This is a genomic window from Paenibacillus suaedae (assembly GCF_032337355.1).
Taxonomy (GTDB): Bacteria; Bacillota; Bacilli; order Paenibacillales; family Paenibacillaceae; genus Paenibacillus_B; species Paenibacillus_B suaedae.
The window spans coordinates 173,014-213,528 of sequence record NZ_JAVYAA010000009.1 but is presented as its reverse complement, the minus strand read 5'-3'; the positions used below and the strand labels follow the sequence as shown (position 1 = coordinate 213,528).

At 49.9% G+C, this 40,515-nt stretch carries 34 protein-coding genes (1 of these 34 only partly in view); 28 read left to right on the top strand and 6 right to left on the bottom strand.

Going from position 1 to position 40,515, the window contains the following annotated elements:
- Positions 1 to 287 precede the first annotated feature (287 nt).
- Together RQP50_RS27145 and RQP50_RS27140 are read left to right on the top strand one after the other, a co-directional pair.
- Positions 288 to 1,595, top strand: a complete 1,308-nt coding sequence (locus RQP50_RS27145) for an MFS transporter (RefSeq protein WP_315747285.1) — start codon at positions 288 to 290, stop codon at positions 1,593 to 1,595.
- Between the two features lie 12 nt (positions 1,596 to 1,607).
- The gene (locus RQP50_RS27140; RefSeq protein ID WP_072729091.1) at positions 1,608 to 2,246 is read left to right on the top strand and encodes an ArsR/SmtB family transcription factor; all 639 of its coding nucleotides are present in this window, start codon (positions 1,608 to 1,610) and stop codon (positions 2,244 to 2,246) included.
- A 171-nt stretch (positions 2,247 to 2,417) separates the two neighbouring features.
- Here the strand turns inward: RQP50_RS27140 and RQP50_RS27135 are convergent, their stop codons facing one another.
- On the bottom strand, positions 2,418 to 3,509 hold the full coding sequence (locus RQP50_RS27135; RefSeq protein WP_065293757.1) for a M24 family metallopeptidase: 1,092 nt from the start codon (positions 3,507 to 3,509) through the stop codon (positions 2,418 to 2,420).
- Between the two features lie 318 nt (positions 3,510 to 3,827).
- Here RQP50_RS27135 and alsS point away from each other — a divergent pair, with 318 nt between their 5' ends.
- Together alsS and budA are read left to right on the top strand one after the other, a co-directional pair.
- On the top strand, positions 3,828 to 5,477 hold the full coding sequence (alsS, locus tag RQP50_RS27130) for an acetolactate synthase AlsS (RefSeq protein ID WP_315747289.1): 1,650 nt from the start codon (positions 3,828 to 3,830) through the stop codon (positions 5,475 to 5,477).
- A gap of 55 nt (positions 5,478 to 5,532) precedes the next feature.
- Positions 5,533 to 6,333, top strand: coding sequence for an acetolactate decarboxylase (gene budA / locus RQP50_RS27125; protein WP_315747284.1), 801 nt, complete (start codon positions 5,533 to 5,535; stop codon positions 6,331 to 6,333).
- Positions 6,334 to 6,649: 316 nt separating this feature from the next.
- On the opposite strand, the gene RQP50_RS27120 is transcribed toward budA, so the two are convergent.
- The 3 genes from RQP50_RS27120 to RQP50_RS27110 form a co-directional block, all read right to left on the bottom strand.
- Positions 6,650 to 9,217 (bottom strand): glycoside hydrolase family 38 N-terminal domain-containing protein, encoded by a 2,568-nt coding sequence (locus RQP50_RS27120; RefSeq protein WP_315747283.1) that lies wholly within the window; start codon positions 9,215 to 9,217, stop codon positions 6,650 to 6,652.
- Positions 9,218 to 9,423: 206 nt separating this feature from the next.
- Positions 9,424 to 10,383 carry an AraC family transcriptional regulator gene (locus RQP50_RS27115; RefSeq protein WP_315747282.1) on the bottom strand — a complete coding sequence of 320 codons (960 nt, stop codon included), beginning with the start codon at positions 10,381 to 10,383 and terminating at the stop codon, positions 9,424 to 9,426.
- 102 nt (positions 10,384 to 10,485) lie between these two features.
- Entirely contained in the window at positions 10,486 to 11,220 is a 735-nt protein-coding gene (locus tag RQP50_RS27110) for a hypothetical protein (protein ID WP_315747281.1), read from the bottom strand.
- A 322-nt stretch (positions 11,221 to 11,542) separates the two neighbouring features.
- Here RQP50_RS27110 and RQP50_RS27105 point away from each other — a divergent pair, with 322 nt between their 5' ends.
- Positions 11,543 to 12,223, top strand: a complete 681-nt coding sequence (locus RQP50_RS27105) for a TorD/DmsD family molecular chaperone (protein ID WP_021257210.1) — start codon at positions 11,543 to 11,545, stop codon at positions 12,221 to 12,223.
- A gap of 97 nt (positions 12,224 to 12,320) precedes the next feature.
- On the opposite strand, the gene RQP50_RS27100 is transcribed toward RQP50_RS27105, so the two are convergent.
- Entirely contained in the window at positions 12,321 to 12,905 is a 585-nt protein-coding gene (locus RQP50_RS27100) for a TetR/AcrR family transcriptional regulator (RefSeq protein ID WP_021257209.1), read from the bottom strand.
- 244 nt (positions 12,906 to 13,149) lie between these two features.
- Here RQP50_RS27100 and cls point away from each other — a divergent pair, with 244 nt between their 5' ends.
- The 16 genes from cls (at position 13,150) to RQP50_RS27020 (ending at position 32,745) form a co-directional block, all read left to right on the top strand.
- Complete coding sequence (cls, locus tag RQP50_RS27095; RefSeq protein ID WP_315747280.1) at positions 13,150 to 14,661, top strand: cardiolipin synthase; 1,512 nt, start codon at positions 13,150 to 13,152, stop codon at positions 14,659 to 14,661.
- Positions 14,662 to 14,782: 121 nt separating this feature from the next.
- Positions 14,783 to 15,637, top strand: coding sequence for an ABC transporter ATP-binding protein (locus tag RQP50_RS27090; protein WP_021257207.1), 855 nt, complete (start codon positions 14,783 to 14,785; stop codon positions 15,635 to 15,637).
- A gap of 157 nt (positions 15,638 to 15,794) precedes the next feature.
- On the top strand, positions 15,795 to 17,012 hold the full coding sequence (locus RQP50_RS27085; protein ID WP_315747279.1) for an MFS transporter: 1,218 nt from the start codon (positions 15,795 to 15,797) through the stop codon (positions 17,010 to 17,012).
- 161 nt (positions 17,013 to 17,173) lie between these two features.
- A complete protein-coding gene (locus RQP50_RS27080) occupies positions 17,174 to 18,382 on the top strand; it encodes an ornithine--oxo-acid transaminase (RefSeq protein WP_315747277.1) in 1,209 nt (402 codons plus the stop codon).
- 160 nt (positions 18,383 to 18,542) lie between these two features.
- Positions 18,543 to 19,481 (top strand): arginase, encoded by a 939-nt coding sequence (gene rocF, locus RQP50_RS27075; protein WP_315747276.1) that lies wholly within the window; start codon positions 18,543 to 18,545, stop codon positions 19,479 to 19,481.
- Between the two features lie 422 nt (positions 19,482 to 19,903).
- The gene (gene sdaAB, locus RQP50_RS27070) at positions 19,904 to 20,566 is read left to right on the top strand and encodes an L-serine ammonia-lyase, iron-sulfur-dependent subunit beta (protein ID WP_021257203.1); all 663 of its coding nucleotides are present in this window, start codon (positions 19,904 to 19,906) and stop codon (positions 20,564 to 20,566) included.
- Positions 20,567 to 20,593: 27 nt separating this feature from the next.
- A complete protein-coding gene (sdaAA, locus tag RQP50_RS27065) occupies positions 20,594 to 21,484 on the top strand; it encodes an L-serine ammonia-lyase, iron-sulfur-dependent, subunit alpha (protein WP_315747275.1) in 891 nt (296 codons plus the stop codon).
- A gap of 88 nt (positions 21,485 to 21,572) precedes the next feature.
- Complete coding sequence (fni, locus tag RQP50_RS27060; RefSeq protein ID WP_315747274.1) at positions 21,573 to 22,625, top strand: type 2 isopentenyl-diphosphate Delta-isomerase; 1,053 nt, start codon at positions 21,573 to 21,575, stop codon at positions 22,623 to 22,625.
- A 302-nt stretch (positions 22,626 to 22,927) separates the two neighbouring features.
- Positions 22,928 to 23,491 carry an ECF-type riboflavin transporter substrate-binding protein gene (locus RQP50_RS27055; protein WP_315747273.1) on the top strand — a complete coding sequence of 188 codons (564 nt, stop codon included), beginning with the start codon at positions 22,928 to 22,930 and terminating at the stop codon, positions 23,489 to 23,491.
- 38 nt (positions 23,492 to 23,529) lie between these two features.
- Positions 23,530 to 25,242, top strand: a complete 1,713-nt coding sequence (locus RQP50_RS27050) for an ABC transporter ATP-binding protein (RefSeq protein ID WP_315747272.1) — start codon at positions 23,530 to 23,532, stop codon at positions 25,240 to 25,242.
- Complete coding sequence (locus RQP50_RS27045) at positions 25,235 to 26,062, top strand: energy-coupling factor transporter transmembrane component T family protein (protein WP_315747271.1); 828 nt, start codon at positions 25,235 to 25,237, stop codon at positions 26,060 to 26,062. Before RQP50_RS27050 ends, RQP50_RS27045 begins: the two co-directional genes overlap by 8 nt.
- A gap of 293 nt (positions 26,063 to 26,355) precedes the next feature.
- On the top strand, positions 26,356 to 27,729 hold the full coding sequence (locus tag RQP50_RS27040; protein WP_315747270.1) for an ABC transporter substrate-binding protein: 1,374 nt from the start codon (positions 26,356 to 26,358) through the stop codon (positions 27,727 to 27,729).
- A 119-nt stretch (positions 27,730 to 27,848) separates the two neighbouring features.
- Positions 27,849 to 28,742, top strand: coding sequence for a carbohydrate ABC transporter permease (locus tag RQP50_RS27035; RefSeq protein ID WP_174808055.1), 894 nt, complete (start codon positions 27,849 to 27,851; stop codon positions 28,740 to 28,742).
- A 117-nt stretch (positions 28,743 to 28,859) separates the two neighbouring features.
- Positions 28,860 to 29,663, top strand: a complete 804-nt coding sequence (locus RQP50_RS27030; RefSeq protein WP_028533386.1) for a carbohydrate ABC transporter permease — start codon at positions 28,860 to 28,862, stop codon at positions 29,661 to 29,663.
- A 246-nt stretch (positions 29,664 to 29,909) separates the two neighbouring features.
- Positions 29,910 to 31,262 (top strand): sodium-dependent transporter, encoded by a 1,353-nt coding sequence (locus tag RQP50_RS27025; RefSeq protein ID WP_315747269.1) that lies wholly within the window; start codon positions 29,910 to 29,912, stop codon positions 31,260 to 31,262.
- A gap of 247 nt (positions 31,263 to 31,509) precedes the next feature.
- Positions 31,510 to 32,745 (top strand): hypothetical protein, encoded by a 1,236-nt coding sequence (locus RQP50_RS27020; RefSeq protein ID WP_227774590.1) that lies wholly within the window; start codon positions 31,510 to 31,512, stop codon positions 32,743 to 32,745.
- A 105-nt stretch (positions 32,746 to 32,850) separates the two neighbouring features.
- Here RQP50_RS27020 and RQP50_RS27015 read toward each other — a convergent pair whose 3' ends face one another.
- Entirely contained in the window at positions 32,851 to 32,994 is a 144-nt protein-coding gene (locus RQP50_RS27015) for a hypothetical protein (protein ID WP_021257192.1), read from the bottom strand.
- Positions 32,995 to 33,499: 505 nt separating this feature from the next.
- On the opposite strand from RQP50_RS27015, the gene ychF reads away from it, so the two are divergent.
- The 7 genes from ychF to RQP50_RS26980 form a co-directional block, all read left to right on the top strand.
- Positions 33,500 to 34,600: a redox-regulated ATPase YchF gene (gene ychF / locus RQP50_RS27010; RefSeq protein ID WP_315747268.1), complete on the top strand. Its 1,101-nt coding sequence runs from the start codon at positions 33,500 to 33,502 to the stop codon at positions 34,598 to 34,600.
- 206 nt (positions 34,601 to 34,806) lie between these two features.
- Complete coding sequence (gene prfA, locus RQP50_RS27005; RefSeq protein ID WP_021257190.1) at positions 34,807 to 35,880, top strand: peptide chain release factor 1; 1,074 nt, start codon at positions 34,807 to 34,809, stop codon at positions 35,878 to 35,880.
- A complete protein-coding gene (gene prmC / locus RQP50_RS27000) occupies positions 35,877 to 36,830 on the top strand; it encodes a peptide chain release factor N(5)-glutamine methyltransferase (protein WP_315747267.1) in 954 nt (317 codons plus the stop codon). The genes prfA and prmC overlap by 4 nt, the downstream gene beginning before the upstream one ends.
- Before the next feature lie 232 nt (positions 36,831 to 37,062).
- Complete coding sequence (gene spoIIR, locus RQP50_RS26995; RefSeq protein ID WP_315747266.1) at positions 37,063 to 37,827, top strand: stage II sporulation protein R; 765 nt, start codon at positions 37,063 to 37,065, stop codon at positions 37,825 to 37,827.
- 252 nt (positions 37,828 to 38,079) lie between these two features.
- Positions 38,080 to 39,402 (top strand): L-threonylcarbamoyladenylate synthase, encoded by a 1,323-nt coding sequence (locus RQP50_RS26990; protein WP_315747265.1) that lies wholly within the window; start codon positions 38,080 to 38,082, stop codon positions 39,400 to 39,402.
- 121 nt (positions 39,403 to 39,523) lie between these two features.
- Entirely contained in the window at positions 39,524 to 40,090 is a 567-nt protein-coding gene (locus RQP50_RS26985) for a manganese efflux pump MntP (protein ID WP_315747264.1), read from the top strand.
- A gap of 101 nt (positions 40,091 to 40,191) precedes the next feature.
- Positions 40,192 to 40,515, top strand: partial view of a low molecular weight protein arginine phosphatase gene (locus RQP50_RS26980; RefSeq protein ID WP_315747263.1) — the 5' portion only. It continues 258 nt past the right edge of the window; only the first 324 of its 582 coding nucleotides appear in the window; its start codon is at positions 40,192 to 40,194; the stop codon falls past the right edge of the window.

Sequence of the window (40,515 nt, the reverse complement as noted above, 5' to 3'; positions counted from 1 at the left end):
AGGTCGGGTGGCTTTCCCTTGCCCACAATTTGCTGAAGTGGGCAACAATGAAGCAAAAAGGTCGAGTATGGGTACAAATGTAACCCATAGCTCGACCTTTTTCAAATCTAGAGTCGTCTCACAGGTAGTAAAAACCTACTTATGGGACAGCCCCTTTTTTGTTGTCAGATGAGCTTGCACAGCAATTCATATTTATTTTGCGAACAGGGAAATAACCCCTTTACAAAAACATTTTTATCGCTAAAATAAATTTTAACGATAAAAATAACCTTAGTGGAGGGTTCCTTATGAAGCTGCTCATAAACAATCGCGCATTCCGATTTCTATGGCTTGCCCAAATCATTTCTGAGCTTGGTGACGGTATTACACGGCTCGTTGTTATCTTTCTTGTCGCTCATTTATCAAGCGATCCGCTGGCTATTAGTCTTGTCGTACTCGCTAATGTACTGCCAAGCATGCTCCTTGGAACATTCGTAGGCCCGATCGCTGATCGCTTCCAGCGTAGCCACATCATGATGGCCGCTGATATCTACCGTGCGATCATTGTCATGCTGCTTATCGCATCCCAGAACAATTTATACGGAATTTATGCTTTAGTATTGCTGCAAAACATCGGCACCGTGTTTTTTGAGCCTGCGCGCTCCGCTATAGTGCCCAGTCTTATTGGGAAAGAGAATATCCCGCAGGCCGTTTCCTTCTCGCAGGCTACTTATATGGCTATGAGGCTGGTGGGGCCATCGATTGCGGGGCTGTTAATTCCACTAGGTCATTTTGACCGGCTATTCCTTTTTAATGGACTTACGTTTGTGCTGTCTGCTTTGTTTATTTACGCGATGTCCAAGGCAGCACCTGCTCCTGATCGAACCCATGAAGATATCCAAGATGAACGCGGGGTGCGCAAGCAGTCAGCTGCTGAGAAGGAACCGTACTGGAAATCCTTGAAGGTGGGGCTGCGCACGATTTACCGCCACGATGGATTATTCGCGCTTCTTCTGCTGCTTGTACCGATCATGCTCGTCGTGGGTGTCATCAATACAAACCTGAATGCGGCATTGCTGCAAACCTTCCGCATCCCTGCCGAGCATTTTGGCTTCATTTCCAGCATGGTGGCAATAGGCAGCATATTGGGGGCGCTCGCTGCACCTTATCTCATGAAGCGGATGGCTTCCAATGTTCTGCTGCTCGGGGCAGTCGGGGTTATCGGCCTATTCTGCTTGCTCATTGTGCCGCTGTATTCGCTGTATCAAGAGAGCGGCGTGCTGAGTGTATATGTATGGTCGATTGGTCTTGGCGTATCGACGGCCTGCGCGAACGTGCCGCTTAGCAGTTTGTTTATTACGATTATGCCAGATGAAATGAGAGGCCGCGGATCGGGCGTATTCGATTCTGTGTCGCAAGCTGGCACGGTTCTTGGCATAGGCATAGGCGGGTTATTCGCTTCTATGTTCGGCGTATTGCTTGCCACCGCGCTTGCCGGATTGCTGCTTATTATTGTCGTGGCTATTTTCCCTCTGTTAAAATATAATCAAGCACTTCGAACAACGAACGAAGCGAGTATGGCAGGAGGAGACCTAGCGATGTCTTCTTCAGACTAAGGAGGGGACAGCTTGCAAGAGCAACGAATAATTAACGATGTCGAGCTGTTGAAGATCATGCTAGATCCGCGCCGAATGCAAATATTGCGGCTTGCGCAAAACGAGCCGATTACGGTAAAGCAGATGGCAGAGATAATGGATGAGAAGCCATCCAGACTGTACTACCATGTGAAAAAGCTGGAGGAGGCCGGGCTGCTGGAGCTCATTGAGACGAAGCAGCAGGGGAATCTAATCGAGAAGTATTATCTTGCAAATCAAGAGAAGCGTAGCTATACGTTGGGGAAGGAATTATCACAGGAGCATTCCAGTCTGATTGTACAGGAGCTTCTGCGCATTACTCATCAAGGTATGGACGTAATCGAGGATGGAATGCGAAAAGGACAGTTTGGTGAGGATTTGCCTGCGGATTTGAAGATTGCCTATTCCTCAATGACGCCGATGGAATGGGCGGAGAAGGCGTATTATTTACAGCATGCGATCTCATCCAACTATGCGGCGCCCCCTTTCAATCCGGAACAATCCCTGATTGCCAATGATGAACTGCGGGAGCAGAAGACTAAGGATGAATATGTATTCGTTACGCTTAGCTATCGATTGAAGGATGTTCCGAACCGGGAATCTGTCGAGAAGAGCGAGATGATGGATGATTGACGAAAGCTTTTGTTCCAATTTGGATCTAAGTTGAGTTAATCGAATATGCAGAAGAACACCCACCCTCCATGCTTAAGATAAGCAGGAGGGTGGGTGTTTGTTTTTGGAGGTTTGTACGGTACATACAATGCTTCTCCAAGTTACGTATGGATTCTTTTAGAAGGAAATGCCTTACCCGCCGATGATCGTAAGTTCCTTTGGATAAGAAGTCAATACCTCAACACCGTCTGCGGTTACGATGACATCATCCTCGATGCGCACGCCAGCCACCTTCGGCACATAGATGCCCGGTTCAATCGTGAACAGCATGCCCGGCTCAAGCACATCCTCGTTGCGCTCATGTACAGATGGGTACTCATGGACATCGATGCCGAGGCCATGACCGAGACGATGGGTGAAATAATCGCCGTAGCCTTTGTCCGCAATGACCTTGCGTGCTGTGCGATCAAGGCTGCCGAACGTAACACCTGGCTTCACAGCTTCAATGGCTGCCATGTTCGCGGCGAGCACCGTATTGTAAATTTCCTTGCAAGTATCATTCACTTCACCTACGGCGAATGTGCGCGTAATGTCAGAGGCATACCCGTTCGCGTATACGCCCATATCGAACAAGAGAAGCTCGCCTTCCTTTATTTTGCGGGAACCTGGTACGCCGTGCGGGAGTGCTGCATTCTCTCCAGCCAGCACCATCGTGCTGAAGGATGGGCCGTCTGAACCAAGCTTCTTCATCAAATATTCAAGCTCTGCCACCATTTCGATTTCACTCATGCCCACTTTAACTCGGCTTACGCCTTCCAGCAGAACAGCTTCGACAAGTCGAACTGCTTCTTTCATGCGAACGACTTCTTCTTCCGACTTGATGACACGCATCGCCTGCAGGATTGGGCCTGCATCTACGAAGCTTTTCGCTGCTGTGGCACTCGTTAATGCTTCATAGCGCTGTACGGACATATGTCCCTTCTCGATCGCGAAGCGAGCTGCCTGCTGTGGCAGATGTTGCTTTAGGATGTCATAAGGGTTGTCTGTATCTGTATGGGTAGCAATCTGTTGCACCACAGATACAGCGGCTGCTTTGTCCCCGTCCAGTACAGGTACAATCAGTGTTGGTTCGCCCTGTTGAGGGACTACGATTCCAAGGAAGCGCTCATGCGGATCACAAGCAAAGCCAGTCAAATAATAGACATGTTTGGGATCGGTAATGAGCATCACGTCAATGCCGCTTTGCTCCATGGCGGAATGGAGCTTGTTCCATTTATCATTCATCGAAAATCTATCCTTTCGTTCGGTAGTATAAGGTAGTCTAGGATCATTAGCCAGGCATCTATTCTCGAATGTACCATGACCGATTAAAAAATGCGAATAGACAAAATACAAAAAAGGAGTATTATATATAATACAGACTGATTATTTTCATGTGTTTTCACAACATGTGTTTTATACTGTACTAGTATTATGCCAATTATCGCCATGAGGAAAGGAATGACCGTCATGAACACTACGAAGACTCGCACGAACCATCAAACAAGCGAACGCGTTGAAAACCATCGTGTCGATTCCGTTACCCATTCACAATCATCCACTATGCGTGGAGCAGACATTGTCGTAGACTGCCTGAATCGTCAAGGCGTCACTCATATATTTGGAATTCCAGGGGCTAAGGTTGACAGCGTTTTTGACGCACTTGTTGATCGTGGCCCTTCTTTAATTGTGTGTCGGCATGAACAGAACGCAGCGTTCATGGCTGCCGCGGTAGGGCGATTAACAGGCAAACCAGGGGTGTGCCTGGTGACATCTGGACCAGGGGCATCCAACTTGGCAACAGGTCTTGTTACTGCAACGGCGGAAGGAGATCCAGTGGTTGCCTTAGGTGGCGCTGTATCTCGTGCAGATCGCTTGAAGCGGACACACCAATCCATGGACAATGCAGCACTGTTCCAGCCGGTTACGAAGTACAGCGCAGAAGTGCAGCATCCAGACAACCTGCCGGAGGTGCTGACGAATGCCTTCCGTGCAGCGACCTCGCCGCGTCAGGGTGCAGCCTTCGTCAGCCTGCCGCAGGATGTAATTACTAGTCCGGTAGAGGTATCGGCGATTGGGCCATTGCCTTCGCCACGGCTTGGAGCGGCTCCTTCCGAAGGAATAGCCGAGGCGGCTGAAGCATTGCGCAGTGCCCGCATCCCGGTCATTCTCCTTGGGATGCGGGCAAGCTCGCCGGAAGCAGTCTATGCGATTCGGCAGTTGGTCGCACATACCAACATTCCGGTTGTAGAGACCTTCCAAGCGGCAGGTGCCATCTCTCGCGAATTGGAGGCTCACTTCTTCGGCCGTATCGGATTGTTCCGCAATCAGCCGGGGGATGAGCTGATTGAACAATCGGATGTTGTGCTGACCATCGGGTACGATCCCGTGGAATACGATCCGAAGTTCTGGAATCATGATGGCAAGCGCCACATCATTCATCTCGATGATGTCCAAGCCGACATTGATCATGATTACCAGCCTGAGATGGAGCTGCTCGGAAGCATCGATCGTACCGTGCAGGAATTGACGAAGCACTTGGCCGGCTTGCAGCGGACGCCAGAAGCGAAGGTGCTGTGCGATTCCTTGCTTGCGAAGCTGGTAGAGGCGTGCGAGCCGCCGCAGAAGGTGAAGCCGGGAACGGTTCATCCCTTGCAAATTATTCATGGTCTGCGCAGCGTCATCGATGACAACGTTACGGTAACGTGTGACGTGGGCTCTCATTATATATGGATGGCGCGTTACTTCCGCTCTTATGAGCCGCGCCGCCTGCTGTTCAGCAATGGCATGCAGACACTTGGCGTCGCCTTGCCTTGGGCCATCGCTGCTGCCTTGGTTCGTCCGAATGAGAAGGTGGTATCCGTATCAGGGGATGGGGGCTTCTTGTTCTCTGCGATGGAGCTTGAAACAGCCGTTCGCTTGAATCTGCCGATTGTCCATCTCGTCTGGAATGACGGCACGTACGATATGGTTGCGTTCCAGCAGCAAATGAAATATGGCCGGACTGCAGGTGTCGAATTCGGCCAGCCGGACATGGTGCAGTATGCAGAGAGCTACGGAGCTACTGGCTACCGTGTCACGGATCCTGCCGAACTGGTACCGACACTGAGGAAGGCGCTTGAAGCAGAAGGGCCTGTCGTTATCGACATTCCGGTCGATTACAGTGATAATATCGCGCTTGGAGATACGCTGCTCCCAGACCAATTCCACTAAGAGTGCATCTGGCAGCGTGGGAAAGTACAGCTTGCTACAAGGAGGAACAGAAAAGATGAATGCCGTATTGGAACATCCAGTCAACACAACATTACGTCCATCGGACTCATATACAACAACGGAACGAGAAGCGGAACACCGCTCAGAGCAGCCGAGCGCCATTTTCCAGACATCTACCATGAGCGCCCTGCTCGACGGTGTATTCGAGGGGAGCATGACAATGGCTGAGCTGAAGCAGCATGGCGACTTCGGTATAGGCACATTCAATGAATTGGATGGGGAATTAATCGCCTTCGATGGGGACTATTATCGCCTGCGCTCCGACAGCAGTGTAACGCCCGTGAAGCCGGAAGACGGAACTCCATTTGCTTCCGTAACGTTCTTCCAGCCAGTCAAGACATTCCGTGTGAACCAGCCAATGAGCCGCAGCCAGCTAGAGCAGCTGATAGACAGCCTGCTCCCGAGCCTGAACCTGTTCTATGCGATTCGTATTGACGGGGAGTTCGAATGTGTAGTAACACGTACTGTTGCGAAGCAGAAGCCGCCATTCCGCCCGTTCTTGGAGGCAATCGAATCTCAGCCAACATTCACATTGGAGAAGAAAAAGGGAACTGTAGCAGCGTTCCGCATGCCAGCATTTGCTCAAGGAATAGCTGTAGCGGGCTATCACCATCACTTCGTTGATGATGCGCGCACAGGCGGCGGGCATGTGCTGGACTTGCAGCTTAAATCAGGCATCGTGCAGATAGGCAAGCCGTCAGAGGTGCATATGCATTTCCCTGAGACCGAAGCGTTCATGAACGCTGACCTGACGAGCCGCGATCTTGATGCAGAAATTGCGAAGGCAGAAGGTTGATCCGATATTCAAGCTTGCTGGTAAGCAAACGTAGAACCCGCACGTTGAACGAACGAATCGTACCCCCGTACAACGTACTCGTACATTCATAGTACCCGTACAGTGTGCATTTGAATTGCAGCATCAGCGTGTACATGAGTAAGTTTACAATATGCCAAGAAGGCCTGAATGGGAGAGAATGGAGCCCGTTTGGGTCTTTTTTTATTAAGGAGACAAGGTTGTGTGTGATGGCTAATGAAGGGTAAATCCCCTGATGCCTTGATGGGAGTGGACATCAGGGGGCGGATGATACTGCACTTTGAAAGATGCGGCAGCCTTAACTCATGCGAGCGACAGTAAACGATGTGGCAAGCGTGGAAATTTCATTGGACAATTGCGCTGCGCTTACATCATGACGCAATTCCACAGCATAACAGAATTCGTAGAAGCCTCCGAGTGTGGCTTTGAAATTCGTTTCCCAATAGTTCGTCATTAACCAAGCATAGGTAGACGGCCTAGTGTCCAGCGACTGCTGGGTATGAACAAGTCTGCGGCCATGCTCAAGCGATCCCAGTTGCAGCAGCGGTGTATCGGGCATAGCGAGAAGCAGTGTAAGCTCTTCGGACTGTGAACCTGTATAGTCTGTCACTGGAGGTTTATCGCTAGGATCAGCTGAATTAGGATGCGATGCATGCGTATGATTGCACCATGCCAGACCTTCTTGAATGCACGTATAATCCAGGCACGTGCCTGGCAGCTGATCGATCCATGGACGTACGATGGCTCCTGCTTTCTCTACATACAAGGTATCTTTGTGATGTTCGCCAGTCGTGAACGGCAGTGCGACATATACGTTCTCGGGAAGCCATACGCTGTCTTTGTGAAGCCGAACAGATATCTCGACCCGATTCGATGCAGCATGTACCTTCAGGAATAGTGCGTAATAGCTCATTCCTTCGATCACGTAAGTCAGCTCTATTGTCGCATATAACGGACCATTCTCGATTGGACGTGCACGGACGAGGCGACCGGTGCTTCGCTCTACGTTTATACCCTTGCGATTGCGTCCCATCCGGCTGCGAACAGCCCAGACTTGGCTCTGATCGCTTGAATCAGCAGCCGGAGTGACCTCGTAAATGGGTGTGAATGCACCGTGCTCGCGATTGGCTGCCAGCATTTCGCATCCCGTTTGTTTATCGATCCAAGAGGTAATGCCCTCGTTTTCCTTCCATTCAATCCGTACATAGGGTGATTCAATCGAATGCTGAGCAATACGAATAGGACCATGTGCAGACTCTTCTGCATGCAAGTCCTCCATATCATAGACTCGATCACTTCCCATCAGGCGGGTATTGGATGTTGTCAGATTTGTAGGGCGAGCTGGTGCCTTACGAAGGTTCAGGAAGCACTCTTCACCTGAACCGAGCGTGACTTGAACGACAACGGACTGTGGGTGAGGGGACTGGTGCGGAAGCACATTCCCGGTTCCTTCATGTACGACTTCCAATCCACCTTCGAATAGAGCAGGCTCCCATCCATCCAAGGATAGGGCGACAAGCTTGGCAGCGGGTGCATGCTCCGTGTTCACAATGCGATAGCGGAATGGACGCTCAGGATATAGAGGTGCAGCACCTTGCGCGAACAGCACCTGATCCAGCGCTTGGTGCGCAAGGCGGCTGGCCTCGGCTGCATAGGCCTGCTTGCGTACTTCGAGCAGCTGTACGTTCGGGTGCCATGGCTCATAGATGGAGGAGTGGTAGCCCCATGTATGTTCCGCATACATGACAAGTGCTTGCTCGACTTGATTCAGCTTCGAGATCTCCACGATGCTAGCCTTAGGATCGAGGCGCTTCACCTTGCGCAGTGTGCGCTGTGCGTCACGGAACAGCTGCGTATGCATGGCTGTCGAGCTGACGCCGTCAGACCACCAATCCGGCCAATCTCCTGTATAGACCGGTAATTGGTCTACATCTTCCTGCTTCAATCTAGCAAAGAAATCATGAAGCGTCGTCATCTCAATGCGAATTGTATCGCCGTATTGGGCATTCCAGTCGCGAATGAATTCCATAATTCGGCCGTTGGGTGCAGCATTGTCTGTGCCTAAACCAGACAGCATGACCGGTGCAAAGTCATAGGGGTACCCTTCTTCCTCAAGCTGGTTTACATAACGGTGCATACGGATGCGTGCAATATCGTCATGATGCGCATCGATTAACTGGTTATCGAATTCGTCTTGGATCATATACTTGCCGAGTGCACCGGGACATAAGCCAAGCTCGTTGCCGAACATGTAGTGCTCTCCGTTCCAGACGAGCAATCTCTCGCCATTCGGCGCCTGCCACCAGAAGGGCGTCTGCTTGCGGCCAAGTGCGAACATACCGTGGTGGGTGTGGATGCAGCTGAATAAATGCTTGATGCCATTGTCGAGGAGGCTCTGGGCATACCCCCATCCATAACCGTTAATGTCAGCAGTCATTGCTGAGTCCACATGTTGCCCGATCGACTCTGCGTATGTCTGTGCTTTACGATGAATGCTATGCAATAAGGAATAGTCCGGCAGCTCCGTCATATTCAAATACGTACCAGACAGCTCGATGCTGCCGCTGCGCACAGCCTCCGCAAATTGCTCGCGCTCCTTCTCCGAAGCTTGCTCCAAGAAACGTTCCACTGCCCAGAATGTCTCGCAGGTCCAACGAAATCCCTTCCATTCCGGCTTCGTTCCGTTCGATGCTTGCTGTACAATGTTCAGCGCCTGTCGAATAAATTCGACGTGATAGCGCTCGATCTTCTCCTGGCGTTCTGTATATCCAATGTCCGTATGGGAGTGGTGTATCGCATAAATGGTCCAAGTCCGCTTCGGGGAGGGGGTTACCGCACGCGCGATATGCTGTTCGATGTTCATCATGTAAGGCCTCCAATTCCATTTCAGCTAGGTAACAAGTAATGAAAGAAACCTTCCGCTCCATTCCGGCTTCAGAAGGTCAGTGACATGGCAGCGAAGAGCAGAGATTGTGTACCCCTGTCTTCTCTCCTGTATGCCCTCATTGTAAGAAATGGTGGGAAGGTTGTATTTGGACTGGTTGGCTTTGTTTTTGTAAAATACGGACATCATTATGCGTTCGGACGTTGACTCGGATCTGTATCGGGACGAGCGCGGTGGAGATAACGGCGACGGTAACGTGCAGGAGATACTCCGAGCAGCTGGGTGAATACTCTTGTAAAATAATGCACCGACTCGAAGCCACACTGCGCAGCGATATGCTTAATGGCTGCATCAGTATCGAGTAGAAGCTCCTTCGCCAATTGGATACGCCGTTCTTGTACATAATGGACGAACGTCTGACCGCCATGCTGCATGAACAGTCGGGATAGATGACGGGGAGAAATGTGCAAATGCTGTGCCACGATCTCAAGCGACAGCGGTTCACTAAGGTTATCCGCTAAGTACAGACAGGCTCTGCGGAACAGATCATTCGTGCCGACAGAAATGTTCGCGGCGCCTATGGACACTTCCGGGAGCTGGTAGGTATGCGGCGCGAATAGCGGCAGCATCGAATACAGCAGTGCCCCAGCTGTCGATTGCAGTACCGCAATCGGGTAAGCGGCTTGTCCCTGCCCATTCGCGTTATCGAACATGTACAGCAGGGCGCCCCACAGCGCTGCTGTTGCTGACTTCTCAGCTGAAGGAATAACAGGGACGGCATCTTGCGCCAGTACTTGATAGGCACGAGCGTAAGCATCTGCCGAATCTGATTCGATGATGTCGAAGGCGACGTAACATAGCGCAAGACCCTCGTCACTGCGAATCTGATGCCAGATGCCAGGTCGGGAACAGAAGGAGGTTCCTGAGGATAGCGGATAATGCTTGCCATCGTCGATATATTCTCCGCTCCCTTCCATGACGTAGCACATTTCAAAAAAAGAATGTCGATGCAGCGTGTTATGGTAATGTTGGGGCATGAAGCCCCAGTAATGGACACGATAGCGCACAGGCCCGCAGTCGATCTGGGTGGCGTATATATTGAGCGCATGATTTGCTTTTTTGTATGCTATAGGACTCGCATTCATCATATGTACTCCTTTGTGTACCATACGTATGTCTAACATGATGCTTGGTTGAAATGCAGCTGCGTAGCGAAGTTCTGATTCTTCGCAGTATGGCCCTGATCTCTCTTAATCCTCCTTATTTGACGAAAGGATATGCTTGCCAATGGCAAAGAGGAAAATTCCTGCGTAAGCACCTACTCCCAGATACCACGAAAGAGTTTGATTAGCATCCTCCTCTAGCTGTGCTAGCAGGGTAGCTTGATCGGTAGAGACGAGAAGGGTTTTGTTCTCCTTGAGCGGGACGAGCTGTCCCTCTTGCACGTGGACGGCAATAATTGAGCTTCTGCCAGGCCGAATGCCTCGATAGGCACATCTATTTTCTTTTGAAAAAATTCCGTCATTGCATATCAGGTATATTTCTTCCTGAATCTCCGCTCCATATACCATCGATGGTGTTAATATAAGATGTCCGGTCAGCAACAGCCATTCATTAGAACGAATCGGGTATCCAGCTACAGCTGCATCTTTTGCGAGCCAGTTGTTAATCTCATCGGGAGTACTAGGATATTCTTTCCTTTTGTTGGGGACGTAAGTTTCTCTTTGCAGCAGTACAAATGCAGGCTGAACGTAATCGGAATCTCCTGTTGGAGCCGCAGCTGTCATTTTTCCTTCAATAATTTGATAACCGTTCTGTGACAAATCAATCGTCGTTTCTGGCCTTATATTTTCCAGCTTCGAAATCAAGCTGCGAGTCTCTCTTTCTTTACCTGTTCCCAGTAGGAAAATAATGATGAGAATCAATGCTAGGGAGGCTACAACAATAAGATCAAATAGAAAGCCTTTATTAAGTGTTTTTTTCATGGTTTCTCCTCTGATTTCTTCCCTGGAAAATGTGAAGATCAACTGTAAAGTGAGGCAACAATTGGAACTGTCTCTTTGCTATGACGTTTGTTACAATAAAATTTACCAGTATTTTAGTATCTAAATAAATCGGTTTTACGAACAAAGTATGTATGCAGTTGAATCGTATCAATTTACCGGGCAATTGAGTTCGAATTCACATAAGTGTCACATATAACGCTTTCAGCAGCCATGTTGTTCACAATTCGTCACAGCAATTGATCGTCCGGTTATGGGACAATATGGATGGAAGCTGGAAATCATCATATGGAGGGGACGGACGATGTTGTTAACGGCAGAACAGCTGGAACAGTGGAGTGGTGATACCGTGGAGCGAATGGAGACGCGCAAGGCAGCTTATCAATTGCTGGCTGATTTCCTGGGAGAAGTTCCAACACTAGATGTCATCATGGCATGGCGGAACGGGCAGGAGCTTAAGTTGTTGTCATCCAGTTCCGAAGGAGCCCAGAAGCTGTGCAGTATGCTCACGAACATGTCGATTAACGAAATGTACGCCGTATACTCCTCGCTGCGAGACGAGTATTTGCGCTTGTTCGGCTCTTCAGGCCAGCTGCCTGTAGCGCCTTGCGAGACCATGTATCGTGCGAGCGAGCAAATGTTGCCTAAGTCATACGCTCATGATGTGCGGCAAATGTATGCTGAATTCAGTTTATATTTCAAGAAGATGAACGGAGAGCCTGACGACCATATTTCCATAGAATTGGAATTCATGGCTGTTCTCATCGAGAAGATGATGAACAATGTGGCCTCGAAAGAGCGTTATGAGCGTTATATGAATGGCCAGCGCGAATTCGTGTTGGATCATCTGAAGAGCTGGGCGCCACGCTTCGCAGAGGACTTGGCACAGCATGCTGAACATCCAATTTATAAGGCAATTGGAATGCTGCTAAGAGAGTTCATCGCTAAAGAAGCCGCATGGGCAGAACAGATGAAGATCGCATAGTTGCACATTCTGTATCGATATTGATGCAGTGAGATAGAACGAAATCGAGATCTATGCATATGACAAGGGACCTTTCCACACAAAGGTCCCTTCTTCTCTATACGGACTTGCACGTAATGCCGCGCCAATAGATCGTCCAAGCGGCTTCAAGATTGCTCTCGAATCGGCTTACGCCTCCGTACAGAAGCTGTACGAACAGCCCGTCCAATATCGAGATGAATGCCTTGGCTGCCTGCTCGGGATGAACACCGTGAATTTCTTGTGAGCGCAGCGCCTGTGCCATGCGGGGGATGAGCCCCTTCTCCAGCCGCTCGATGAAGGAGTGCATGCGTTCAAGGACAGGCTCTTGCAGCGATGGAGGCGGGAAGAAGGCGACCCGCAGCATAAATTTGAGCACATCATACTGGCTGTACCGGTGACGGTAGGAGTCAAGCAGCAGCTTCAACTGATCGTAGAGCGGCAAATGCTCATGCTTGTGGAAAAAGTCCGTGATCCAGTTTAACTCATCGACAAATACAGATTGCAGCACGTGCAAAAACAGATCTTCCTTGCTCTTATAATGCGCATAAATAGATGGCTTCTTAATGCCGACTTCCTCGGCAACTTTGGACAAGGAAGTTCCGGCATAGCCATATTTGGCAAAATGGGATAGAGCGATAAGTTGAATGCGGTTGGCAGTCAAAGGGAAACCCTCCATTCTTAGCTGTTCCATAACTACCTATCGTTCGTTCGACGAAATTATGTCACACGGTTGAAATCGTTGTCAATGACATATTTGAAAGCGGAGAATTCGGGTATAGTAATTTAATATGGATTGTTCTTCCTTCACCTCTTTATTAAGACATATTGCAGGATTATATAGTAGGATGCTGTATAAGGATAGAAGCATGTTAGATACAGATATTTAGAGATGGGGGAGCATGCGGATGAGGAGAGCATTGCAGGTAGGTTTGTTTCTGATCTTATTGATGACGCTAGGTCTATACATAAACGATACGTTCGGGCATACCATCGCTACATCCTTAAGTATTATGACGACACTCGCGGTCATCACGCTTGCCGTTATTATTTTTATGGAAAATCGGCATCCTTCCAGCACGGTTGCATGGATTCTGGTGCTGGCACTCGTTCCTGTAGTCGGATTTATTTTCTATATGCTATTTGGTCAGAATTATCGCAAGCGGCGCCGTTATGCCCGCAAGGCTGTCCAGGATCGGCAGGGGTATGCCTTCATTGATAATGAATCGCTGACACGCAGGGAGCAGGTATTCGCTACCTTCAATCCTGATGAGCGCCAGCTTCTGCGACTGACGAGCCGACTTAGTAAGAGCCCGATATCCTTCGGGTCCGATACGCGGATTTTGAACAATGGGGAAGAGACGTTCTCTGCGCTCATTACGGAATTGAACCAGGCGCAGCATCATATTCATATGGAGTATTATATCTATCGGGATGACGACATCGGACGATCGCTTAAGCGAATACTGATTGATAAGGCAGCTGCTGGGGTTAAGGTTCGCTTCATGGTGGATGCGGTAGGAAGCATGCATCTGCCGAAGACATTCTTGGCGGATCTGCGCAATGCCGGGGTCGAGGTGGCGGTGTTTGGTGCTGTGAAATTCCCGCTGTTCTCGAATCGGGTGAATTACCGGAACCATCGCAAAATTGTTGTCGTGGACGGCAACGTTGCTTTTATCGGCGGATTGAATGTAGGAGATGAGTATTTAAGCCGCAGCAAGACGTATGGCTTCTGGCGCGATACTCATATGATCGTCCGAGGCGAAGCGGTGAAGACGATGCAGATCATTTTCCTACAAGATTGGTGCCATACGACAGGATGCAAGTTGTACGATCCAGAATACTTGACTCCACAGCCTACGGAGTCGGCCTCAGGCGCGGTCCAGATGATCGCAAGCGGCCCCGATCAAGAATTCAAAACGATGAAAAATGTATTCTTCTCGATGCTGACTTCGGCCAAGAAGTCAATCTGGATCGCAACGCCTTACTTTATTCCGGATGAGGATATCTTTACAGCCTTGCGTGTAGCAGCGTTGTCTGGTGTGGATGTGAGGCTGTTGTTCCCGGCTAAGCCGGATAAGTGGCTGCCGTTCCTGGCATCGCACTCCTATTTCCCGGGACTCATGGAGGCGGGGGTTCGCATCTATGAATATGAGAAGGGCTTCCTGCACTCGAAGCTCATTATTGTGGACGGAAAGATGGCGACGATCGGGACGGCCAATATGGATATGCGCAGCTTCCACTTGAACTTCGAGGTGAATGCACTGCTGATGCGTACAGAGAGTGTTCAGCAGCTCGTAGAGGAGTTCGAGCTTGATCTACAGTCGGCCGCACCGATCGTAGAAGAACAGTTCGCACGCAAAAAAGTGTTCACGCGCTTTCTTGAATCGGCCGCACGTCTATTCTCACCACTGCTGTAGGCCTAAGTGGACTACAGTGGTAGTTGGAATAGATTGACTCTATGTGTGGTTTGTGGCATGATTAGGTAGAACTCCTTTTGAGAACGATTTTCATTATCTATGAAATACGGGAGGAACGATCATGTCTGTATTGAACACACGCTCTCTTACGTTATCGTACGGGGAAACCTCTATTATAGAAGATTTAACGGTTAGTATACCTGAAGGCAAGATTACGGTGCTGATTGGCAGCAACGGATGCGGCAAGTCGACGCTGCTTCGCTCTCTTGCCCGCTTGCTGAAGCCTACGCTTGGTACGGTTCTGCTGGATGGTAAAGATATTCATCGTTCCAGAACGAGGGAAGTTGCGCGTAAGATGGCGATCTTGCCTCAGGGGCCAACAGCGCCAGAAGGGTTGACGGTTCATCAGCTTGTGAAGCAAGGACGTTATCCATACCAGACCTGGCTGAAGCAGTGGTCGGAAGAGGATGAGCGGCTTGTACGCCATGCGCTGAAGGTGACAGGCCTTGAGGAATTGGCTGATCGGCCAGTAGATGCCTTGTCCGGCGGTCAACGACAACGGGCGTGGATCGCCATGACGCTTGCGCAGAATACGGATATCGTTCTGCTCGATGAGCCGACAACGTATTTGGACTTGAGCCATCAGATCGAGATACTGGATTTATTGTATGATTTGAACCGGAATGAGGGCCGTACCATCGTGATGGTTCTTCATGATTTGAACTTGGCTTGCCGGTATGCGGATCATATTATAGCTGTGCGCAATAAGGGCATTCATTCACAGGGAGCTCCAGAAGATGTGCTGACGGTCGACATGGTGAGGGACGTATTCTGTATGGAATGCATCGTATGCGATGATCCGCTGTTTGGTACACCGATGTGCGTGCCGCGCGGCAAAGGGCGCATCTGCGGTGAACGTTGTGAACGCAAGGATGAGTGCGCAGCGAACACAATGCTGCAATCAAGCGCTGTATAAAGGAAATACGGAACTTTAGAAAGATGTGGACGGGGAAATCTAAGAAGCTGTTTGGCGTTGCCAGACGGCTTTTTTTGCACCCTTATTGCCCCTTCTTTTTCCAACTGATATGCTTGGACTATTAATTATGACATATGATCATCGGAGGGACATTCATTTGTGGAGCAATCGTAACGTATGGATTGTGCTCTGTGGCGAATTTATCGCCGGCCTGGGGCTTTGGACATCCATTATCGCGAATTTGGAATTTATGCAGCATTATGTGCCATCAGACTTTATGAAGTCATTGATATTATTCACTGGCCTTCTCGCAGGTGTCCTCATTGGGCCATATGCGGGGAAAGTGATCGATTCGCATCGCAAGAAGAGCGTCCTTATCTGGGCGGGTATTGGACGGATGATAAGTGTTTGCTTCATGTTTCTCGCCATTGCGCAAGGCTCGGTCTGGTGGATGATTCTATTTGCAGTGTGTCTGCAAATATCCGCGGCTTTTTATTTTCCGGCGCTTCAATCGGTCATTCCACTTATCGTTCAAGATAAAGATCTTATCGCATTGAACGGAGTCCATATGAACGCTTCTACGATTGCCCGTATTATCGGAACGGTGGCAGCCGGTATGATGCTGTCTGTCATGAGCTTGTCTGCCTTGTACACAGCATCGCTCGTCGCCTATGGACTTCTGCTTGTCTCCACGTACTTCCTTGATATTGATGAGGGGGCTAAGGAAGACCGCAGCCAGAAGCGTAAAGAGAAGCAAGGCGGCGGATTCAAGGAGATTGTCCCGATGCTCAAAGGGATGCCAGTTGCTCTTATGGCGCTCTGTCTATCGATTATTCCAGGATTTTTTATTGGGAGCTTCAACTTGATGGTCATTAATATTAGCGAAATGCATCAGGATACGCAAATTAAGGGCTGGCTCTACGCAGCTGAAGGCGTTGCCTTCATACTGGCTGCATTCTTCGTGAAACGCTTATCCGGTCAGCGCGATCTATTAAAGCAATTGTTCGCGCTGTCCTTCATTATCGCAGCTGCGCAAGGGCTGCTGTTCTTCGCTCATGTGAAATGGATGACACTTGTGGCGTTCGGACTCTTTGGCTTTGCAGCTGGATTCTTCTTTCCTTTGTTGTCGACCTACTTTCAGAAGTCGATTCCGAAAGAACTGCATGGCCGCTTCTTCTCATTCAGGACGATGCTGGATCGGGTCATGTTCCAAGTGGTGCTTCTTGCGGCAGGGTTCAGTCTGGATACGATAGGCTTGCCTTACATGGTACTGATTTTCAGCGCGCTATCGCTAGCTATCCTTTTGTATGGAATGGCTCATACCGTTGGCTCGACGTCCAAGCGCAAGCAGGACACCGAGAAATCGGCGATTTGAAAGTAAGTTATTCGTAAATGGGCTGTGTACAGGAGGGTTCCCAAATGTTCCGTAGAAGGAATATGATGGGAACTTTTTCTGTATGAGAAAAGGAGAGTGTACACCCCTTGTGGAATAGGATGTAGGGAAGTATCGATTTTGAGGACAGAGGAGGACGGAACATGAAACGGTCAGAGGAAATTATACAGACAGCGGAACGATTCGGAGCGAGGAACTATCATCCGCTTCCTGTCGTAATCGAGAAGGCAGAAGGAGTGTGGGTTGAAGATCCAGAAGGGCGCCAATACATGGATATGTTAAGCGCTTACTCTGCCTTGAACCATGGTCATCGCCATCCGAAGCTGATCGAAGCTCTTGTGAATCAGGCGAACCAATTGACGCTGTGCTCACGCGCCTTCCATAGCGAACCGTTATCTCGTCTGAGCGAACAGTTGGCAGCATATACAGGCAAGTCCAAGATACTGCCTATGAATACGGGCGCTGAAGCAGTTGAGACTGCTCTCAAGGCGGCACGACGCTGGGCATATCGCCATAAGAGCATTCCGCGCGACCAAGCGGATATTATCGTATGCAGTGGCAATTTTCATGGTCGAACCATTACCGTTACCTCATTCTCTTCCAGTGAAGAATACAAAGAAGACTTCGGCCCCTTTACACCAGGCTTCACGATCATTCCATACGGCGATGCCGAGGCACTGGAAAGTGCAATTACGCCGAACACGGCTGCATTCCTCGTAGAACCTATTCAAGGAGAGAATGGAATTGTAATGCCGCCAGATGGGTATTTGCGCAAGGTGCGAGAGATTTGCACCCGTCACCATGTGCTGTTCATTGCAGATGAAATTCAGACGGGATTCGGACGAACCGGCAAGCGCTTCGCCTGCGATTGGGAGCAGGTGATACCGGACATGTACATTATGGGCAAGGCACTTGGCGGAGGTGTGCTTCCGATTTCTGCTGTAGCAGCAGACGAAGCGATCTTATCCGTCTTTGAGCCAGGTTCGCATGGCTCTACCTTCGGCGGCAATCCGCTAGCTTGTGCGGTGGCCTCAGCGGCGCTTACTGTACTTGACGAAGAAGAGTTGGCAGAGCGCGCCGAACGGCTCGGGGCATATTTCCAGAAGCAGCTTGCCAGCATATCCAGCCCGATTGTGAAGGAAATTCGTGGTCGTGGCCTGCTGATTGGCATGGAGCTAACGGAGGGGGCCAGACTCTACTGTGAGGCTCTTATGCGTCTTGGTCTGCTCTGTAAGGAGACGCATGGCACGGTCATTCGCTTTGCGCCGCCGCTGGTCATCACGGAAGAACAGCTGGATTGGGCAGTAGAGCGTATTCGCAGTGTGCTGGTCTCAGGGGCGATTATTGCTTGAACAACAAGAGGGTGACAACATCGCAATCTGCTTACTCGATAGAAGGTTTAAGTCATGCCTATTTAGTTAGAGAAGGATATAGATGTGATCATAGACGCAGTGAATAAGTAGAAGTTCGAACGGATATTCCAGGATTGTCATATCGAAGGGAGCGATCAGTATGACAGCACAGGACAGACAGATGAACATGCCATTATCTATTATTCAAGTACCATTCGGTCTAGGGGCAGGACGGCGTGGTGCGGAGTTGGGACCGGAATGCCTGATGCAGATTGGACTGGTGCGGCATCTCAATCAATTAGGGATTACTGTGGGTGAGGAATGCCGTGTGGGCTGTACGGCTGCCGCTGTACATTCGGAGGCAGCAGCAACCGCAGCCCCGGTACGCAAGGCCAAGTATGTTGATGAAGTCATTGCGATGAGCGACGCCTTGTCCGAGCAGGTACAGGCATCTATAGAGTCGGGACGCTTCCCTCTGGTGCTGGGCGGAGATCATAGTATCGCCATTGGAACCTTGGCAGGCCTGACACAGCAATATCAGCAATTAGGTGTGATCTGGTTCGATGCACATGCAGACTTGAATACAGAAGAGACTAGTCCGTCAGGCAATGTGCATGGAATGTCACTGGCTGTGGCGCTGGGACGAGCAAGTTTGACCGAAGGTCAATGGAATTGGCCTGGCAAGTCGCTAAATCCGAAGAACATTGTACTTGTTGGCTCCCGAGATTTAGATCCTGGCGAGCGCTCCTATATTCGTGAGCAAGGAATTGCATGTTTTACGATGCATGATATTGATCGCTATGGCATGCTGCATGTGATGAAGGAGGCCATCCGAATTGCCAGTGATGGCACAGACGGGGTTCATTTAAGTTTCGATGTAGATAGTGTGGATCCTGTTGAGGCTCCGGGAACGGGTACACCGGTACGGGGTGGGGTAAGCTATCGGGAAGCCCATCTTGCGCTCGAACTTCTGCATGAGTCTGGTATTGTGACTTCCGCTGAATTCGTCGAGGTGAATCCTTCGCTGGATACAGACAATCGCACGGCACGGCTCGCGCTGGAGTTGATTGGCACCCTGCTTGGAGATCGAATCCTATAGGCTTCGACCCTATTGTTTTCGCATGACATGAACAGTTATACGATGGCATCCAAGTGAGGGCAGCATGTAGAGAAATTATCATAACAAATTCGTGTCCACATTCTGATCCTTTATTGTTCCGAAGCAGGGTTGTCATCCGGCGATAGCCCTGCTAGGATGAGTTTTGAATAAGCTGGTATTGGATGGTTTTAGCCGTAGAGAAAGCTGCCGTGATTGCGTACAATATAGAAGGTAGTGGAACCTAATCCTAGCACGGAATGATAACGACAGCATTGCAGCGCATTAGCAGATAGGTAAGAAGCAGAAGCGGATCTTATTGCATCTCAATCCTACGCTGTTCGTGCGCTAATAGCTATGTAATGATAGATCGTGACCAAGCGTGTGCATGATGAGAAGGGGATGTCGACGAAGGGGGAAGCGCGATGAAATATCGCAGTGTATTTGACATTATCGGCCCAATCATGGTGGGGCCATCCAGCTCGCATACAGCGGGAGCAGCAAAGATTGGTCGATTGGCACGAAGTATTTTCGGCAGACAGCCGAAGCGGGTTCATATCTCCCTATACGGCTCATTCGCTGAGACTTACCGGGGGCATGCGACAGATGTTGCCATTGTTGCTGGTGTGCTCGATTACGATACGAACGATGCAAGATTGCCGGACTCATTGAAATATGCAGAAGACGCAGGAATGGAGGTTATCATCACACCTGAGGAAGCTGTACCGGAGCATCCCAACACTGCCCGAATCCGGATGACGGACGAGCACGATGAGATGGAGGTTGCAGGAATTTCAATCGGTGGCGGGAAGGTTGAAATTACAGAGCTGGACGGGTTCCGTCTGAAGCTCTCTGGGCAGTGTCCTGCGATACTCGTTATGAATCATGATCGGTATGGAGTTATTGCGGGTGTGACCAATATATTGAGCGGAGAACAGGTGAATATCGGGCATATGGAAGTAAGCCGCAAGGAGAAGGGGAAGATGGCGCTCATGGTCATTGAGACGGATGAGGCGATTGCCGAACCAATCCTGCAGCAAATTCGAGAGCTCCCTGGAGTAAATCGTGTGCTTCGAATGGAAGACTAAATACGATAGAAGGAAGGAGGAGCAGTTATGTTTCGCAATGTGGCAGAATTAATCGCAATTACTGAAGAACGGCAATGTAAAATCTCCGATGTGATGATTGAGCAGGAAATGGAAATGCGTCAATGCTCGCGTGAGAAGGTGATCGAGCAGATGACGCGGAACTTGGATGTGATGGAGCAGGCAGTTGAGCGCGGCTTAGCAGGCGTTCGTTCCCATTCTGGGCTGACCGGCGGCGATGCGGTAAAGCTTCAACAATATATTCAATCTGGACAGTCCCTCTGTGGGGACACGCTGCTGGATGCCGTGAGCAAGGCGGTCGCAACGAATGAAGTCAATGCTGCGATGGGGCTTATCTGTGCCACGCCGACCGCGGGTTCGGCGGGGGTCGTTCCGGGTACCTTGTTCGCATTGAAGGACAAATTAAATCCTACCCGCGAGCAGATGGTGGAATTCCTGTTCACATCCGGAGCGTTCGGACTTGTCGTTGCGAACAATGCATCGATCAGCGGAGCAGCTGGCGGCTGCCAGGCAGAAGTCGGATCAGCAGCTGGGATGGCTGCGGCTGCCATTGCTGAATTGGCAGGGGGAAGCCCCAAGCAATCCGCGCATGCGATGGCAATTGCGCTGAAGAACATGCTGGGGCTTGTATGCGATCCTGTTGCAGGTCTCGTGGAAGTGCCGTGTGTGAAACGAAATGCCATGGGCGCAGCGATTGCCATGGTCGCAGCAGATATGGCACTGGCGGGTGTAGAGAGTGTCATCCCGTGCGATGAGGTGATTGAGGCGATGTTCCGCATTGGTCAGACGATGCCATCGACGATGAGGGAGACAGCGCGCGGAGGGCTTGCGGTTACGCCAACGGGAGAGCGATTGAAGCGGCAAATTTTCGGTGCGGAAGAACCGAAGGAAGAGGCTTAATCGGGGCTTGAACGGCGGATGAAGGAGAATTGCAAACTGTAGCTGACAGGCCATAACTGCACATACGATCAGGTGAGGAGGTGCGCCGATGCGGAAACGTCAGCCAGATTCGGCATCGTTGACCGAGCAGCGCAAGACAGAGCATATTCGAATATGCCTCGAACAACCAGTGAACGGAGTAGGGATAACAACAGGGCTGGAGCAATATCGCTTCGTCCATCAGGCATTGCCCGAAGTTGATTTTCGGGAGATCGAATTGAAGACAGAATGGCTTGGCAAGGAAGTTCGCACACCGCTGCTGATTAGCTCTATGACTGGAGGAAGCAGTCATGCGGCACCAATCAATCGCAGGCTGGCTGCCGTGGCTGAAGCCCGGGGCTGGGCGATGGGTGTAGGCTCCGTACGCGCTGCGGTGGAGAATCCCGAGGTCGCGGGTACGTTTCGCATCCGCGACCTAGCCCCTACCATTCCGTTATACTCCAATATTGGTGCCGTTCAGCTTAATGTTGGGATGGGAATTGAGCAGTGCCGCCGTGCGGTAGAGCTCGTCGAGGCGGACGGGCTTATTTTGCATTTGAATGCGATGCAGGAAGTGTTCCAGCCGGAGGGGGATGTCAATTTCTCCGGTCTGCTTCGCCGTATCGAGCAGCTATGCCGCGAGTTGGACGTGCCGGTCGGCGTGAAAGAGGTTGGCTGGGGCATTGCGCCGGATACAGCGAAGCAGCTTGTGGAAGCAGGCGTAGCCTTCATCGATGTTGCAGGGGCGGGTGGAACCTCATGGAGCCAGGTTGAGAAACTGCGTGCTCGCGATGCTGTCATGCAGCGTGCCGCGGAGGCCTTTGCCGATTGGGGCATTCCGACCGCAGTCAGTGTGCAGCAGGTACGCAAAGCGCTACCGAATCAGCCTGTTATCGCGAGCGGCGGATTACATACAGGAGTCGATGCGGCCAAGTCGATTGCTCTTGGTGCCGACGTGGCTGGTTTCGGGCGCTCACTGCTTGCTGCAGCAGCAGATTCCGAAGAAGCGGTTGATCAGGTTCTGGCTCAGGTGGAAGCTGAGCTGCGGATTGCCATGTTCGGCATTGGGGTGCGTACAATACAAGAACTGCGTCATACAGAACGTTTGGTTCGGCTGCTGTAATCGTCACCGTGGATTGAATATCTGATCGGCATAATTCGGGATAAACGGAATAATATCGTTATATCTATTGCTTTTATAGATAAAATATATGGTTTCCTCCCAATAATCCCTAGTTTTCGGTGCAAAAGGCTAGAAAAACTCGGTTTTGGTAAATAAAACCTGTATCCATACTATGGAAAATCCTTTATATTATGATTGGAATCACAATCTAACGTTCGGATTTAATAAATCGTGATGAGGCCACCTCTCGAACGGGCGAGCGTCGATACCTATTTTGAGTGAGAAGGAAGGGTTGCATAAGGATGAAGCAATCAATTTTCGACTTTAACACCAAAACGGTAGTCGCCATCGGCATCGGGGCAGCATTGTACGGCTTGCTAAGCACAGTCACTATTCCGTTAGTGCCGCAGACCGGATTGCGTCCGGCAATTGCCATTCTGACCATCTTCGGTGCCATGTTTGGACCGATCGTTGGATTTTTGAGTGGAGCCATCGGGCATATCATTACTGATTTGACTTGGGGCGGCGGAACAATCTGGTGGACATGGGTGCTCGGGTCGGCTATTTCCGGCTTTGGGATGGGACTTGTGTATTTGAATTCGTCATTCAACATTAAGGAAGGACGCTCCTCGAAGGGCAGCATTATAGCATTGGCGATAACCGGATCGCTTGCGCTTGCTGCTGGCTTTGGTGTGTCCAGTATTTTAGATGTGTATTTGTTCGGAGAGCCGGCAGATAAGATGTGGGTACAGTTCACGGCTTCCACGCTGGCGAATATTGGCGTTCACTTGGTGCTTGGATTGTTGGCTGTGCTGGCACTACTTCAAATGAATCGCAACAACTCGAATCTGCGAGTGCAGAAATAATGCAGCGCCCAAGTTTGAAGACAGGAGCTACAGATTCAATGAAAGAACCGCTTATCTCGTTTCGAGATTTTAGCTTTCAATACCGCAGTTTGTCCGAACCGACATTGCGAAATGTGAACCTGGATATTTACCCAGGAGAAAAAATATTAATTGCCGGCCCAAGCGGCTGCGGCAAATCGACTTTGGCCCATTGTATGAATGGGCTAATTCCTTTTACGTATAGTGGAACGATAACGGGAGAGTACACGCTTAAGGGGAAGCGTCCCTCAGAGCTTAGCATTTTTGAGATTAGCCGCAGCGTTGGGACGATTCTGCAGGATCAGGATGGACAGTTCATTGGTCTGTCGGTAGGGGAAGACGTAGCGTTCGCTTTTGAAAATGATTGCATGAAAACGGCGGATATGAAGCCTAAGGTGACGAAGGCATTGGAAGTCGTGGACATGCTTCCTTATATCGATCATAGTCCGCATGAACTGTCGGGCGGTCAGAAGCAGCGTGTGTCGCTGGCTGGTGTGCTGTCGATGGATGCGGATATTTTGCTGTTCGATGAGCCGCTTGCGAACTTGGATCCGGCAAGCGGCAAGCAGGCCATCGAGTTGATGGATCATATTCATAGCGAGACAAATAAGACGATTATTATTATTGAGCATCGGATTGAGGATGTACTGGAGCAGCATGTTGATCGCATTGTCCTCATGTCAGAAGGTCGTATTGTTCAGATCGGAACGCCTGATGAGATGCTGGCTTCTTCGATCATGCAGCAGCATGGATTAAGAGAGCCCTTATATGTCTCTGCGCTGAAATACGCTGGCTATGTATGCAAGCCTGAGGACAAGCCTTCTTCTCTACTTGCGATTAGCAACAATGATGAGGCAAGGGAATACCTATCCGATTGGGTCGCTGGGGAAGGAGTTGCCTCTCGCCAGACAGAACGGACTTCGATGCTGGAGATGGATAATGTTCGCTTCTCTTATGACGGCGAACGGGAAGTGATTCGGGGAGTATCGCTGACGATCGGTGCTGGCGAGCGAATTGCACTGCTCGGGAACAATGGCGCAGGCAAGTCCACGCTATCACATTTGTTGACGGGAATAGCTGCGCCGACGGCGGGCACGATCAAGCTGAATGGGGAAGATATCCGCTCGTGGTCGATTCGGAAAAGGGGCGGACATATCGGATATGTGATGCAGAACCCGAACCACATGATTACACAGCCTATGATTCGTGAAGAAGTGGCCTTCGGACTGCGCATGCGAGGCATGAAGGAAGAAGAGGTCATGGCGCGCGTTGAGGAGACACTGCGTATATGCGGTCTATACGGATATCGGGAATGGCCGGTATCTGCGCTCAGTTATGGACAGAAGAAGCGGGTGACCATTGCTTCGATTTTAGCAATGAAGCCGAATCTTATGATTCTGGACGAGCCGACAGCAGGTCAAGATCATAAGCACTATACGGAGTTTATGAGTTTTATTTCTGAGCTGGCGAACAGCGGTATGTCTTTCCTGTTCATTACCCATGATATGCACTTAGCTTTGGAATATACGGAGCGTGCAGCTGTATTATGCAATGGGGAGCTGATTGCAATTGGCGATACCGCTCATGTGCTGACCCATATGGAGGCGATTGAACGAGCCAATGTGAAGGAGACTTCACTTGGCACGCTTGCCCGTCTGACTGGCGTGTGCGAGCCGGAGGCGCTTGTGCGCAAATTCATCGACCACGAGAAGCGGGTGAAGCATCATGAGTAAATCAGGTATGCTCTATATTGAACGGGATACGCTGTTCCATCGTATGGATGGAGCAGCGAAGATGCTTGTGCTGGCTGTGTGGACCGTAATCGTATTTTTATTTCAGGATTTGCGAATATTCGTGCCCCTGTTTGGGATTGGTCTTGTCCTTCTTATAAATGCGCAGTTGCCATGGAAGCGAATTCGGCTGCTCGTCTGGCTGATGATCGTATTTAATATATTCAATTCTTTATTCAGTTTATTAATTACACCGGCTTATGGCAGTACATTGACAGGTACGACTACTGTGCTTCTCGATATGGGCTACAACGTATTGACATTGGAGACCGTTATCTATGTATTTACATTGTCCATGAAGTATATGTCTCTTATGCCGATAACCGTCTTGTTCATCTATACGACGCATCCGACACGGATGGCGAGCAGCTTGAATCGAATCGGCGTTCCTTACAAAATCGCCTACGCGTTCAGTATCGCATTTCGCTATATTCCAGATTTGCAGGCGGAATTCCGGCATATCTCGAATGCCATGCAGGCGCGTGGACTTGGATTCGGCAAGGGCGAGGGCACAATTGTGCAGCGGCTTAAGCATTTTGTATCCATTACGACACCGCTCGTACTCTCCTCGCTGCATCGCATTGAGACGATATCGAATGCAATGGACTTGCGCGGTTTCGGGAAGCATTCGAAGCGTACGTGGTTCTCGTCGACGGAGTGGCATCGTGAAGATTATATCGTGGTCATCGTCAGCGTACTCGTGCTTGCCGCAGCGATTATATGGCGAGTGCAAGGGTTCGGGACATTTTGGTATCCATTTTAACGAATTCGTTACGAAGGAATCGTAATGTATATACACCCTCTTGGGTTCCTCTAGGATAGAGCATGCATGATGCTGTGCATGACTATCTGGGACACCCGGGAGGGTGTTTTCTTTTTTTGACACCGGATCATGGAATCAATGGAATCGTAGGAATCTACTTGAGAATCTATCATTAACAAAACATTTATATGGAATTAACACTCTCTTGCTAGAGCAAGGTTATGGTATGAAAGGGTGGTGTGAGACATACCATCTCAATAAGGACGATATTGGAAAAGGGGAGAATACGGAATATGCAAATGCGCGCTAAGTGGATGCTACTTCTGTTTATGTGTTTTACGCTGCTGGTAGGCTGCGGCCAGTCAGGGACAGCAGGAGGAACAAAGACGCCAGAGAAAGGTGCGACGCAGGAGGGGGCGACAGCAGCTCCAGCCGATAACGCAACCACACCGAAGGATGAGAATGTGGAGTTAACATTCTATTTTCCTATCGCGGTTGGTGGTCCACTGACGAAAGTGGTTGAGGGTATGACGGCGAAGTTCGCCGAGAAGCACCCGCACATCACAGTGAAGCCTGTTTATACAGGCAGTTATGCAGATACGACGACGAAGATTCAAGCTGGCATCCAAGCCAAGCAGCCGCCGGATGTAGCGGTTATGCTGTCTACGGAACTGTTCAGCATGCTGGATACGAATGCAATCCTTCCGCTTGATGACTTTATCGCGAAGGAAGGCAACGGTTTCCTTGATGATTTCTACCCAGCTTTCATGGCGAACTCGCAAGTTGAGAACAAGACATACAGTATCCCTTTCCAACGCAGTACTATCGTTCTTTATTACAACAAGGATGCTTTCAAAGAAGTTGGCCTAAACCCGGATCAACCGCCGAAGACTTGGGCTGAGCTTACAGAATATGCAACGAAGCTGAAAAAAGACGGTCGCCAAGGCATCGAGGTGCCAGGATCCGGATTTGCTTATTGGATGTTCCAACTGTTCTCCCTGCAGAACATGGCTGATCCAAAAGGCAACCTCATGTCCCAAGACGGCAAGAAAGTATTCTTTGATACACCAGAGAATGTAGAAGCATTGCAGTATTGGCAAGACCTGTCGAAGAAGCATAAGGTAATGCCGGAAGGTATTGTAGAATGGGCAACGGTTCCTACAGACTTCTTAGAGCAGAAGACTGCTATGATGATTCATACTACGGGCAACCTGACGAATGTGAAGAATAACGCTAAATTCGACTTCGGTGTTGCATTCCTGCCGATGAACAAGCAGTACGGTTCACCTACAGGCGGCGGCAACTTGTATATCTTCAAGGACATCGATCCAAAGAAACAAGCAGCAGCCTGGGAATTCATCAAGTTCATGACAGAGCCGGAGCAAGCTGCTCAATGGAGTATTGATACGGGCTATGTTGGCGTTCGCAAGTCAGCGTACGACACAGATGTGATGAAGAAATATGCAGCTGAGTTCCCGCAAGCAGTTGTTGCACGTGATCAATTGGAGCACGCTTACGCGGAATTGTCTACGCACAACAATGGTAAAGTCTCCAAAGCATTGACGGATCAAGTGCAAGCGGTGCTGACAGGCACGACGGATCCGGCATCTGCATTGAAGAAGGCGCAGGAAGAGGCTGATCGCGCACTGAAGCCGTTCAACAAGTAATACACGCTCAAGATGCAATCGCATGCCTTATGTGCATGCTGTATCGGCAGGGCTTAGGCCCTGCCGATTTATATACATCATGAACTTACTAGAATTCATTGGAGAAGGAGGTCAGGATGATGACCGCCAAATGGAAAGAACGTCTATCCCGCAATACATTGGCATGGGCGCTGCTGCTCCCGTCCCTGTTGTTTCTCATGCTCTTCACCTATTATCCAATGCTGAAGACAGCCTGGCTCAGTATGTATCAATCTGACCTGGCTACACCGGAGCCGGTATTTGTAGGGCTTGATAACTTTACTGCACTGTTCCAAGACCCTGTATTCCAGAAAGTATTCAGCAATAATATATGGTTTGCGATTGGCACAGTGCCTACTTCCATGGCGCTTGCTTTCATTATGGCGCTGTTCGCTGATAAGGCACTAGCGGGACGTTCATTCTCTCGTGTGGCATTTTTCTATCCGAATATGATTCCAATGATCGCGGTAGCGAATATTTGGCTGTTTATATACACACCTCAGTATGGTTTGTTGGCTCAACTGGCGAAGTGGGTTGGACAGTCGGCGGACATGAATATGTTGGGGCATCCCGATACGGTCATGTGGGCTATGATCGTCATGATGATATGGAAGGAAGCAGGATACTTCATGATCTTCTACTTGGCCGGACTTCAGAATATTCCGAAGGACTTATATGAATCGGCCTCGGTAGACGGCATTGGTACTTGGAAGGTAACGACACGGATTACAATCCCATTGACGATGCCTACTACGCTGTTTGTAGCAGTTGTAGCGCTGACGAATGCATTCAAGCTTGTGGATCATTTGTGGATTATGACCAAGGGTGGTCCAGACAATGCGAGCAGCCTGCTTCTGTATCACATTTATGACACAGCCTTCAGCTTCTACGATCAAGGAATGGCGGCGACCATGACTGTCATTATGATCGCACTGCTCTTGGTACTATCATCACTACAATTTTTCGGCTGGGATCGCAAGATCCATTATCAATAAAGGAGGCGCCTTATGGACAAATCAGTTGGGATCAACACAGAATTTAGTACAGGCGCCGTAGGCCGTAGGCCGCCTTTATCGGATCGAGCCTTGAAGATCGAACGGACGAAGCGACGGATGAAGCAGTGGCTCTGGCATGCGATTATGCTCGTGGTCAGCGTCGTGTGGTTTGTGCCGCTCATCTGGATGTTATGGACGGCGTTCCGTCCCAAGGATGCGGGCATGAATTCATTCTGGTCATGGGAGTGGACGTTAGCTAACTTTGCAAAGGTATGGGAAGGTGCTCCATTTGCCCAGTATTATTTGAACACCTTCACGATTGCAGGAGGAGTGCTGCTTGCGCAGCTTCTCAGCCTAACACTGGCTGCTTACGCATTTGCACGCCTGCGCTTCTTCGGGAAAGACGCTGTATTTATGCTGTTCTTGGTACAACTTATGGTACCAGCGGATGTTCTTATTTTCTCGAACTACCATGTATTGAAGGAGTTTGGTTTGCTGGATACGAAGCTGGGCATCATGCTGCCATACTTCGCATCAGCATTCGGGATATTTCTGCTCCGCCAGACATTTAAGCAGCTGCCGCTTGAATTGGAGGAAGCAGCGATGGTGGAAGGCTGCTCTCGCCTGGGCATTTTGTGGCGCATCTTCGTGCCGTTGTCTGCGCCTGTATATATCTCATTTGCGGTTGTATCGGTCAGCTATCAGTGGAATAACTTCCTGTGGCCGCTGATTGTGACGAACTCCGTAGAGAATCGTCCGCTTACCGTAGGGCTTGCTATGTTTGCTCAGTCTTTCGAGACGGGGGCGCAGTGGGCAGAAGTAAGTGCGGCAACATTGCTTGTTGTAGGGCCGCTGATTCTTGGATTTTTGCTGTTCCAGCGCAAATTTATTAGCAGCTTCATGCACTCAGGAATTAAGTAAGAGCCACTCTTGGCTGCACGGATGTGAATAGCTCGATCTAAGGCGCTCTTTGGCTGCTCACGCAGCACAAGGGGTGCCTTTTTTCATATGGATGCTGCATGGAGATTGGTATGCTTGAAGTAGGTTGGAGGATTTGAGAAATATTACATTCGATTCGGAGCGCATTTTTGAATAAAATGGAGTTTATCTCAGTCCTTGGGGCACCCTAGAAAATACAGCAGGAAAGAAGGAGTGGCATACCCATTTATGTCAAATAAGCAATCAAAGCAGGATCCTCAGAAGGGAAATAAGACGGAGCAATTCAGCTCTGCAGGATTTATATTGGCCGCTATCGGCAGTTCAGTCGGGCTGGGCAACATGTGGAAGTTCCCATACGTTACGGGGCAAAATGGAGGAGGAGCATTCTTCCTATTATTCATCGCCTGTCTCTTAATTGTTGGCTTGCCAGTATTGCTTGGCGAACTGGCTGTTGGACGTGGCGGACGCGGTGACGCAGTCTCTGCTTTCACCACTTTATCACGCAAAAGAGGATGGGGCGTACTGGGATTCATCGCCGTATTGGCTGCCTTCCTGATTATGACGTATTACAGCACGATTGCGGGATGGACGCTCCATTATGCAGTTGAGTCGGTATCCGGAATCTTGTTCCAAAGCGGCGATTATGCGGAACACTTCAAGCTCTTCACCGGAGGGATGATGCCGATTGTCTGGCAGATCGTCGTGTTTGCCTTAACCGGATTCATCATTGCCAGAGGGATATCTGGTGGTATTGAGAAGTTCAATAAGATTGTTATTCCGGGCCTGCTCATCATTTTATTGGTTATGATGGTGCGTACGCTTACGCTGGACGGCGCTGCTGAAGGAATCTCTTATTTCCTGAAGCCTGACTTCTCACAGTTGACCTTCCATTCCGCACTGATGGCATTGGGGCTTGCATTTTTCTCCTTGTCGCTTGGTATGGGGGCCATGCTGACGTATGGTGCATACGTAGACAAGCATCAATCGCTGCCACTAGCAACTATTGCAGTAGGAGCGGGTGATTTAATCTATGCGCTTATTGCAGGGTTGATCATCTTCCCAACGATATTTACATTTGGAATTGAACCGGATTCAGGGCCGGGACTTGTCTTCGTTGCTCTCCCTGCAGCATTCGCCTCGATGCCTTATGGTGCTTTGTTCGGCGGCTTGTTCTTCTTGCTTCTGGCAATTGCTGCGGTTACGTCTTGCTTGGCCCTTGCGGAAGTGCCTGTAGCCTATATCATGCGCCGCTACAACTTGGGGCGTGGCAAGGCAACCTTCTTTGTGATTGCTGCCATGTACATCATCGGACTTCCGTGCACGCTGGCAGCGGGAGGGGTTCTGGAGGAGGCGACGCTGGGCGGCCGTAACTTCTTCCAATGGATTGATTTCCTGACCTCGAATGTGATGCTGCCACTGGGCGGTTTGTTCGTAACGCTGCTTGTCGGATACGCATGGAAGCAGTCCGGAGAAGAGACGGGTCTCTCTCCCGTATGGAGAAGTATATGGCTGTTCACGATGCGCATTATAGCTCCTGTGCTCATAATATTGATTTTCTTGTCGTCGATCGGCTTGGTCTAAATTAGAAATGCCGAACAACGCCCCAGATGGCTGGATGAGCCTTCCGGGGCGTTGTTTTGTATTGCCTATTCATCTAAAGGGGGAGAATGTCATGCTACTTATCATTCACCAATCAGTGATGATTTGAATCATCTTTGAATATGATTTCTTAACATTCACTTGCACGGCTGCGGGCTGTTTCTGCTGATGTGTTCTTTTTTCGACATATTTCGATAAAACCATTCCAAAGTTGACATGAGATGATATAATGGAAATTAAAACCACAGCCCCTGTAACTCGGGCGGCTTATGGAGGCGTAGAGAAAATGGGCTTGGCTAATGGGGCAGGATCGGTATATTCGTTCGGCTCAGAAGACAATGTGCCGGAATTGCTCTGTGTCATGGAGAACGGATCGATGGAGCAATCGGCGGAGGCGGCTCAAGCATTATTCGAGCAGCTGTGTATGGAGCATGGTGTCCATGAAGCAACTAGTGCGCTGATCGAGCCGCTCTTGGATATTTTGACCGTACGATATAAGTCGGTTGCGAAGGCATCCATCTTGAATGGGATAGCGCAAGTACTGCGAACGGTGATGGACTGCCATCTTCCATTTGGGGTGACACCCTCTCGATATCGCCATGCTGATGATGCGGAGACTAGAGATATTGCCTCCCAGGTGGAGCAGAGCTGGCTTCACGTACTTCGTGAGCGCTATGCAGACTGGACGTCTCTCATTCACGAAGATGATCGAACAGCAGTGCAGGTGATTTATGTACTGCATTTGCTCCAATGGACAGATGAGGCTGTTGAGGATACGCTGCAGGAGGCTTCCTTCCATGGCCTTACAGCACGTGTGCGCCTTAATGGCTTGCTTGCGTTGGCAGATTATCGGCACCGTATCGGTAAGCCATTCAACCCATCCATAGCGTTCGGACAGCATCAAGACGATGAGCTTCACGAAGCGATTCGCGCTGTATGCGTAGCTGTTACCGCTCCTGAGTCACTCGGTCTTCTGGAGATGAGCAAGCTTATATCGGGGTGTACGCTGCCTCGTATGGATCGCATTCAGTTTCCGTGGGCGGACGGCGCTATTGCGTCGGTATGTGCGCAAGCTGCATGTCGCTCCTTAAGTAAGGGGACAACCTTGGACGAACGAGCTGCTTTTTGGAAAGAAGCACTGGAGAAGACGATATCTGCTCATCAGCGCCGCTCACGGCAGGTAGTATGGGAGATAGGTGAGTCAACGGTTCAGTGGGATGAGGAGTGGCTGCAATGGAACTGGAACAGCCCGATGCTTGTCGCAGATGGGATGCTGTATTCTTTATTCCAGACGCCAGGTCAAGACGGTGGCGTTATGCAGAAGCAGGAAGATGGAACGGTATCGATCCATCCTGCAGCTGCACGTGTCATTAAGGTATGCTTGCAAAATCAAGTCGATATGCCGAATGCAGAACGCTACGGAGCGGGTATGACGATTCGTTCGCTGTATCGATTCATCACATAAGAGAAGCCTTGCTAGGTTAAGCCTACCTTCGGTGAAACAGGTAGATCGATTGGACAAGTTATGATGTGAATACACAATTGGACATTTGAAGCTGGCAAGACGGAACTAGTCCGTCTTTTTCTTTTTCTCGGAGAAAGGTGTTACGGATTTTGCTCCTTCAATAGTGTCATTTACGAACGCCATATCTTGATTTTTCGCTTTCATTGCCGTGGTGCCTTTATAATTACCACGATGCGATTTATTCTCCATAGTTGTACCCCTCACTTTACTCAAAAATGATGGAAATTGAATGTTGGATCCAGCTACAGCAATAGTATGTTCGGTGCACAGTCTCCTTATCCGAGAAGAGCCAAAGCAAGGTAAAGGAAACAGTTGACATAGATAACTAACAGACAACGCTACCTCGAAAATTTCAGATCTGGCTGCAAGTGGATGGATATGTACTTGGCTTCAGACAAGCAGCTCTTGAGTAAGGATTTATTATTCCGAACAATAAAAATTGCTAAGATCGCAGAAGTCTTTAGTGCTTTTCTGCTCTCCTGAAGTGAGCAAAAGTTGACAATACGGAAAAAATCTAGTCGATGACTAGGTTTTTTTTGCGTTGTTGGTTATAATGGTTAAGGAATTTTTGCGTGTTTTTTACACGCATCTTAACGATACATGAAACATAATTGATAGACTAGGTTTATGATAGTAAGGTAATGTTCGAAACAATGGTTATTCAAATATACGGTCTAAGGAGTTGTACTTATAAATGGCATTAAAAGCAGGTATTGTTGGGCTGCCTAACGTCGGCAAATCGACGTTGTTCAATGCGATTACACAAGCAGGGGCTGAATCGGCGAACTATCCGTTCTGTACGATCGATCCGAATGTCGGCGTGGTAGAGGTTCCAGATGAGCGCTTGGATAAGTTGACTGAGTTGGTTGTTCCAAACCGTACAGTTCCAACAGCGTTTGAATTTGTTGATATTGCCGGTCTGGTACGTGGTGCGAGCAAGGGCGAAGGGCTTGGGAACAAGTTCTTGGCTCACATTCGTGAAGTAGATGCAATCGTACACGTTGTGCGCTGCTTCGAAGACGAAAATATTACGCATGTTGACGGAAAGGTTGACCCAGTTAGCGATATTCAAACGATCAACTTGGAGCTCGTTCTGGCGGATTTGGAATCGGTCGAGAAGCGTCTTGATCGCACAAAGAAGAACATGAAGAGCGGCGACAAGAAGTATGTGGCAGAGGCTGCTGTATTGGAGCGCTTGAAAGAGGCGTTGTACAATGATAAGCCAGCACGCAGCTTGGAACTGAGCGACGAAGAAAAGGTGCTTGTACGCGACATGCACTTGCTCACGATGAAGCCAGTATTGTATGCGGCGAACGTAAGCGAAGATGGCGTGAAGGATGCGGATAGCAATCCATATGTACAGCAGGTACGTGACTTTGCCGCAGCTGAGAATGCAGAAGTTGTGCCGATTAGCGCAAAGGTAGAAGCAGAAATTGCTGAGCTTGAGGGCGAAGATAAGGAGATGTTCCTTGAAGAGCTTGGACTGGATGAGTCCGGTCTGAACCGCTTGATTAAGGCAGCCTATCGCTTGCTTGGTCTGTATACGTACTTTACTGCTGGTGTACAAGAAGTACGCGCTTGGACGATTCGCAAAGGGATGAAGGCCCCGCAAGCGGCAGGTGTTATCCACTCCGACTTCGAGCGCGGCTTCATTCGTGCCGAAGTGGTCTCTTATAATGATCTAGTTGCTGGCGGTTCTATGAATGCGGTGAAGGAACAGGGTAAGCTAAGATTGGAAGGTAAGGAATACGTTGTTCAAGACGGCGATGTTATGCATTTCCGCTTCAACGTATAGCGCTTCTGCTTCTTCGCTTGCTTAGCTAATGCAGTGAGATCATCTGCGCATTGTAATGCAGGTTGAGCGAGGGAATGGTTGCGGAACTGGTTATGGTGGAATGCCGTAATCATTCATTTATTGAAGCACGAACCATGATTGCGCAAATCAAGGTTCATGAATATACGTGGTAGTATCGAATTGGAGAAGAGAGGTGAGCGTGTATGATGTTAGATAGACTGCAATCCCTTGCGGATCGCTATGAGAAGTTGAGTGAATTGCTATGTGACCCGGATGTGGCGAACGAGCCGAAGAAGCTTCGTGAGTATTCGAAGGAGCAATCCGATCTGCAGCCAGCTTATGAAGCATTTATGGAATTTAAAAATGTACTTAGCGAACTGGATGCGGCGAAGGTAATGATGCAAGAGAAGCTTGACGATGAGATGCGCGAAATGGTGAAGATGGAAATCGAGGAACTGAGTGCGCGTCAAACGGAACTTGAGGAACGTATTCGTATTTTGCTGCTGCCGAAGGATCCGAATGATGACAAGAACGTGATCGTGGAAATTCGCGGTGCGGCAGGCGGTGATGAAGCTGCGCTCTTCGCTGCTGATTTATACCGCATGTACACGCGCTATGCGGATTCACAAGGATGGCGTACAGAGCTGATGGAAGCGAACATGAGCGATCTGGGCGGATTCAAAGAAGTTATCTTCTCGGTATCCGGTAAGGGTGCTTACAGCAAGCTGAAGTATGAGAGCGGCGCGCACCGCGTTCAACGCATACCGGCAACTGAATCAGGCGGACGTATTCATACGTCAACTTCGACTGTAGCTGTAATGCCAGAGGTAGATGAAGTAGAAGTCGAAATATTCGATAAAGATATTCGTGTTGATACATTCTGCTCTTCTGGTGCGGGCGGCCAGTCCGTCAACACAACGAAGTCGGCGGTACGTGTTACACATATTCCAACAGGGATCATGGCTACGTGTCAGGACGGGAAGTCTCAGAACGATAATAAGGCGAAGGCATTGCAAGTCTTGCGTGCCCGCATCTATGAAATTAAGCGTCAAGAGGAAGAAGCCAAGTACGCTGGCGAGCGCAAAAGTAAGGTTGGAACGGGTGATCGCAGTGAACGGATTCGGACGTACAACTATCCGCAGAGCCGTGTGACAGATCATCGTATCGGCTTGACTCTGCATAAGCTTGATCAAATTATGAACGGCGATGTGGAGGAACTCATCCAAACGCTTACGTTGACTGAACAAGCGGAGCTGCTGGAAAGGGAGAATCAAGCATGAGTGAGCCTTGCGGACGGAATGAGGAGCGTAGTCAGCTAAATGCGGCAGACAGAGCTCCATATCGCCTCGCATGGCCTGCAACAATAAGAGAAGCCTGGGTACAGGCTTCTTCTTTTTTAGCAGAGAATGGAGTCGATGATGCTGCACATCATGCCGAACTGCTGCTGCGGCATGTGCTGGGTATGGAGCGAGTCGCTTACTTGGTTGCATTGACAGAGCTGATGCCTGAAGATGCAATCCATGCTTTTGAATCGGCAGTGACACGGCGATCTGCGGGTGAGCCGACCCAATATATTATTGGGGATGTTTACTTCTATGGTTTGCCGTTCGAAGTGACGTCGGATGTGCTTATCCCAAGGCCGGAGACAGAGCTCCTCGTGGAGGCAATTCTGACTGAAGCTGACCTGATCTGGTCGCAAGATGAATCACTTCATGTTGTGGATATTGGTACCGGCAGCGGTGCAATTGCTTGTACATTGGCACATGAGCGTCCACATTGGCATATCACGGCTGGCGATATCTCGCCAGCGGCGCTTGCTGTCGCGAAGCGAAATGCGGGGCGGCTTGGCGTTGCAGAGCGGATGTCGTGGAAACAGGGGGATTTGCTGGCGCCGTTCGCTGGAAGTGAATTGGACATTCTCGTATCCAATCCACCTTATATTCCGGCAGGTGATATCGCGGATCTGATGCGTGAGGTGCGCGACTATGAGCCGCGTACGGCGCTGGATGGTGGAGCGGATGGCTTGGATCCGTATCGACGGCTTGTCACCATGCTGTCCGAGCTTGGCAAGGCTCCACGAATGATTGGCTTTGAAGTGGGTCAAGGACAAGCGCAAGATGTGGCGGCAATGCTCGCGCAAGCTGGTTATGATGAGAAGCTGATCATTGTGCCTGACCTGGCTGGTATTGAGCGCCATGTGATTGGTGTTCGACACTTAGGAGGAATTTAGCTCTATAAGGACTGTTCCATGACGCAGAAAACATATCTGCGACTAGGACAGTCCTTTTTTGTGCATTAAAAAGTGGGGTATCGGTTCATAGGCTGCATGATAACCACCAGTTTCACCTAAGACTTTGACGAATCTATCTATCAAAAAACACTATTGATAGGTTTAAGGATCCTGTTCGCGGACATACTGATAGACAAGAGGCGCGCCCAACCTCACAAGGAGCAGGATGAACATGAACTTACGCGTGTTCGTACTCGGTCTCGCGATTGCCGTACTGGCAGCGGGAGCTTTGATGCGTTGGGAAAATGGCCATGCGGAGGCCATTGATAATCAAAATATTCAGAAGCAAAAGATAGAGAAGCAGGATCATATTCCCGAGGATGCGATTCGGCTGCGAATATTGGCCAACTCGGACGTTGATAACGATCAGCGTGTGAAGCGCATGGTCCGGGATCGGATTGTGGAGCAGATTAACGGCTGGCTTAAGACAGAAGAGAAGCCGGATACTCGTGAAAAGGCACGCGAGCTGATAGCAGGGCATTTGGACGAACTGAAGCAGACGGCAGAGCAAGTGTTAAACGAAAAAGGACTGGCGTATGGAGTCAAGGTGAAGCTTGGAGAAGTATCCTTCCCGGCCAAGTGGTATGGAGGCGAAGTATATCCTGCCGGGATGTATGAAGCATTGCTCGTTACAATAGGCGAGGGAAGCGGACAGAATTGGTGGTGTGTCCTGTTCCCGCCGCTCTGCTTCGTCGATGGGAGTACGGCTCAAGCACAAGCTGGTGATGCGAAGTCCAAGTCAGCTGCGCCATCTAAGAGTGGAGAACAAGACAAGGGCGCTCTATCAGCTGAGGGAGATGCTCAGGCTGCAGACGGGAAGGCTCAAGCCCATGCCGCGATGGAATCAGGCGAGACAGAAGTGAAGTTCTTCCTGTGGGAGGCTCTAGAGGCATTGTTTCGTTTGATTGGTTCCATTTTCAGTGCAATATTTGGTTAATCTAATCGAGTAGTTGTATGCACTAGGTGTGCCTTCCACTCGTCTGGACGTGTTGCCGTCATTATGGTACAACTAAAATAAGCAACAGTTATTTATAGATTTGAATTAAGTACGAATACGTGTGAAACTTCAATTTATGAAGATGCCGAAGCTCCTTTGGCATCTTTCTTGCGTTGCTTCCGCCTTTTCTTTTTTTTAGTGTCGATGTCGGCATCGGGGCGGGAGAGCATACACTCTATATCGAAGTAAGGGATGTACTCAATGAATACTCGACATGAACGGGAACAGAAGGACAGCGCGACTGCCGTGACGGAAGGAAGCGCTCAACGTTTGCACACGAAGTGGTGGTCGGTAGACGAACATATGCCGCTTGAACAGCAGCATGGAATAACAGAGGGGGCGGCAATTCTAGCTGCCGGAGGCACCGTTGCCTTTCCAACGGAGACGGTATATGGGCTTGGCGCGGATGCCCGTGATACGAAGGCAGTTGAACGTATATTTGCTGCCAAGGGGCGTCCATCCGACAACCCGCTAATCGTTCATATTGCTGAACGGAATCAGCTTGATGAGCTTGTCCTGCCTTATAGTGATATCGCTGCTCGTCTTATGGAACGCTTTTGGCCGGGTCCGTTGACGATCGTGCTGCCGGTGCGAATGGGGGCTGTATCCCCTCGCGTGACGGCGGGACTGGATACGGTTGGTGTACGGATGCCGGGTCACGATACAGCTTTGGCTCTTATACGTGCTTCTGGATGTCCCGTGGCAGCTCCAAGCGCCAACCGTTCAGGACGTCCTAGTCCGACGCGTGCGGAGCATGTACGGGAGGATTTGGATGGTCTTATCGACGGTATTGTCGATGGCGGTGCGACAGGCGTAGGGGTAGAGTCTACTGTTGTAGAATTAATAGGCAATCGTGTGCATGTCCTCCGCCCGGGTGGGATAACAACAGCGATGCTGCAAGAGGTGGCCTCCGAGGTAACGATTGATCCAGCGGTCGATCCCAATGGGGGAATGAGCCATGCACAGGTTCCACAAACTCCAGAATCTGCGCTGGGGGATCGAGATTCCTTGTCTACGCCGCTGGTGAACAAGGAAGCAGATCCTTCGGCAGCAGCGAGCGGCATGATTAGCGAGGAGTCGGTATCTCCTCAAGCTGCTTCAAAGCAAATGGGGCAAGCGAATGACATCCAGATGAACGCGCCTCGCTCACCTGGAATGAAATATACCCACTATGCTCCCCAAGGTCAGCTGCATATCGTGCAGGGGGAGTCTACGGAACAAGTGAGCGAATGCATTCAGCGTATGCTGCATGAAGCACAGCAGCGCGGGGAGACAACGGGTGTACTTGCCTTCGCAGAGCATGCAGAACATTACCGAGCTGATATTGTAGCAACGATTGGCAGTGTGCATGCATTGGAAGAGGCAGCCGCACTGCTATATGATGCCCTGCGGCATTTCGATGAAGCGGGCGCAACTTATATACTGGCAGAAGCTTGCACTACAGAAGGCATCGGTCTTGCAGTGATGAACCGTATGATGAAGGCAGCAGGTCATCGTATCATTTGGTGTGAATGAACCTTGTTTGGGTAATGTAGCTTATAAGAGACAAGCCTTGTTATCTCTTTGCTGCTTGTCATGAAACTATCCTTGTCCGCATACGTTGGATACAGACGCTATGGGACGAGGAGTGGGGGCAATGTGGGAAACGGCAGCGCCAATCGGCCAATGGATCACGATTTTTTTGATGGCGGCAGCATTGGGCTCAGATGCCTTTTCACTGTGTCTAGGTATCGGTATGAGAGGGGTACGGCGAAGAGATGCAGTTCGCATTAGCGGGGTTATCGCATTGTTCCATGTACTGATGCCGCTGGCGGGTGTTGCAACAGGCATGTATATGAGCATGCTGCTCGGTGAAGTAACCACATGGGCAGCGGGAGGCCTTCTTATTATGCTAGGGGGGCATATGATATACAGCTCGTTGAAGGGTGAATCCTCGCAAATGATTAATACTTCAACGGTATGGGGGATGCTGCTGTTCGCACTTAGTGTGAGTGTAGACTCCTTTTCCGTTGGAATATCGCTCGGCATGTTCGGCTCTGATTTGTTGATGACGATCATTGCCTTTGGATTGTTCGGCGGTGCGATGTCGATCTTTGGCATATTTCTTGGCCACCACGCAGGCAAGCATTTCGGTGAGTACGGGGAGGCTGCAGGTGGGGCGATCCTGCTTACCTTTGGGGTATTGTTTTTGCTGCCTTTCTAAGCTTTCTAAGCTTTGGAGCGAAGTCAAAGCAAGCAGGAATGAGATTGATGAAGATGCGCGACCCTATAGATAGGTTTCATGGTATGAAGGGAGGGGGTCATATGATACGCATTTTATTTGTATGTACAGGCAATACATGCCGAAGTCCAATCGCAGAGGCTATGCTGAAGCATATGGCAGAGGAACGCGGCTTGGACATTCATGTTCAGTCAGCAGGTGTAGCAGCATGGGACGGCACACCGATGTCACATCACGCTTCCACTGTACTGGAGGAGCAGAATATTGCCAATCATCGAGATTTTCGATCGGCTGCACTGGATGAAGAGCGTGTGCATTGGGCAGATCTTATATTGACATTGACGACTAGCCACAAGCGTCATGTGCTTCAACAGTTCCCGGGTGCAACGAGCAAGACATTTGCGCTT

Bases quoted from the DNA above. Each gene is read 5' to 3' on its own strand.
- spoIIR (WP_315747266.1), top strand. From the start codon at position 37,063: ATGAACTTACGCGTGTTCGTACTCGGTCTCGCGATTGCCGTACTGGCA.
- alsS (WP_315747289.1), top strand. From the start codon at position 3,828: ATGCGTGGAGCAGACATTGTCGTAGACTGCCTGAATCGTCAAGGCGTC.
- RQP50_RS27030 (WP_028533386.1), top strand. From the start codon at position 28,860: ATGAAGCAGTGGCTCTGGCATGCGATTATGCTCGTGGTCAGCGTCGTG.
- RQP50_RS27025 (WP_315747269.1), top strand. From the start codon at position 29,910: ATGTCAAATAAGCAATCAAAGCAGGATCCTCAGAAGGGAAATAAGACG.
- RQP50_RS27015 (WP_021257192.1), bottom strand. From the start codon at position 32,994: ATGGAGAATAAATCGCATCGTGGTAATTATAAAGGCACCACGGCAATG.
- ychF (WP_315747268.1), top strand. From the start codon at position 33,500: ATGGCATTAAAAGCAGGTATTGTTGGGCTGCCTAACGTCGGCAAATCG.
- RQP50_RS27055 (WP_315747273.1), top strand. From the start codon at position 22,928: ATGAAGCAATCAATTTTCGACTTTAACACCAAAACGGTAGTCGCCATC.
- sdaAB (WP_021257203.1), top strand. From the start codon at position 19,904: ATGAAATATCGCAGTGTATTTGACATTATCGGCCCAATCATGGTGGGG.
- RQP50_RS27120 (WP_315747283.1), bottom strand. From the start codon at position 9,217: ATGATGAACATCGAACAGCATATCGCGCGTGCGGTAACCCCCTCCCCG.
- prfA (WP_021257190.1), top strand. From the start codon at position 34,807: ATGTTAGATAGACTGCAATCCCTTGCGGATCGCTATGAGAAGTTGAGT.
- RQP50_RS27035 (WP_174808055.1), top strand. From the start codon at position 27,849: ATGACCGCCAAATGGAAAGAACGTCTATCCCGCAATACATTGGCATGG.
- fni (WP_315747274.1), top strand. From the start codon at position 21,573: ATGCGGAAACGTCAGCCAGATTCGGCATCGTTGACCGAGCAGCGCAAG.
- RQP50_RS27020 (WP_227774590.1), top strand. From the start codon at position 31,510: ATGGAAATTAAAACCACAGCCCCTGTAACTCGGGCGGCTTATGGAGGC.
- rocF (WP_315747276.1), top strand. From the start codon at position 18,543: ATGACAGCACAGGACAGACAGATGAACATGCCATTATCTATTATTCAA.
- RQP50_RS27105 (WP_021257210.1), top strand. From the start codon at position 11,543: ATGTTGTTAACGGCAGAACAGCTGGAACAGTGGAGTGGTGATACCGTG.
- RQP50_RS26990 (WP_315747265.1), top strand. From the start codon at position 38,080: ATGTACTCAATGAATACTCGACATGAACGGGAACAGAAGGACAGCGCG.
- RQP50_RS27080 (WP_315747277.1), top strand. From the start codon at position 17,174: ATGAAACGGTCAGAGGAAATTATACAGACAGCGGAACGATTCGGAGCG.
- cls (WP_315747280.1), top strand. From the start codon at position 13,150: ATGAGGAGAGCATTGCAGGTAGGTTTGTTTCTGATCTTATTGATGACG.
- RQP50_RS27145 (WP_315747285.1), top strand. From the start codon at position 288: ATGAAGCTGCTCATAAACAATCGCGCATTCCGATTTCTATGGCTTGCC.
- sdaAA (WP_315747275.1), top strand. From the start codon at position 20,594: ATGTTTCGCAATGTGGCAGAATTAATCGCAATTACTGAAGAACGGCAA.
- RQP50_RS27040 (WP_315747270.1), top strand. From the start codon at position 26,356: ATGCAAATGCGCGCTAAGTGGATGCTACTTCTGTTTATGTGTTTTACG.
- RQP50_RS27110 (WP_315747281.1), bottom strand. From the start codon at position 11,220: ATGAAAAAAACACTTAATAAAGGCTTTCTATTTGATCTTATTGTTGTA.
- RQP50_RS27115 (WP_315747282.1), bottom strand. From the start codon at position 10,383: ATGATGAATGCGAGTCCTATAGCATACAAAAAAGCAAATCATGCGCTC.
- RQP50_RS27135 (WP_065293757.1), bottom strand. From the start codon at position 3,509: ATGAATGATAAATGGAACAAGCTCCATTCCGCCATGGAGCAAAGCGGC.
- RQP50_RS27050 (WP_315747272.1), top strand. From the start codon at position 23,530: ATGAAAGAACCGCTTATCTCGTTTCGAGATTTTAGCTTTCAATACCGC.
- RQP50_RS27045 (WP_315747271.1), top strand. From the start codon at position 25,235: ATGAGTAAATCAGGTATGCTCTATATTGAACGGGATACGCTGTTCCAT.
- budA (WP_315747284.1), top strand. From the start codon at position 5,533: ATGAATGCCGTATTGGAACATCCAGTCAACACAACATTACGTCCATCG.
- RQP50_RS27090 (WP_021257207.1), top strand. From the start codon at position 14,783: ATGTCTGTATTGAACACACGCTCTCTTACGTTATCGTACGGGGAAACC.
- RQP50_RS26985 (WP_315747264.1), top strand. From the start codon at position 39,524: ATGTGGGAAACGGCAGCGCCAATCGGCCAATGGATCACGATTTTTTTG.
- prmC (WP_315747267.1), top strand. From the start codon at position 35,877: ATGAGTGAGCCTTGCGGACGGAATGAGGAGCGTAGTCAGCTAAATGCG.